At 72.1% G+C, this 57,127-nt stretch carries 49 protein-coding genes, 1 tRNA gene and 1 pseudogene (2 of these 51 running past the window's edge); 26 read left to right on the top strand and 25 right to left on the bottom strand.

Annotation, left to right across the window (positions count from 1 at the left end):
- Positions 1–112: the 3' end of a ParB/RepB/Spo0J family partition protein gene (locus RBL05_RS10375; RefSeq protein ID WP_318603632.1), read on the top strand. 638 nt of this gene lie to the left of the window's left edge; 112 of the gene's 750 nt are visible here — the last part of the coding sequence; its start codon lies beyond the left edge, outside the window; it ends in the stop codon at positions 110–112.
- Between the two features lie 3,771 nt (positions 113–3,883).
- Here the strand turns inward: RBL05_RS10375 and trxB are convergent.
- The 5 genes from trxB to RBL05_RS10400 all read right to left on the bottom strand — a co-directional run bounded on the left by trxB (position 3,884) and on the right by RBL05_RS10400 (position 12,669).
- Entirely contained in the window at positions 3,884–4,957 is a 1,074-nt protein-coding gene (gene trxB / locus RBL05_RS10380; RefSeq protein ID WP_308739555.1) for a thioredoxin-disulfide reductase, read from the bottom strand.
- Positions 4,958–5,042: 85 nt separating this feature from the next.
- Complete coding sequence (locus RBL05_RS10385) at positions 5,043–5,540, bottom strand: hypothetical protein (RefSeq protein ID WP_318603633.1); 498 nt, start codon at positions 5,538–5,540, stop codon at positions 5,043–5,045.
- 64 nt (positions 5,541–5,604) lie between these two features.
- Positions 5,605–8,475 (bottom strand): hypothetical protein, encoded by a 2,871-nt coding sequence (locus RBL05_RS10390; protein ID WP_308739553.1) that lies wholly within the window; start codon positions 8,473–8,475, stop codon positions 5,605–5,607.
- 55 nt (positions 8,476–8,530) lie between these two features.
- Positions 8,531–10,279: a murein biosynthesis integral membrane protein MurJ gene (gene murJ / locus RBL05_RS10395; protein WP_308739552.1), complete on the bottom strand. Its 1,749-nt coding sequence runs from the start codon at positions 10,277–10,279 to the stop codon at positions 8,531–8,533.
- Positions 10,276–12,669, bottom strand: a complete 2,394-nt coding sequence (locus RBL05_RS10400) for a DUF6049 family protein (protein WP_308739551.1) — start codon at positions 12,667–12,669, stop codon at positions 10,276–10,278. The genes murJ and RBL05_RS10400 overlap by 4 nt, the downstream gene beginning before the upstream one ends.
- Positions 12,670–12,765: 96 nt before the next feature.
- Between RBL05_RS10400 and RBL05_RS10405 the strand changes: the two genes are divergently transcribed.
- The 4 genes from RBL05_RS10405 (at position 12,766) to RBL05_RS10420 (ending at position 19,665) form a co-directional block, all read left to right on the top strand.
- On the top strand, positions 12,766–14,244 hold the full coding sequence (locus RBL05_RS10405; protein ID WP_412523762.1) for a CCA tRNA nucleotidyltransferase: 1,479 nt from the start codon (positions 12,766–12,768) through the stop codon (positions 14,242–14,244).
- A 171-nt stretch (positions 14,245–14,415) separates the two neighbouring features.
- Positions 14,416–17,052, top strand: coding sequence for a transglycosylase domain-containing protein (locus tag RBL05_RS10410; RefSeq protein ID WP_308739550.1), 2,637 nt, complete (start codon positions 14,416–14,418; stop codon positions 17,050–17,052).
- Positions 17,053–17,054: 2 nt separating this feature from the next.
- Positions 17,055–17,267: a hypothetical protein gene (locus RBL05_RS10415; protein ID WP_062946931.1), complete on the top strand. Its 213-nt coding sequence runs from the start codon at positions 17,055–17,057 to the stop codon at positions 17,265–17,267.
- Between the two features lie 181 nt (positions 17,268–17,448).
- Positions 17,449–19,665 carry a catalase gene (locus RBL05_RS10420; RefSeq protein ID WP_308739549.1) on the top strand — a complete coding sequence of 739 codons (2,217 nt, stop codon included), beginning with the start codon at positions 17,449–17,451 and terminating at the stop codon, positions 19,663–19,665.
- Positions 19,666–19,668: 3 nt separating this feature from the next.
- Here the strand turns inward: RBL05_RS10420 and RBL05_RS10425 are convergent, their stop codons facing one another.
- Positions 19,669–20,997, bottom strand: coding sequence for an APC family permease (locus RBL05_RS10425; protein ID WP_308739548.1), 1,329 nt, complete (start codon positions 20,995–20,997; stop codon positions 19,669–19,671).
- A gap of 246 nt (positions 20,998–21,243) precedes the next feature.
- Between RBL05_RS10425 and rpsF the strand changes: the two genes are divergently transcribed.
- From rpsF to RBL05_RS10455, 6 genes are all read left to right on the top strand, one after another.
- Positions 21,244–21,534 (top strand): 30S ribosomal protein S6, encoded by a 291-nt coding sequence (gene rpsF, locus RBL05_RS10430; protein ID WP_259882529.1) that lies wholly within the window; start codon positions 21,244–21,246, stop codon positions 21,532–21,534.
- A gap of 56 nt (positions 21,535–21,590) precedes the next feature.
- Positions 21,591–22,151 (top strand): single-stranded DNA-binding protein, encoded by a 561-nt coding sequence (locus tag RBL05_RS10435; RefSeq protein WP_308739547.1) that lies wholly within the window; start codon positions 21,591–21,593, stop codon positions 22,149–22,151.
- A 99-nt stretch (positions 22,152–22,250) separates the two neighbouring features.
- A complete protein-coding gene (rpsR, locus tag RBL05_RS10440) occupies positions 22,251–22,487 on the top strand; it encodes a 30S ribosomal protein S18 (RefSeq protein ID WP_010533203.1) in 237 nt (78 codons plus the stop codon).
- A gap of 17 nt (positions 22,488–22,504) precedes the next feature.
- Entirely contained in the window at positions 22,505–22,975 is a 471-nt protein-coding gene (rplI, locus tag RBL05_RS10445; RefSeq protein ID WP_308739546.1) for a 50S ribosomal protein L9, read from the top strand.
- A 218-nt stretch (positions 22,976–23,193) separates the two neighbouring features.
- Positions 23,194–24,624 carry an amino acid permease gene (locus RBL05_RS10450; protein ID WP_308739545.1) on the top strand — a complete coding sequence of 477 codons (1,431 nt, stop codon included), beginning with the start codon at positions 23,194–23,196 and terminating at the stop codon, positions 24,622–24,624.
- A gap of 131 nt (positions 24,625–24,755) precedes the next feature.
- A tRNA-Leu gene (locus tag RBL05_RS10455) sits at positions 24,756–24,839 on the top strand.
- Between the two features lie 98 nt (positions 24,840–24,937).
- On the opposite strand, the gene RBL05_RS10460 is transcribed toward RBL05_RS10455, so the two are convergent.
- The 3 genes from RBL05_RS10460 to RBL05_RS10470 all read right to left on the bottom strand — a co-directional run bounded on the left by RBL05_RS10460 (position 24,938) and on the right by RBL05_RS10470 (position 28,795).
- A complete protein-coding gene (locus RBL05_RS10460) occupies positions 24,938–26,707 on the bottom strand; it encodes a TIGR03767 family metallophosphoesterase (RefSeq protein ID WP_308739544.1) in 1,770 nt (589 codons plus the stop codon).
- Between the two features lie 95 nt (positions 26,708–26,802).
- Positions 26,803–28,179: an NAD-dependent succinate-semialdehyde dehydrogenase gene (locus tag RBL05_RS10465; protein WP_308739543.1), complete on the bottom strand. Its 1,377-nt coding sequence runs from the start codon at positions 28,177–28,179 to the stop codon at positions 26,803–26,805.
- 64 nt (positions 28,180–28,243) lie between these two features.
- Complete coding sequence (locus RBL05_RS10470) at positions 28,244–28,795, bottom strand: NYN domain-containing protein (RefSeq protein ID WP_070501056.1); 552 nt, start codon at positions 28,793–28,795, stop codon at positions 28,244–28,246.
- 605 nt (positions 28,796–29,400) lie between these two features.
- Here RBL05_RS10470 and RBL05_RS10475 point away from each other — a divergent pair.
- Positions 29,401–31,131 carry an HNH endonuclease signature motif containing protein gene (locus RBL05_RS10475; protein ID WP_308739542.1) on the top strand — a complete coding sequence of 577 codons (1,731 nt, stop codon included), beginning with the start codon at positions 29,401–29,403 and terminating at the stop codon, positions 31,129–31,131.
- Between the two features lies 1 nt (position 31,132).
- Here RBL05_RS10475 and RBL05_RS10480 read toward each other — a convergent pair whose 3' ends face one another.
- Positions 31,133–31,939 carry a hypothetical protein gene (locus RBL05_RS10480; protein WP_308739541.1) on the bottom strand — a complete coding sequence of 269 codons (807 nt, stop codon included), beginning with the start codon at positions 31,937–31,939 and terminating at the stop codon, positions 31,133–31,135.
- Between RBL05_RS10480 and RBL05_RS10485 the strand changes: the two genes are divergently transcribed.
- The 9 genes from RBL05_RS10485 to ppsA all read left to right on the top strand — a co-directional run bounded on the left by RBL05_RS10485 (position 31,925) and on the right by ppsA (position 42,002).
- Entirely contained in the window at positions 31,925–33,346 is a 1,422-nt protein-coding gene (locus RBL05_RS10485) for a protein adenylyltransferase SelO (protein ID WP_308739540.1), read from the top strand. The genes RBL05_RS10480 and RBL05_RS10485 overlap by 15 nt on opposite strands.
- Positions 33,347–33,437: 91 nt before the next feature.
- Positions 33,438–33,992 (top strand): type 1 glutamine amidotransferase domain-containing protein, encoded by a 555-nt coding sequence (locus tag RBL05_RS10490; protein ID WP_308739539.1) that lies wholly within the window; start codon positions 33,438–33,440, stop codon positions 33,990–33,992.
- A 10-nt stretch (positions 33,993–34,002) separates the two neighbouring features.
- Positions 34,003–34,293 carry a hypothetical protein gene (locus RBL05_RS10495; protein ID WP_308739538.1) on the top strand — a complete coding sequence of 97 codons (291 nt, stop codon included), beginning with the start codon at positions 34,003–34,005 and terminating at the stop codon, positions 34,291–34,293.
- A 273-nt stretch (positions 34,294–34,566) separates the two neighbouring features.
- Positions 34,567–35,229, top strand: a complete 663-nt coding sequence (locus RBL05_RS10500) for an esterase (protein ID WP_318603634.1) — start codon at positions 34,567–34,569, stop codon at positions 35,227–35,229.
- A 184-nt stretch (positions 35,230–35,413) separates the two neighbouring features.
- On the top strand, positions 35,414–36,790 hold the full coding sequence (locus RBL05_RS10505) for a hemolysin family protein (RefSeq protein WP_318603635.1): 1,377 nt from the start codon (positions 35,414–35,416) through the stop codon (positions 36,788–36,790).
- Complete coding sequence (locus tag RBL05_RS10510; protein WP_259882050.1) at positions 36,787–37,827, top strand: hemolysin family protein; 1,041 nt, start codon at positions 36,787–36,789, stop codon at positions 37,825–37,827. Before RBL05_RS10505 ends, RBL05_RS10510 begins: the two co-directional genes overlap by 4 nt.
- A 22-nt stretch (positions 37,828–37,849) precedes the next feature.
- Entirely contained in the window at positions 37,850–38,470 is a 621-nt protein-coding gene (locus tag RBL05_RS10515; protein WP_308739536.1) for a class I SAM-dependent methyltransferase, read from the top strand.
- Positions 38,471–38,656: 186 nt separating this feature from the next.
- Positions 38,657–39,574 carry a pyruvate, water dikinase regulatory protein gene (locus RBL05_RS10520; protein WP_308739535.1) on the top strand — a complete coding sequence of 306 codons (918 nt, stop codon included), beginning with the start codon at positions 38,657–38,659 and terminating at the stop codon, positions 39,572–39,574.
- Between the two features lie 25 nt (positions 39,575–39,599).
- Positions 39,600–42,002, top strand: a complete 2,403-nt coding sequence (ppsA, locus tag RBL05_RS10525) for a phosphoenolpyruvate synthase (RefSeq protein ID WP_318603636.1) — start codon at positions 39,600–39,602, stop codon at positions 42,000–42,002.
- 125 nt (positions 42,003–42,127) lie between these two features.
- Here ppsA and RBL05_RS10530 read toward each other — a convergent pair whose 3' ends face one another.
- The 3 genes from RBL05_RS10530 to RBL05_RS10540 form a co-directional block, all read right to left on the bottom strand.
- A complete protein-coding gene (locus RBL05_RS10530) occupies positions 42,128–42,511 on the bottom strand; it encodes a hypothetical protein (RefSeq protein WP_062946962.1) in 384 nt (127 codons plus the stop codon).
- 296 nt (positions 42,512–42,807) lie between these two features.
- On the bottom strand, positions 42,808–43,611 hold the full coding sequence (gene larC / locus RBL05_RS10535; protein WP_318604316.1) for a nickel insertion protein: 804 nt from the start codon (positions 43,609–43,611) through the stop codon (positions 42,808–42,810).
- A complete protein-coding gene (locus RBL05_RS10540) occupies positions 43,536–44,360 on the bottom strand; it encodes a LarC family nickel insertion protein (RefSeq protein WP_318603637.1) in 825 nt (274 codons plus the stop codon). The genes larC and RBL05_RS10540 overlap by 76 nt, the downstream gene beginning before the upstream one ends.
- A 71-nt stretch (positions 44,361–44,431) precedes the next feature.
- Between RBL05_RS10540 and RBL05_RS10545 the strand changes: the two genes are divergently transcribed.
- The 4 genes from RBL05_RS10545 to RBL05_RS10560 all read left to right on the top strand — a co-directional run bounded on the left by RBL05_RS10545 (position 44,432) and on the right by RBL05_RS10560 (position 49,017).
- Positions 44,432–46,201: a bifunctional chorismate-binding protein/class IV aminotransferase gene (locus RBL05_RS10545; protein WP_308739532.1), complete on the top strand. Its 1,770-nt coding sequence runs from the start codon at positions 44,432–44,434 to the stop codon at positions 46,199–46,201.
- Positions 46,202–46,310: 109 nt separating this feature from the next.
- On the top strand, positions 46,311–47,099 hold the full coding sequence (locus tag RBL05_RS10550; RefSeq protein ID WP_308739531.1) for a hypothetical protein: 789 nt from the start codon (positions 46,311–46,313) through the stop codon (positions 47,097–47,099).
- A complete protein-coding gene (locus RBL05_RS10555; RefSeq protein WP_318603638.1) occupies positions 47,099–48,553 on the top strand; it encodes a hypothetical protein in 1,455 nt (484 codons plus the stop codon). The genes RBL05_RS10550 and RBL05_RS10555 overlap by 1 nt, the downstream gene beginning before the upstream one ends.
- A 65-nt stretch (positions 48,554–48,618) precedes the next feature.
- Positions 48,619–49,017: a hypothetical protein gene (locus RBL05_RS10560; RefSeq protein WP_308739529.1), complete on the top strand. Its 399-nt coding sequence runs from the start codon at positions 48,619–48,621 to the stop codon at positions 49,015–49,017.
- A 42-nt stretch (positions 49,018–49,059) separates the two neighbouring features.
- Here the strand turns inward: RBL05_RS10560 and RBL05_RS10565 are convergent, their stop codons facing one another.
- The 4 genes from RBL05_RS10565 to RBL05_RS10580 all read right to left on the bottom strand — a co-directional run bounded on the left by RBL05_RS10565 (position 49,060) and on the right by RBL05_RS10580 (position 51,581).
- Complete coding sequence (locus tag RBL05_RS10565) at positions 49,060–49,722, bottom strand: carbonic anhydrase (RefSeq protein WP_308739528.1); 663 nt, start codon at positions 49,720–49,722, stop codon at positions 49,060–49,062.
- A gap of 136 nt (positions 49,723–49,858) precedes the next feature.
- Positions 49,859–50,800 carry a ribokinase gene (locus RBL05_RS10570; protein ID WP_308739527.1) on the bottom strand — a complete coding sequence of 314 codons (942 nt, stop codon included), beginning with the start codon at positions 50,798–50,800 and terminating at the stop codon, positions 49,859–49,861.
- A gap of 16 nt (positions 50,801–50,816) precedes the next feature.
- Positions 50,817–51,158: a TraR/DksA family transcriptional regulator gene (locus RBL05_RS10575; RefSeq protein ID WP_308739526.1), complete on the bottom strand. Its 342-nt coding sequence runs from the start codon at positions 51,156–51,158 to the stop codon at positions 50,817–50,819.
- Positions 51,159–51,581: a VOC family protein gene (locus tag RBL05_RS10580; RefSeq protein ID WP_308739525.1), complete on the bottom strand. Its 423-nt coding sequence runs from the start codon at positions 51,579–51,581 to the stop codon at positions 51,159–51,161.
- A 141-nt stretch (positions 51,582–51,722) separates the two neighbouring features.
- Here RBL05_RS10580 and RBL05_RS10585 point away from each other — a divergent pair, with 141 nt between their 5' ends.
- Positions 51,723–52,943 carry an MFS transporter gene (locus tag RBL05_RS10585; RefSeq protein WP_308739524.1) on the top strand — a complete coding sequence of 407 codons (1,221 nt, stop codon included), beginning with the start codon at positions 51,723–51,725 and terminating at the stop codon, positions 52,941–52,943.
- A 40-nt stretch (positions 52,944–52,983) separates the two neighbouring features.
- Here the strand turns inward: RBL05_RS10585 and RBL05_RS10590 are convergent, their stop codons facing one another.
- From RBL05_RS10590 to RBL05_RS10625, 8 genes and pseudogenes are all read right to left on the bottom strand, one after another.
- Positions 52,984–53,652: a cation transporter gene (locus RBL05_RS10590; RefSeq protein WP_308739523.1), complete on the bottom strand. Its 669-nt coding sequence runs from the start codon at positions 53,650–53,652 to the stop codon at positions 52,984–52,986.
- The gene (locus RBL05_RS10595; RefSeq protein ID WP_308739522.1) at positions 53,643–53,978 is read right to left on the bottom strand and encodes an ArsR/SmtB family transcription factor; all 336 of its coding nucleotides are present in this window, start codon (positions 53,976–53,978) and stop codon (positions 53,643–53,645) included. Before RBL05_RS10595 ends, RBL05_RS10590 begins: the two co-directional genes overlap by 10 nt.
- A gap of 42 nt (positions 53,979–54,020) precedes the next feature.
- Positions 54,021–54,317, bottom strand: coding sequence for a hypothetical protein (locus RBL05_RS10600; protein WP_308739521.1), 297 nt, complete (start codon positions 54,315–54,317; stop codon positions 54,021–54,023).
- Between the two features lie 286 nt (positions 54,318–54,603).
- Positions 54,604–54,726, bottom strand: coding sequence for a hypothetical protein (locus RBL05_RS10605; RefSeq protein WP_308741196.1), 123 nt, complete (start codon positions 54,724–54,726; stop codon positions 54,604–54,606).
- A gap of 107 nt (positions 54,727–54,833) precedes the next feature.
- Positions 54,834–54,929: pseudogene (locus RBL05_RS10610) on the bottom strand (aldo/keto reductase); the annotation flags it as partial.
- Positions 54,930–55,095: 166 nt separating this feature from the next.
- Positions 55,096–55,860 carry an isocitrate lyase/PEP mutase family protein gene (locus RBL05_RS10615; protein WP_308739520.1) on the bottom strand — a complete coding sequence of 255 codons (765 nt, stop codon included), beginning with the start codon at positions 55,858–55,860 and terminating at the stop codon, positions 55,096–55,098.
- Positions 55,861–55,937: 77 nt separating this feature from the next.
- Positions 55,938–56,876, bottom strand: coding sequence for a cation diffusion facilitator family transporter (locus RBL05_RS10620; RefSeq protein ID WP_308739519.1), 939 nt, complete (start codon positions 56,874–56,876; stop codon positions 55,938–55,940).
- Positions 56,873–57,127, bottom strand: the 3' portion of a protein-coding gene (locus RBL05_RS10625; RefSeq protein WP_308739518.1) for an ArsR/SmtB family transcription factor. Its footprint extends 192 nt past the window's final position; only the last 255 of its 447 coding nucleotides appear in the window; its start codon lies beyond the right edge, outside the window; the stop codon is at positions 56,873–56,875. Before RBL05_RS10625 ends, RBL05_RS10620 begins: the two co-directional genes overlap by 4 nt.

Below are 57,127 nucleotides of genomic sequence, written 5' to 3' on the forward strand. Positions count from 1 at the left end.
GCGCATCGATGTGGGCAAGCGCAAGGGCAAGATCACCCTCGAGTTCACGAACCTCGAGGACCTCGAACGCCTCATGGAGAACATGGGCCTGGAGCTCCCGGCCTCGGAGTGAGTCGGGGAGTGCGGGGTCCGGCCCGCACCCGCTCGCTGGAGCGCTGACGTGCTGCGGCGTGAAACGTGCGCCATGCCGTCGTCCCGATGACGAGGGCGTTCCTCTCCTGACCGACAATAGCGTGCTCGTCCCGTCCCCCTCGCCGGTCGAACTCCCCGTTCGCCCGTAAGAGCACCAGCACGCCGAGGGGGCCCTTCAATGAAAGGGCCCCCGCTCTAGCGTGAGCGGCGTCACAGTTCAAACGGATCTGACATGGCCGCTGCATGTGCCATCTCCGGTCGGTGCACGCGGTGTGGACGCACGCGTCCTCCATTTCCCCCGCAGCCTCACATCACCCCGCACCGGGGCGTGTTGCCCGTGCCATCGGTGCAGGCCAGAGTGCTGAGCGGAGCTTGTCCACCGTTGTGCACAACTCTGTGGACTGCGCTGCTCCATCGGGGAGCGGATGTCCACAGTTGTGTGCACCCTTGTGGAAGCGGAGTCAGTAGGCGCCGCTGTTCCTCGTGGTTTCGCGGGAAACATCTAGCTCCTCGCGGCAGATTCTCAACGGCCTCAGCGGTCGGCGCAGAGATGCTCCGCGTCCCGCGAATGCCTGCGCGAGCATATGATGCCATTTATGCAGCGCCGGCTTCGGCTGACTCCCTCCCCTGTGGAGTTCCACGGGAAACCGAGTCGAATGGTCCTGGGACGAGCATTCCAGAGCTCGCAGTGGATGATCTTCGAAGGAGGAGAGTCCGCCGCTTCCGGGGGACGGGCTGCCTCGCCTCTGCCGTGCCTGTGGCTCCCACGTGGAACCGGACTGTCGCGGGGACGAATGCCGAATCTGTTGCAGTGCCCCCGTCATGCCGCCTTACCCACCGCTCTGTTTCACGCGAAACGCTGGCCGAAGTCCGCCGACCAAGGCCTTCTGACCGCTCGTCTGTCACTTCGCGCGACATGGGACGTGTCATAGGCAGAGTTCCGGTGTCGCGTCTGTGGTCGAAGCCGCGGTAGGAAGTAGTTTTACGTGAACCGTCACTGGGTCGCTTCCCTCTCCGAGGTGTCAACGTCGCCCACTCTACGCACTACGATCGACGTCAGCGCAGCGGGGCAGAGCCCGCTCTGGAGGACCGCACAACCCTCGGGCCGCTGACGTTTCCCGCGAAACACACGTGTCCGGGCACGATTGACTCCATCGCGGCGGGCGCCCTAGTCCGCGGCGAGGGTGCATCGTGAACTAGTGATCCACGTGAAACAAGCTGGTGAGCCCTTCTCTTGTGGGTGCAGCAGGATCGAGACCGACCCGGGTAGGACGCGTTCACTCTCCCGATCGCAGTGAGTGCGTGGCGCGACCCGCATCAGAAGTGAACGGGAAGTGGACCTGCACCTCGTTTCGCGTGAAACATCGGCTTGGCAGGCGAAGCCGCTCGCGACGACTGTATGGCGTGTCCGGCCGAATGCGATCGAGCAACCGCATGTGCGTTGCCGGAACTCGGCCTTTGAGGTTTCGCGTGGAACTGCTGGTTGTGACGGTGATGCTGTACGGCCGCGCGTCCGGCTGCACCGGGCCTCGATGAAGCGTCCGGCCTTGGGCTCGTCGCTTCGTGTGCGCATCCCATGTGGCCGTATGCACGCTTAGCCGGATGACCTCTCAACCGTCGGTCCTATGGCAGCTTTTGCTGTGAAACATGGTGTGGGAACTCCCCGGATAGGTCTGCGAAGGCCGCTTCCCTCTGTGGATCTACGTGGACCGCGCGACGCCAAGGAGCACCTGACGATTGCGGGCCGCGGCTCGCGTTCAGTGGGATGTGGATGAGTTCCCCGTGGAACGCTGATGGGTACCGACTCCGGCATCGTGTGCCGCAGCCTAGAGGCGTGCGATCCGCTGTCCCCTGGACAGAGCCTGCTTCACGTGAAACCCGCACGACGGCAGTGCGTCGGGGCGGTCACTACACCCGCAGCACGACTGGCAGTTTCCCGTGAAACGGCGCGCGCGGGGGCTCTGCAGGTCGTCAGTTGCAAACCCTGCTTCGCCTTCCCATCCCGTGCTGTCGACTGTGCGGCTCCGTCTCGCCAGAAGTGGCTGGTCCCCTGAGGTGGTGGGCTCGGCGTCACGTCGAACTTGTACTGCGCTCTGTGCAGTCTTGGACCTGTTCGTTGCACATGGAACGGCTGTGTGGACTATCCAGCCGCGCGGAGAACATCGGAGGGGCGGCGGCAACTCCAGTACCTCATGACCAACGACTGACGCGCTACCCCCCTGACGTGGATGCGTCCTCAGCCAGCAGCTCTGAGCGCACACGTATTCCGCCCAAGCGAGTGTGTCTCCTGCGAGACACCGTTCGTCGTGAAACCGCCGGGAAGCGCACGTCCCGCCCAGCGGATCGCTGAGCGAACGCCTTCGCGGTCCGCGGACGCCTGACTGAACTGATCAGGAGAGTTTCACGGTAAACACTGCGCGGTGATGGTCGACGGGCCAGGGGGCCTGGCCGGTCGAGTCACACGTGACGTGCTCACTCTCCTCCCACCGCCAACCCCTGTGCTTTTCCGGGCGGCACTGCTCCTGTGGATCGGGCATGGAGCGCTGCTTCCCGTGCACCGGGCGAGTCAGTGGCCTTCCGCGCGGAAGCAGTGCGGCACCGAGCTTGGAGTGGTGTTCGTCGTCTTGATGTCTGCATGATGGCGGCGGATGCCCACGGGAGCGGAGTGGTGCGGCGCGCGTCCCCCTCCGCCTGCCTTGTGATTCACGTGCACCATCGGCATTCATGCACAGTGTGCAGAACCCTGTGGACAACTGCAGCAGACCAACCTCCCAGAATATGACCTAAGATACATCGGGCCCTGCAGCACATCCTGGAGCGGACGTCAGCTGAACTGCAGATCTGCTGGACCCGCAGGTCAGGGGCATTTCCGTGACGAAGGTCGTGGTCAGAGAAGTTCCACCGTCATCCACACCCAGTTGTGGATAACCTTGTGGAAAGACGAGGACAGTTCTGTGGATAGCCATGTGGATATCGATGTGGACATACCGTCCGTGCACGTCAGCGAGTGCGGTTGCACCTAGGTTGACACGACGTGGACAACGCCTTGGATGACACGCATCGTCGGGCTCAGCGCGAGTCCGTCGCGTCGGCCGCGGCGTCCACCTCGCTGGGTGCAGCCAGATGCGGACACGGCAGCATGTCGTCGGGACGTCGCCGCCGACAGCTCGTCCTGCCCGCGGGCGCGAAGGCACGGTCTCGAGACACCGGTGCTGCCGCGGGCGATCCCGCGGCCGCAGAGGCTCCCCCTCAGCTCGCCTCGGGCCCGAGCTCTGCGTGCACGACGTGCTTGGGCAGCGCTCCGCTGCGCCGGTGCGTGAGCCGCCACGGGCCGTCCACGACGAGCTCCTCTCCCCGGGGGTGAGGCCGTGCAGCTCGCTCTGCTCGCCGTCTTCGTCGTCGGTGACGAAGCGGAGCCAGGTGGGAAGGTGCTCGATAGCCCAGCGGTCCAGGAAGGCGTCCTCCGGGTCCTCGACGAGGAGGCACTGCATGGAGGTCCCCCAGCGCCGGGACAGCTCCCTGAGCAGCGTGGGGGCGGGACGGGACGGCGCCGCCCAGTGCGCGCTCACCAGCACGAGCACCGGCACCCGCTCCGCGTCCCGCGATGCGTCAGGCGGGCCCTCGCCGTGGGCGCGCTGCTGCGCGGGCAGGACGACGTCCGCCCTCCCCGCGGTCCCCCGGGAGGGGACGCGAGGAGGGCGGACGGGCGACTCGGCCTCGGGCACTGCCGGCTCGGGCACCGCCGGGACGGTCACTGCGAGACGGCCTCCACCACGGGCTGCTCGGCGTCGGCCGCGGCGTCGATGCCGGCGGCGCGGTCGGCGAGCCAGCGCTCGGCGTCCAGCGCGGCCTGGCAGCCGGTGCCGGCGGCGGTGATGGCCTGGCGGTAGGTGTGGTCCACGACGTCGCCGGCGGCGAAGACGCCGGGCACGGAGGTGAACGTGCTGCGGCCCTGGCAGACGATGTATCCCTCGTCGTCGAGCTCGAGCTTGCCGCGCACCAGGTCGGTGCGGGGCAGGTGCCCGATCGCCTCGAACACCGCGGAGGTCACGAGGTCGCGCTCCTCCCCGGTGACGGTGTCGCGCAGGGTCACGGACTCGACCTTGTCCCGGCCGTTGATCCGCACGATCTCGCTGTTCCACGCGAAGGAGAGCTTCGGATCGGCCTCGGCGCGGCGCGCCATGATCTTCGAGGCGCGCAGCTCGTCGCGGCGGTGGACGAGGGTGACCGACTTGCCGAAGCGCGTGAGGAAGGTGGCCTCCTCGACGGCGCTGTCGCCGCCGCCGACCACGACGATGTCCTGGTTCTTGAAGAAGAAGCCGTCGCAGGTCGCGCACCAGCTGACGCCCTTGCCGGAGAGGTCCGCCTCGCCGTCGATGCCGAGCTTGCGATAGGCGGAGCCGGTCGTGATGATCAGCGACTTCGCGCGGTACACGGTGCCGTCCTCGAGAGTCACCTTCTTCACGTCGCCGTCGAGCTGCAGATCCACGGCATCCTCGTAGACGACCTCGGCGCCGAAGCGCTCGGCCTGCTCCTGGAAGGAGGCCATCAGCTCGGGACCCTGCACGCCCTCGGGGAAGCCGGGGAAGTTCTCGACGTCGGTGGTGGTCATGAGCGCACCGCCCGCGTCGAGGGCGCCCGCGATGACGATCGGCTTCATCTCGGCGCGCGCCGTGTAGATCGCGGCGGTGTAGCCGGCCGGGCCGGAGCCGACGATGACGACCTCGTGCACGGTGCCGTCGTCGTTCGCGACGGGCTGCACGAGCGGCTGCGCGGCCGGTGCGGGGCCGCCGAGGATGTTGAGGGCCTGGATCGGCTGGGTCATGAGGGTGTCCTTCCGTGGAATGGGGCGGAGGCGGTCGGCGGGAGGACCGTCGTCCAGTATGGGGGCTGGGGAGCGGCCGACGGGGTCAGAGCGAGCCGATCATCACGTGCCCGGCCCAGAGGCGGTCCTGTCCGGGGTCCTCGTCGTTCGCGCCGGTCCCGCAGGTGGGAAGCACGACCGTCGCGGAGATGATGCCGCCGTTCGCGCGCAGGGTGTCGCGGTCCACGGGGCCGTGGACGAGCAGCCAGCCGGTGGTGTCCTCCCCGCCCCATGAGACCTCCTCCATGATCAGGATCGATTCGGTGATGCCCTGCTCCTGCAGGCACTGCGCGGCATCGAAGCTGGTCATCGGCTGGATCGTGCCGGTGTCGACGAGCCGTTGGACCTCGGTGCCGAGGGTCGCCTCAGTGACAACGGGGAGACCGGTCGAATTCTTCCCGGTGCCCGAGGCGGAGTCGACGGAGGCCCCGGCCATGTGGGAGGCGCTGGTCGTGGACTGCTCCAGAGCGGTGGCGAGCTGCACGCCGAGCAGTGCCGCGATGACCAGGGCGAGGATCATCATCGGCAGCGGGATGCCGAGCACCGAGCGGATGCGCGGCCTGCCGGGGCCCCCACGTCGTGCAGGGCCCCGGCGCACAGTGCGGGGGTCATCCGACCTGGATCTCCGCGATGCGGGCGCGGTAGCGGCCCTGCTCGTTGCTGTCCGGCGGCAGCTCCGGGATCCACAGCGCGACCTTGTCGGCCTCGACGGGCTCCGGGGTCTCCAGCAGCACCTCGCCGTCGCCGGCGAGCTCGCCGCTGGCGAGCACGTCGCCGAGGGAGCCGTCGTCGTGCACGGCCCGCAGCTCGATCAGCCCGCCGGTGTTGCGCGCGGTGGTGACCTTGACGCTCCTGAGCGTGGACTGCTCGGCGAAGGTCAGGCGCACGCCCGCACCCTCCTTGAGACCGCCGTAGTCGGCGCTCTGGTAGTGCTTGGTCGACCAGAAGGTCCCCGGGTCGCCGTCGGTCATGCGGTCCTGCTGATCGGCGTTGTCGGGCTCGAGGTCGGTGCCCTGGGTGAACACCTCGACGCCGGTGAGCTCGGGGGCGGGCAGCTCCGGCTCCTCCGTGTCCGTCGGGGTCGGCTCGGCGGGCGCCTCGCCGGTGTCCTCCTCGACTGGGGCGCTGGTCTGGGGCGTGGCGGTCGCCAGCGGGTCGGCGATGATCTCGCGGAGGTCGCGGGTGATCGCGGTGACCGCGAAGACCAGCGCGAGCATCACCACGATGACGCCGCCGACGACGATCCACTGCGACTGCAGGGAGCGCTTCTCCCGGTCCCGGGGGCCGAGGGCGAAGGTGTCCGGATCGTCGGCGTCGACGGCGACGCCGACCACGTCGCGCAGCAGGGAGCCGCGCGAGTGCGGGACCGTCGTCTCCTCGGGGGTCTCGTCCAGGTAGGAGGTGCGGCGGCCCTGGACCACGATCGGGCCGGTCTCATGGGCTGCGGGGCCTGCGGCGGCGCCGACGGCGGGCATCGCCGCGGTGGGCTCGTCCTCGCCCGCGGTCCCGCTCTGCTCCGCGGCGCTGGCCTGCTGGGGAGCGACCGACGGGGTGGGGGCGGCATGGTCCGCCGTCGGCGCGATCGCGCCGACCCCCGGCTGCTCGGCGCGCCCGTCGCTGCCCGCGGGCGAACCGGCGGGGCTCAGCGGCCAGTGCGTCCCCGAGGTGCGCGAGGGGATCTGCTGCGTCGCCTCGGGCTCGGCCGACGCGGACTGCCCGGCCGACGGGGACTGCGCTGCGGCGGCGCCTGCGGCTCCCGCTGCGCCGGCCGCTCCGACGAGGCCCGCCGCGGCCGGCGCACCGGTTCCCGACACGGCGGAGTCCTGCTCCGCGTCGGTCGCCTGGGCGGCCTCCGCCTGGGGCCGACGGGGCTGGGTGATGTCGAGGTGGCCCGGGAATGGGCTGGTGCCCCGCTTCTCGTCGAGATGCAGGTCCTTCACGAGGGTCGCGGCCGCCGCGGAGTGGTCCTCCCGCGGCGCCGCAGGGCTCTCCCCGGAGGTCTCCGCAGGCGTCTCCTCGCCGGCAGGGGCGTCCTGGCTCGAGGAGGAGCCGTCCTCAGTGGACAGCTCCTCGTCCGTGGTGGCTGCGCTCGCAGCGGGGACGGAAGCGTTCTCGCTCGCCGCGGCCTGCGCCTTGTCGGGTCGAGCGGCCGCCGACTGCACGTCGACGACCTGCTCCGCGCCTGCGCGCTCCGCGGAGTCGTCGACGGGTGGAAGGGCCGGCGTCCTCTCGCCGACGTCGCCCGGCTCCACGTCAGCAGGTCCGGCGTCGTCAGGGCCGTTCTCGGTCGAGGCAGCATCAGCCGAGGTGGCATCGGTCGAAGCGGGGCCGACGGCGCGATCAGCGGCGCCGGCATCGCCGGCGCCGTCCGCATCCGGGAGGGAGCCGGCGTCGCCACCGGTCGTCACCCCGGCACCCGCGCCCGAAGGCCCCTGCGCCGCCGACGTGCCTGCGGCCGCGGCTGCACCCGCCGCCGCTCCGGCAGCCCCTGCGGCGACGGCCGGGCCCGCGGCGCCCCGCTCCTCGTCCTCGCGCGCGGCCTGGGACGCGGCCTCCGCCTCGGCCTCCTGGTGATCGCCGCCGCCCGAGGCCGCGCTGGCGCCCGAGGCAGCGCGGTCGGCCGGTGCTTCTCCGGCGCCGGACGCGTCGCCGCCTGCGGTGCCGCGCGGATACGCCTCGAAGGTCACCGGGATGGACTGCCACGGCTCGAGCGCCTCGATCAGCCCGCGGGTGGTCTCGGGGATGTCGTCGGCGGACTCGTTGAGCACCAGGTCGCACAGCAGGTCGAGGTCCGCGGGGATGTCGGTGTCCACCAGCGTCGAGGGCCGCGGCACGGTGCCGGTGCCGTCGTGCTGGGGGGTGCGGCCCGTGAGCGCCCGGTAGAGCAGCGCGACCAGCGCCGCGGTGTCCTGGAAGGAGGCGACCTCCCGGGAGCGGTCCAGACCGGGGTGCGAGGCGGCCTCGACGCCGATGCCGAGGATGTGCACGCCGCCGGAGCGGGTGTCGACGAAGACGCGGTTGGAGTCGAGGAACTGATGGCGCACGCCGCGGCGCCTCGCGGCCTCGAGACCGGTCGCCGCCTCGCCGATGATCGCGCGCGCCGTCTCGGGGTGCATCGGACCATCGGTCAGCAGCGCCGCGAGCGGCGGGGCGGGAGGCATGGGGTACTCCACGACCGTCGTCGGCCCGTCCTCGGGCGCGCCGGTCGCGGTGGTGTCGGACTCCTCCCGGGGGTCGTCGAGCACGACGATCTCCCGGACGGGCAGCAGACGGGGCTCCTCGACGAGATAGGCGCGGCGCACCGCATCGGCCGCCTCGAGCGCGGCCTCGCCGCGGACGATGAACAGCACCACGGACTCGCCGGTCGCGACGGAGCGAGCGCGGCGCCAGACGGCGCCGTCGGCCACACCGGACAGCGGGATCCTGCCCTCGAGGGTCCACCTCGCGTGCAGTGCATCCTGCTCGGGGTTCGTGCTCACGGACCCTCCCTCTCCTCGTCCGGCGGGTCGGTGCCCGTCATCTGCGTCGACCATGCTACGAGGTCGCCCCCGCTCCGCGACGGCGCAGCCTCAGGACCAGGCGTCGCGTCGTGCCGACCAGCTGGCGCACCTCCGGCACGCGCAGCACGTGCCCCGCCGCCGTGAACACCACGATCATCACCGCGCCGATCACCATGCCGAGCACCACCGCGAGCGCGCGGTGCTGCCAGATCAGGCCGTCGAGCAGGGCCACGAGGCCCGTGCCGGCCGCCCAGCTCACCGCGCCGGCGGCGATCAGCTTCCCGAGCAGCAGCGCCTCGGCGCGCAGGCTCGGCGGCGCCACCTCGTGCCGTGCCGCGTGCCGGCGCAGCTGCCACAGACCGAACAGCCAGGCCAGCAGGTTGCCGAGGCTGGTCGCGCCCGCCGCGCTGATCGCCGCGTACTGCGGATCCACGAGCGTGAGGATCACCGGCACGGAGATCAGCGTGACCGCGGCGATCGGGATCTGCGCGAGGAACGGGGTGCGCGCATCCTCGTAGGCGTAGAACAGCCGCTTGATCAGGTACAGGGACGCGAAGGGCATGAGCCCCAGCATGTAGGCGACCAGCACGCTGCCGTTGGCGCGGGCGCCGATCTCGCCGGTGCCGCCGCCGATCACCCACATGATCGGCCCGGACAGCGCGACGAACACTGCCGTGCACAGCACCATCGGCACCGACAGCATCCGGTTGGTGTCCGTGTAGCGGGCCAGCGCCCCGGCATGGTCCTCCGCGGCGGCGCTGCGGGAGATGGACGGGAACGCGGCGGTGACCAGGGTGACCGCGATGATGCCCTGCGGGATCATGAACGCGAGATAGGCCCACTCCAGGGTCAGCAGCGCCGGATAGCGGGCCGCGAGCTCGGGTTGGCCCTGCAGCTGCTCGGTCATCCGCACCGCGCCGCCGGTCGCCCAGCGGGACGCCCAGATGCCCAGCTGCCCGAGCCCCAGCATCGCCAGCGACCACAGCCCGATCCGGGAGAGCTTGCCGAGCCCCAGGCCGCGCAGCCCCCACTTCGGGCGCAGACGCAGGTCGAGCTTCTTGACGTACCAGAACAGGAACACGACCTGCGCCGCGGAGCCGCCGACGTTGATCAGCGCCATCGCCGCGATCATCGGGATCGTCCACTGCGCGGGATCGCCGACGGTGCCCCACAGACCCAGGAACAGCGCCGCCCCGACGATGCCGACGAGGTTGTTGAGCACCGGCGCCCACTGGTACGGGCCGAATGAGTCGTGGGCGTTCAGCAGCTGCCCGCACATCACGTACAGGGCCGAGAAGAAGATCTGCGGCATCATCCAGTAGCCCAGCTGGACCGCGAGCGCATAGGTCGCCGGCGGCAGCACGCCGCTGGTGAGGGTGAGCAGCAGCGGCACCGCCACCATGCACACGACGGTCACGCCGAGGGACAGCACCGCGACCAGGGTCATCAGGCGCGAGATGTAGTCGCTGCCGCGGTCGGGCCGTTTCACGGCGCGCACGATCGCGGGCACCAGGATCGCGTTCAGGGTGCCGCCGCCCACGAGCAGCCAGATGGTGTTGGGCAGGGTGTTCGCGGCGGAGAAGGCGTTGGCCGCCGAGGACATGGAGCCGCCGAGGATCGCGCCGAACAGGAAGTTCCGCACGAAGCCGAGCAGGCGGGAGACCATCGAGCCCGAGGCCATGAGCACGCTCGCCTGCAGCAGCCGCGAGCGGCTGGAGGGGCTGCCGTGGCGGCGATGGCGGGGAATGTGATGAACCCTGTGGACCCGGCGGGTGGTGCTCATCGGGGGTCCTCCTCGGGGGTGTCGTCGGGGGCTGTGGCGTCGTCGGAGTCGGGATCGTCGGCCGGGTCCGGGGCGCGGTGCCTCGCCCGCTCGACCCAGGCCCGCTCCGGCACCGAGGTGTCCAGCGTGGTGCGGCCCGTGCGGGCGAGCTCCTCCGGGTCCTCGGGGCCCCGGATCGCGGGGGCGCGGGTGCTGGAGCCGGTGCGGCGCGCGCGGGCGACGCCGACGACGACCAGCAGGCCCATCGCGATCACCAGCAGGAGCGTGGTCCAGTTCTCCCACGACGGGTTCACCGTCAGCGGCACGTCGACGGGGTCGGTCAGCTGCCGGTCGTCCTCGGTGGTGAGGGCGGTGGTGAGGGTGACGGAGCCGTTGGCGATCGCCGTCACGTCCACGCTCGCGGTGGTCTGGCCGTGCGCCGGGACCGTGACCACGGCCGGCTCCCCGACCTGGACCAGAGGCCGGTCGGAGGTGACCGTGACCTTCACCGTGATCGGCGTGTCCAGGCCGTTGGTGATCGTGATCGGCACGGCCGCGGAGTCGGAGACGACGTTGTAGCCGGAGGCGGGGACCACCTGGATCCGGTCCTGCAGGGCGTCGGCCCGCTCGGAGGCGTCCTGCGCCCGCGCGGCCGGGGTCTCGGGGTCGTCGCGCCAGGCGACGGAGGTCGCACCGAGGATCTCGCGTCGCGCGGCGTCCAGCGGGGCGTCGTCCTCCATCGCCGCGCCGAGCGCGTCGAGCCGGCGCCAGGTGCCCTCGAGGTCCTCGAGGACCGCCGGGTCCGGTGCCTGCGCCTCGACCGTCTCCTCGAGCACCCGCCAGGTGCCGTCGTCGGTCGGGCCGCTGGGATGCACGTCCTCGTCCTGCAGCCGGCCGAGGGCGTACGGCTCCTCGCCGTCGGCGCTCGGGTCGGTGGTCCAGGCCTGCTGGTCCGCGGTGTCCAGCAGCGTCGAGGTGCGGCCCGACTCGATCCACGGCGCCTCGGCGAGGGCGTCGAGCACCGACCCGGCGGCCGCGGGGTCGAGGTCCTTCCCGGCCGACGGGGAGATCAGCAGGTGGCGGGGCGCGTCGGTGTACTCGGAGGCGATCGTGGCGGTCTCGGCGAGCAGCCGCTGACGGGTCTGCTCCGCGTCCGAGTTCCCGGTCAGCTGCGAGAACTCCCCGGAGAGCACGGGATCCGGGGCGAGCACGGAGAGCTGCGCGCCCTCGGTGCGGGAGGACTCGTACACGCCCACCGAGCTCGGGGTCACCGCGGAGCTCGGGTCGGGGCGCAGCGAGCTGGAGGGCACCACGGCCGCGGTCGCGCCGACCTCGATCATGTCCTCGAGGGCCTCGGCATCCGCCTCTGCGCCGGGGACGCCGAGGACCTGGGCGCGGGGGGAGATGCCGCGGGCCTCCCACACCCCGTCGGCCGCGTCCCGGGCGGCGCCCTCGAGCAGCAGCGCCCCGGACTCCCGCAGGCTCACCAGATCGGCGCCCGCGTAGGGGGCGGCGAGCACGGTGCGCTCGCCGACGGCGGCGTCGAGCTCGTCGGCGATCGCGGTGGATGCCGGGTCGGGGCGGAGCGCGGAGGAGGCCGCGGACCCCTCGCCGTCCTGCCCCTCCTCGCCATCGGCCGCGGGCTCGGGCAGGGTCGGCGGATCCATCAGCGCGGGATCCAGCCACCAGTCGACGTCCTCGCGGGCGGCGAGGGCCCGCAGAGCGTCGAGCCGCCCCTGCTCGGCGGAGGCCGCGTGCTCCTCCGGGGCGAGCACCGCGGAGGCGGCGTCGGCCTCGGACAGCGGCAGCAGCGTGGACTGGGTGATTCTCGCGTCGGCGCCGTCGGGGCGCCACACCGCGAAGGTGCGCAGGCCCGCGAGGGGCTCGTCGTCCGCGACGGCGGTGAGGGAGACGCGGCGGGTCCCCCAGTAGTAGGTCTCCTCCGAGTAGCCGAGCTGCTCGGCGGTGGCCTCGACGACCAGGGTGGTGCTCTCTCCGGGCGCGAGGCTCGCGGGCGGGGTCCCGGAGGAGGTGGCGATCGCCGGGCCCTCGGTGTCGGGGGCGGTGTCCGCCTGCCAGCTCGCGAGGACCTCCCGGTCGGTGACCCGGGAGCTGCGGGTGCGCAGCTCGAGGTCGAGGTCCGTCAGCGGTTCGGAGGAGGCGTTGATCACCTCGACCTCGGCCCGCAGCGTGCCGCCGGGGGCGAGGGAGGTGGGGGTCAATGAGACGAGGTCCATGGTCACCGGTGCGTCCTCGGCCGGGACGGGCGGGGCCGACGGGCTCGCCGCGGGCGCGGCCTGCGCCGCCGGGAGAAGGGTTGCCGGGCCGCTGACCAGCACTGACGAGGCGATGACCAGCACCGTCAGCAGTGCCGCGAGCACCGGGCGCGCGGCGGGAAGGGACGACGGCATGGGGACACTGTAAGCGGCCGCTACCGTAGAGGCCCCGAGGAGGCGCGCCCGCCTCCACGACATCTCCATCCCCTCCTCCCCCGGACAGGACCGCCCGTGACCGACCCCGCCGACGAGACCGCCGAGCGCCTCGCGACCGCCCGCACCCGTGCCGCCTCGATGTTCCGGGCGCTGCCCGAGGAGGTCCACGAGCTGGGCAGGCTGTTCGAGGCCGCCGGCCACGAGCTCGCCCTGGTGGGCGGGCCGGTGCGGGACGCGGTGCTGGGCCGCTCGAGCGCCGACCTCGACTTCACCACCTCCGCCCGCCCCGAGCAGACCGAGGCGATCCTCCGCTCCTGGACGCGGGACGGCGCGATCTGGGACATGGGGCGCGACTTCGGCACCCTCGGCGGGGTGCGCGACGGGGTGAAGGTCGAGATCACGACCTATCGCACCGAGTCCTACGACCCGGCCTCCCGCAAGCCGCAGGTCGAGTACGGCGATACCCTCGAAGGCGATCTCTCGCGCCGCGACTTCACCGTCAACGCGATGGCGGTGCGCCTGCCCTCCCTCGAGCTGGTCGACCCCTTCGACGGGCTCGCCGACCTCGCCCGCACCCTGCTGCGCACCCCGGTCGCGCCCGGGCAGTCCTTCGACGACGACCCGCTGCGGATGATGCGCGCGGTCCGCTTCGTCGCCCAGCTCGGCTTCCGCATCGAGGACGCCACAGCCGACGCGATCGAGCGGCTCGCCGAGCGGATCACCATCGTCTCCGCCGAGCGGGTGCGGGAGGAGCTCGTGAAGCTCATGCTCGGCGCCCACCCCCGCGGCGGCCTCGAGCTGATGACCGAGCTTGGCCTTGCCGCGCACGTGCTGCCCGAGCTGCCGGCCCTGCAGCTCGAGATCGACGAGCACCACCACCACAAGGACGTCTACGAGCACACCCTCACCGTGCTCGACCAGGCCATCGACCTCGAGAGCCCTGCCGGCTCGGGAGGCCCCTGCGAGAGCCCGGACCTGGTGCTGCGCCTCGCCGCGCTCATGCACGACGTGGGCAAGCCGGCCACGCGCCGCTTCGAGGACGGCGGCGCGGTGACCTTCCGCTTCCACGAGACCGTCGGCGCGAAGATGACCGCGAAGCGGATGAAGGCCCTGACCTTCGACAAGGACACCACCAAGAAGGTGGCGCGCCTGGTGGAGCTGCACCTGCGCTTCCACGGCTACGTCGACTCCCCATGGACCGACTCCGCCGTGCGCCGCTATGTCACCGACGCCGGCGACCTGCTGCAGCACCTCCACCGTCTCACCCGCGCCGACGTCACCACCCGCAACAAGCGCAAGGCCCGCACCCTCGCCCGCGCCTACGACGAGCTCGAGGCCCGCATCGACCATCTCGCCGAGCAGGAGGAGATCGGGCGGATCCGTCCCGACCTCGACGGCAACCGGATCATGGAGATCCTCGACCTGCCGCCCGGCCGCGAGGTGGGCGAGGCGTACAAGCATCTGCTCGAGCTGCGGATGGAGCACGGTCCGCTCGGCGAGGAGCGCGCCGAGCAGGAGCTGCGTGCCTGGTGGGAGGCCCGGACCGAGGGGTAGGGCGCTCGGCGCGTCGCCCGGGGGCGGTGTGAGCGAGGCCGCACGGCTCGTGCACACCCTGTGTGTTTCGCCGCCGGATCGTTCCGTCGGGACCGGGAGCGTGCTCATACTGGGGAGCTGGACGCTGCGGCGCCCTCATCCGTCCATGCCCCCGAAGGACCAGGAGCAGCCATGAGCGAGTCCCGACGCCCGTCGAGCGGCGGCGGCAACCGCCGCGCCGCGGGTGTGCGCCGCACGCCTTCGGGGAAGCGCACGCCCTCGGGAAAGTCCGCCGCGGGCGGCGCCGCCAAGGGCAGCAGCCGCAGCGGCTCCTCGAAGAGCACCGGCAGCGCCAAGGGCACCAGCCGCACCTCGTCGAAGGGGACCTCCGGCGCAAGGACAGGCGCCGCCGCCAGCACGTCGGCCGCCTCCGCGAGCTCCGCGAAGCGCCCCACCTCCCGCACCTCCGTGAGCGCCCGCCACGCCGGCGCCGCCCCGAAGGGCGCGGGGAAGGGTCGCGGGAAGAAGGTCGCGGCGACGAACTTCCTGAACTACCCCCGCGCCGGGAAGAAGAACCCCTGGCGCTGGATTCCCTCGCTGCGCATGATCGTCGGCGCCATGGCGCTGTTCGTGCTGGCCGGGCTCGGCTTCGCGGTGTGGCTGTACAACGACACCGAGGTGCCCGAGCCCTCCGACTTCGCCCTCGCCCAGACCTCCCGCGTCTACTTCGCCGACGGCGAGACCGAGATGGGCAAGTTCAGCGAGATCAACCGCACCGAGCTCCCGGCCGACGAGATCCCCGACAACGTCAAGCAGGCCGTCGTCGCGAGCGAGGACTCGAGCTTCTACGAGAACCGCGGCGTCTCCCCGCGCGGCATCGTCCGCGCCTTCGTCAACAACCTCCAGGGCGGGGCCCGCCAGGGAGGCTCCACCATCACCATGCAGTACGTGGAGCGGTACTACACCGGCACCGAGACCTCCTACGTCGGCAAGGCGAAGGAGGCGGTCATGGCGCTGAAGGCGGATCAGGAGCTCTCCAAGGACGAGATCCTCTCCCGCTACCTCAACACCATCTACTTCGGCCGCGGCGCCTACGGCGTGCAGGAGGCCTCCCAGGCCTACTTCGACAAGGACGCCTCCGAGCTCACCGACGCCGAGGCCGCGCTGCTGGTCGCGGTGATCCCGAGCCCCTCCACCTACGACCCCGCGAACGACCTCGAGGGCGCCACTCAGCTGTGGGACCGGGTGATCACCCGCCAGGTCGCCGAGGAGCAGATGACCCCCGCCGAGGCGGACGCCCTCGAGTTCCCGAAGACGGTCGAGCCGAACTCCGAGAACTCCCTCGGCGGCACCAACGGCTATCTCCTGTCGCAGGTGCGCAACGAGCTGATCGCCGAGGGCTTCACCGAGGACGAGATCAACACCGGCGGCTTCACCATCGTCTCCACGATCGACCCCGCGATCCAGGAGAACACCGTCCAGGCCGTCGAGAAACTGCCCGAGGATCGGCCCGAGAACAACCGCGTGGGCACCGTGACGATGGACCCCTCCACCGGCGCGATCCGCGGCATGTACGGCGGCGCGGACTACGTCACCCAGGCGCAGAACGACGCCACCCAGTCCCGCATGCAGGCCGGGTCGATCTTCAAGACCTTCACCCTGATCGCCGCGCTCGAGGACGGCTACCCGCTGGACTCCCGCTGGGACGGCAACTCGCCGAAGACCTTCCGCGGCGGCTGGACGGTGAAGAACTTCAATGACACCGACTACGGACGGGTCACCCTCGAGACGGCGACCACCAACTCGATCAACACCGCCTATGCGGAGGCGAACCTCGAGATCGGCCCCGAGCGGACCCAGCAGACCGCGATCTCCCTGGGCCTGCCGGAGGACACCCCGGGCCTGACCGACGACGCCGCGAACGTGCTCGGCTCCGCCTCCCCGACGGTCGCGGAGATGGCCGAGGTGTACGGCTCGATCGCGTCCGGCGGTGTGCACCGCGACAGCTACGTCGTGCAGTCCGTGACCCGGCCCGACGGCTCCTCGCGCTACGAGCACGAGACCACGGACACCCAGGGCATGGACGAGGAGGTCGCGATCAACGCGACCGTCGCCCTGCAGGGCCCGCCCACCCAGGGCTCCGCGCGCGACCTGCAGAACGTCATGGGCGGCCGCCCGGTCGCCGGCAAGACCGGCACCTCCGAGCGGTTCCGCTCGGCCTGGTTCGTGGGCTTCACCCCGCAGCTGGTCACCGCCGTGGGCATGTTCCAGCCCTCGGCCGACGGCACCTCAGAGGAGACCCTGACCCCCTTCGGCGGGGAGCAGAACATCACCGGCGGCACCTTCCCCACCCAGATCTGGGGCGACATCATGTCGACCTCCCTGGAGGGCGAGGAGTACCTCGAGTTCCCCGAGGAGGTGCAGCTGGACAACGAGACGCAGGAGCGCAGCTACGTCCCGCCGCCCACGCAGGAGCCCGAGCCGACCCAGGCCCCGGAGCCGACGCAGGAGGAGCCCAGCGAGGAGCCCACCACGGAGGAGCCCACCACCGAGGAACCGACGACGGAGGAGCCCACGACCGAGGAGCCGACCACGGAGGAGCCGACGACGGAGGAGCCCGAGCCCACCGAGGAGCCCTCGTCGGAGGAGCCGCCCGCGGACGAGGAGCCTCCTGCGGACCAGCCCACCGAGGAGCCGTCGGCCGACGAGCAGGGTGGCGACGAGGAGGCCGACGCCGGTCTCCCCGAGGTCGAGGACCTGCTGCCCGGCGAGGGCCAGGGGGCCGGAGGCGGCCGCGAGGGCCGCAGCGGCAGCCGAGAAGGGGACTGACTGTGGCCGCCCGCTGCGAGCAGTGCCGCAACCGGATCCGCGGGAGGGTGCACCGCTCGATCACGGGCCGTCGACTGTGCGAGAGCTGCCACACCCGCCTGATGGGGCAGACCGCCGGCTTCATGGCCGGCGGCGGCGTCCCGAACGCGATCTCCACCGGAGGCTGGTTCGCCCGTGCCAAGCGCGCCATGCGCGGAAACCGGTCGAAGGGCTGATCGCGAGGTCGGCCAGGCAGGCGCCTGCTGATCTCCTCGGACCGATCGGCCCGGCCGCACGGACCGATCGTTCTGCGCAGTGCCCTGCACGAACGCTCGGGCGACTGTCGGTCCGCCGCGTGCACGCCTACCGTGACCTGCGTCAGCGATGACCCGCGCGAGCCCCCCGAGGAGACACGTCATGACCCCTCCGAAGAAGACCCCGACCCCAGCTCCCGGCCGACCCGGCAGCCGCCCGCCCCAGCTCGAGGAGCCGACCACACCGGACGGGCCCCTCCCGCCGAAGCCCGATCAGCAGGGTGCGCAGCCGCGCACGCCCACCGGCGCCGAGCCGGGACCGGCGCACAGCACGAACGCCCAGCAGGGCGCCTTCCTGACCACCTCGCAGGGAGCGCGGCTGCGCGACACCGACCACTCGCTGAAGGCGGGAAGACGCGGCCCCGTGCTGCTGCAGGACCACCACCTGCGCGAGAAGATCACCCACTTCGACCACGAGCGGATCCCCGAACGAGTGGTCCACGCCCGCGGCGCCGCCGCCCACGGCGTTTTCGAGGGGTACGGCACCGCGGAGCCCGTGTGCCGCGCCGGATTCCTCGCCAAGGGGAAGCGCACCGAGGTGTTCACCCGCTTCTCCACCGTCGTCGGCTCGCGCGGCTCGATGGACACTGCCCGGGACACGCGCGGCTTCGCCACGAAGTTCTACACCGACGAGGGCACCTTCGACCTGGTCGCCAACAACATCCCGGTGTTCTTCATCCAGGACGGCATCAAGTTCCCCGACGTCGTCCACGCCGCCAAGCCCCATCCTGATCGGGAGATCCCCCAGGCCCAGAGCGCGCACGACACCTTCTGGGACTTCGTCTCCCTGCACACCGAGGCCCAGCACCACACCCTGTGGTTCATGGGCGACCGCGGCATCCCGCGCTCCTACCGGATGATGGAGGGCTTCGGGATCCACACCTTCCGGCTCGCGAACGCCGCCGGGGAGACCTCGCTGGTGAAGTTCCATTGGAAGCCTCAGCTCGGCGTGCACTCGCTGACCTGGGAGGAGGCGCAGCTCCTGGGCGGCAACGACCCGGACTTCCACCGCCGCGACCTCGCCGATGCGATCGAGTCCGCCGCCCACCCCAGCTGGGAGCTCGGGATCCAGGTGTTCCCCGACAACGAGGAGCAGAGCTTCGAGGGCATCGATCTGCTGGACCCCACGAAGTTCGTGCCCGAGGAGCTGGCGCCGGTGCAGCCCATCGGCCGGCTCACCCTGGACCGCAACCCCAGCAACTACTTCGCCGAGACCGAGCAGGTCGCCTTCAACCCCGGCCATCTGGTGCCGGGCATCGACGTCACCGATGATCCGCTGCTGCAGGTGCGGCTGTTCTCCTACGTCGACACCCAGCTCACCCGGCTCGGCGGGCCGAACTTCGCGCAGCTGCCGATCAACCGTGCGCACGCCCCGGTCAACGACATGCTCCGGGACGGCTACGGCCAGCAGGGCGACCACGCCGGTGTCGCGCCCTATCAGCCGAACTCCCTGGACGGGGGCTGCCCGTTCATGGCGGGCGAGATGGACGGCGCCTTCGAGGACCTGCCGGTCCGGGTGCCCGAGGGGGTGAAGGAGCGGGAGCTCTCGGCCACCTTCGAGGACCACTTCAGCCAGGCCCGCCTGTTCTGGCGCAGCATGACGCCGGTCGAGAAGGACCACATCGTCGACGCGTACTCCTTCGAGCTCGGCAAGTGCTACGAGAACACGATCAAGGAGCGCCAGCTGCAGAGCCTGGCGAACATCGACGGCGAGCTCTGCGCACGGGTCGCCTCGGCCCTCGGCCTGCCCGCCCCGGAGCCGACGGTCCCGGCCGACGGGTCCGAGGAGGGGCCGGCCACCAGCACACCGCTGTCCCAGCTCGGCGGCAGCTGGCCCGTCGACGGCAGGAAGATCGGCATCGTCGTCGACCCCGAGGCGGACAACGCGGGCCTGCTGGAGCTGCACGAGGCGATCGTCGCCGCCTCGATGACCCCGCTGGTCATTGCGCCCCGCGGCGGCGAGGTCGCCGGAGTGCCGGTGGCTCGCACGCTCGGCACCGCCGCCTCCGTCGAGGTGGACGCCCTGCTGCTCGCCGGCAACCCGCTCCTGGCCCCGGACTCCCGCCCGTCGGTGGACTCGAAGGCCGGCGCGCCCGGGAACGGCGAGGTCGAGCCGCGGGTGGGCAAGCTGATCGACGAGTGCTGGCGCCACGCGAAGGCGATCGGCGCCTGGGGCCCCGGCCGCGAGGCGCTCGAGGCGCGCACCGCCCCCGGCGGCGCAGGGCTCGTCGCCGGCGAGGACGGCGAGAGCGTGCTCGGCGAGATCATCGCCCTGCTCGGGAGCCACCGCGTCTGGGAGCGGTTCCCCGCGGGGGCCTGAGCCTCAGGCGGCGCCGGCGCCGGTGAGCTCACCGGCCCGGCGCCGCCGCCATGCGGCGAGGCCCGCGAGCAGCGCCGCCACGACGAGGAACGGGAGCCCCAGCCGCCACACCGCCCACTCGACCTGCGTCATCAGCAGCAGGCACGAGACCAGGCCCCCGACCGGGAGCACGGCCGGGACGCGGAAGTGACGGTGCTCCGGCCGGTCGCGGCGCAGCACCAGCACGGCCGCGTTCACGGAGAGGAAGACCACCAGCAGGAGCAGCACCATGGTGCCCGCGAGCACGTCGATGGTCCCGGTGAGGGCGAGCAGGAGCGACAGCGCCGTGGTCACGAGGATCGCGACCCACGGGGTGCGGCGCCCGGGGAGGACCCGTGCGAGCACCCGCGGCAGGAGTCCGTCGGACGCCATGCCGTAGGCGAGGCGGGAGCTCATGATGCCCGTCAGCAGCGCACCGTTCGCCACCGCGATCAGCGCGATCGCGCTGAACACGACCGGCGGCACGATGCCCGCCGCCTCGACCACGAGGGCCAGCGGTGCGGAGGAGCCCGCGAGCTCCTCGGTGGGCACGACGGCGGAGGCGACCACCCCGATCAGCGCATAGACCACACCGGTGACGATCAGCGCACCGAACAGGGCGCGGGGGTAGGAGCGCGAGGGGTCCTTCGTCTCCTCGGCGATGTTCACGCTGGTCTCGAAGCCGACGTAGGAGTAGAACGCGAGGACGGTGCCGGCCAGCACCGCCGCGACCGGTCCGTTCTCGGGGGTCCCGAGCTCCGTGAGCCGGCCCAGGTCGCCCTCGCCCCGGCCGATCACGATTCCGCCCAGCACGATCACCAGCAGCAGGCCGCCCACCTCGATCAGGGTGGCCACGCGGTTCGCGCCCAGCGACTCGGAGATGCCGCGGGTGTTCAGCGCCGCGAGCAGGGCGAGGAACACGACCACCACGAGCACGACGGGCAGACTGACGAAGGCGCCGAGATAGTCCCCGGCGAAGCCCAGCGCGAGCGCGCCGACGGACACGATTCCGGCCGAGAGCATGCAGAACCCGACGAGGAACCCCGCGAAGGGGCCGAACGCGCGGGTGGCGTAGTGGGAGGAGCCTCCCGCCCGGGGGTACTTCGTCGCGAGCTCGGCGTAGGAGCCGGCGGTCAGCAGGGCCAGCAGCAGCGCCACCACGAGCGGCACCCACAGGGCGCCGCCGGCGATGCCCGCGATCTCCCCGGCCAGCACGTACACCCCCGCCCCGAGCACGTCCCCGAGGATGAACAGGAAGAGCCCGGTGGTGGTGACGGTGCGGCGCAGCGTGGGGCGCTCATCGGTGCTGGTCATCCACCCACGGTAGGGCGGGCGCGGTGGTGCGGACGGACCGATCGGTCGTGCCGCGCCGTGCGGCTCCGCTCGCGCACGCCCTGTGATGCGCCGCGCACCGGCGGGCACTCCCTGGCCGATGCTCCAGGGCACGGGTAGGATGTTGCGGTCCGTGACGTGCATCGCCGATGCCCGCACGGGCGGCATGAACCCTCCTGCCACGGAGAGACCGTGGCCGCAGAGACCACAGGAGGTGGGTACCAGAACATGCGCAAGTACGAAATGGTCGTGATCCTCGACCCGTCCGTCGATGAGCGGACCGTCACCGGAACCTTCGAGAAGCTCGTCCAGGTCGTCCCGACCGAGGGCGGCACCATCGACAACGTCGACGTCTGGGGCAAGCGGAAGTTCGCCTACGAGATCGACAAGAAGTCCGAGGGCATCTACATCGTCCTGCAGTTCACCGCGAAGGCGTCCACCGCGCAGGAGCTGGACCGTCAGCTCGGGCTCAACGAGTCCGTCATGCGCACCAAGCTCATGCGTCTCGACGCCGAGTGATCTGCCGTCTCTGACCCCCGCACGATCCACCACACCCCCGGAGCAGAGGAGCACCCATGGCGAATGACACCGTCATCACGGTGATCGGCAACCTCACCGCGGACCCCGAGCTGCGCTTCACGCAGTCCGGCGTCGCGGTCGCGTCGTTCACCATCGCGTCCACCCCCCGCACCTTCGACCGTCAGTCGAACGAGTGGAAGGACGGCGAGGCGCTGTTCCTCCGCTGCTCCATCTGGCGCGACGCCGCGGAGAACGTGGCTGAGTCGCTCGAGAAGGGTTCCCGCGTGATCGCACAGGGCCGCCTCAAGCAGCGCTCCTTCACCGACCGCGAGGGCAACAACCGCACCAGCATCGAGCTGGACGTCGACGAGATCGGCCCCTCCCTCCGCTACGCGACCGCGAAGGCCACCAAGGTCCAGCGCGGCGGCGGTGGCGGCGGCCGAGGCGGTTTCGGCGGCGGCGCCCCGCAGGGCGGCGGCCAGGGCGGCTTCGGCGGCCAGGGCGGATACGGCAACCAGGGCGGTCAGGGCGGCTACAACGCGCCGCAGGGCGCTCCCAACGCCGACCCGTGGGCCGGCGGAGGCAACCAGGGCGGGTACGACGACCCGCCCTTCTGATCGGCGCGTCGGATCCCGGCACCCCGCGCAGAGAACCCCTAAGAACAACCCCATCCCGGGTGCATGCCCGGGCTCCCCTCAGAAAGAAGGAGCACCACGATGGCCAAGCCTGTTCTTCGCAAGCCGAAGAAGAAGCAGAACCCGCTGAAGGCCGCCGGTCTCGAGACCGTCGACTACAAGGACGCCGCGCTGCTGCGCAAGTTCATCTCCGACCGCGGAAAGATCCGCGCCCGTCGGGTCACCGGCGTCTCCGTCCAGGAGCAGCGCAAGATCGCGAAGGCCGTGAAGAACGCCCGCGAGATCGCCCTGCTGCCGTACTCGACCTCCGGTCGCTGAGCGAGGAAGGGAAGCACATGACCAGCAAGCTCATCCTCACCAACGAGGTCACCGGCCTCGGCGCCGCCGGCGATGTCGTCGAGGTCAAGGACGGCTACGCCCGCAACTTCCTCCTGCCCCGCGGTCTCGCGACCCCGTGGACCAAGGGCGGTCAGCGTCAGCTCGACCAGATCCGTGCGGCCCGCGGCAAGCGCGCCATCGCGAACATCGAGGAGGCGCAGGCCCTGAAGGCGACGCTCGAGTCGAAGCCCGTCGTCATCGCCGAGCGCGCCGGCCAGAACGGCCGTCTGTTCGGTGCGGTCTCCTCCAAGGAGGTCGCCGAGGGCGTCAAGGCGACGTTCGACAAGGACATCGACCGTCGCACCGTCGAGTTCGCCACCCCGATCCGCTCGCTCGGCGAGCACAAGGCGACCGTGCGCCTGCACGACGAGATCTTCGCGAACCTCGTCATCCAGGTCGTCGCCGCCAAGGGTGCCGCCAAGGCCTGATCGACGTACTGCGAGGTACGAGCGGTAGGAGATCAGGGAAGCAGGCAGCGCCTGACCCGGTCTGATCAACGATCCGCGCGGTCCCCCTTCAGCGCCCCGCACCGTCACGGTGCGGGGCGCTGCTGCTCGTCGGGGTGAACGCCACCGTGCGCGACGACCTCGACACCGAGGGCTGACAGGTCCCCGGCACCGCCGCCGGACGGGGCTACCCTCGACGGGTGACCACCCAGACCTCCTCCTCCGACCAGCGCTCGGGCGGGCAGCTCGCCCGCTCGCTCGGCCACGGCCAGATGGCGATGATCGCCATGGGCTCCGCGCTCGGCACCGGCCTGTTCCTCGGCTCCGGCGAGGCGATCGGCATCGCCGGTCCCGCCGTGATCATCTCCTTCGCGCTCGGGGCCATGATCGCCGCGACGATCGCGCTGGCGATGGGCGAGATGGCCTCGCGCCACCCTGTGCGCGGCGGCTTCGGCACCCTCGCCGCCCGCTATCTCTCCCCGTTCTGGGGTTATCTCAGCCGCTGGCTGTACTGGATCGTCACCGTCTGCGTGACCGGCGCGGAGCTGGTGGCCTGCGCCGCCTATCTCGCCTACTGGGTGCCCGCGGTGCCGATCTGGGCCGGGATCCTGCTGTTCGCGGCGCTGATCATCGCGATCAACCTCTCCAGCGTCGGCTCCTTCGGCGTGATCGAGTTCCTCCTGTCCTCGATCAAGGTGATCGCGGTGTTCGTGTTCATCCTGATCGGCGCCGTCCTGGTGCTCTTCGGGATGCCCGGCCAGGGCGCGCCAGGCTTCGTCGAGCTCACGGCCGACGGCGGCTTCGCCCCGATGGGCTGGGCCGCGGTGTGGGTCGCGCTGTCGGTGGTGATGTTCTCCTTCGGGGGCATCGAGCTGCTCTCGATCACCGCCGCCGAGGCGAAGGATCCCGCTCGTTCGATCCGCACCGCCGCGCGCACCACGATCGTGCGCCTGGCCTTCTTCTACGTGCTGTGCATCGGGATCGTCGTGTGCCTGGTCCCCTGGCAGCAGGCCGCCGGCACCGGCGAGGACGTCGCCACCTCGCCCTTCGTGATGGTCTTCGACCGGATCGGCATCCCCGGCGCCGCCCACATCACGAACCTGCTGGTGCTGGTCGCGGCGCTGTCGGCCGCGAACGCGAACCTCTACGCCGGCAGCCGGATCCTGCACTCCCTCGCCTCCGACGGGCTCGCGCCGCGCTTCGCCGGGCACGTCACTGCCCGGCGCGTCCCCGCCGTCGGCATCGCCCTGAGCTCGATCGGACTGATCGGTGCCGCGCTGCTGGCCTTCAGCGGCGTGGGCGGGGTGTTCGGCTACATGATGAGCCTCGTGGTGTTCTCGGTGATCATGGTGTGGGCGCTGATCCTCGCGACCTACATCGCCTTCCGCCGACGCGGCGAGCGGGGCGGCACCTTCCGCATGCCGGGCGGCGTGGTCACCGCGGGCGTCGGCCTGGTGGGCCTCGCCGCCGTCTTCGCGACCGTGTTCGTGCGGCCCAGCATGCAGGTCGCCGCGATGGTCGGCATCCCCGCGGTGATCGTCGCGACCGTCCTCTACGTGGTGGTGGGCCGTCGCCGCATCGATCCGGCCGACATCGACGCCGCCTTCGAGGAGGCCGAGTCGATGCGCTGAGCGTCGAGCGCCGAACCGGCCCGGAGTGGCGTTCGTTACTGTGCAGGATGTCGGCTTGGGCTCAGGGTTCGGCGGGGGTAACCTGAGGGAACCTTCGGCCTCGGCGCCACGAGACCCGGTGCCGGAGATACGCGCAAGTGGCGGAATTGGTAGACGCGCACGGTTCAGGTCCGTGTGCTGGCAACAGCGTGGGGGTTCAAGTCCCCCCTTGCGCACCGCGAGAGATCCCCTCTGACCAGCAGGTCAGAGGGGATTCTCCGTCTCAGGGCGGCGGGCGGAGCGCCCGGTCCCGCAGGACCGGGCCGGCCCGCTCTCAGTGCCCCGGCGCCGCCAGCAGCAGCTCGACGTTGCGGTCCTTCCCCTCGCCCTCCTGGGCCCGCTCGGCGTGGAGGTCGTTGAAGGACAGCTCCCGGTACAGGCTCGCCAGGCCCTCGCCCTGGTACGGGGCCTTCGCCTCGATCAGGGTGCTGAGCAGAGAGAGCGTCCCGTCGCGGTTGTCGACCACCTCGAGCACCCGCGCCTGCTGCGGGAAGTCCACGTGCGAGGCGGTGGTGATCTTCCAGTAGCGGCGCTCGGCGACGTCGTCGCCGTGCAGCGCGATCGTGTTGGTGTGCGTGTGGCCGTTGACCCACGCGAGCACGTTCGGGAAGCGGCCCAGCAGGTTCTCCACGTCCCAGCCGGCATGGCGCAGCTCACCGACGCCGGGCTCGAGCAGCAGGTTGTTCATCGTGTCCGGGGTGTGGTGGCTGAAGACCACGAAGTACGTGTCCTCGGACTGCGTGCGCTGCAGGCGCCCGATCCCGTCGTAGTAGCGGCTGGAGCCCTCCTCGAGGGTCTCCTCGAGCCAGCGGTACTGGGCGTGGCCCAGGGAGCCCTGCGTGAAGCCGGCACGGTTGGTGGAGTCCAGCGCGATGCCGACCACGCCCGGCGCGATCTCGAAGGTGTAGTAGCCGGTCGACTCGACCGCGTTCTCCTCGGTGAAGCCGTGCCCGGGGGTGCCGACGCGCGGGGTCTGGCCCAGATGGGCGCGGATGTACTCCTCGGGGGTGAAGGGCTCGCGGCGCTCGTCGGGCGTGACCTCGTACCGGCGCTCGGGGTCGAAGGAGCTGGAGAGCGCCTGGCGCTGCGCCTCGCCGGTGCCGCCGGCCTCCGCGGTGCGCACCTGCGCCTCGAGCTGCCGGTTCGCGGTCTCCGAGGCGAAGCCGGTGAACTTCCACGAGCCGGTGTACATCTCCCGCAGGACGTCCCAGTCCGTGGGGAGGGTTCCGCTGATCGAGTCGTCGTGGTTGCCGAAGACGCTGAACCAGGGGATGTCCAGGCCGGGGCTCGTGTGGGTGGTCATGGCGCCCGCGAGCAGCTCGGGCAGCTGCGGGAAACCGGCTTCGGCGTAGCGGTCCTCGACCTCGCCGCCTGGATGCCAGTAGTGGGTCGAGCCGCCCGTCTGCACGCCCTCCCAGGTCCCGTCGGCCCCGGTGTTCGCGGTGATCTCCCCGCCGTTCATGAGGGCGAGGAACCAGTCGAGCTCCACGTGCTCGTGGTTGTCGGTGTTGTCGCCGGTGGTGACCACGCAGTCGAGGTCGCGCCCGGTGTGGGGGCCGCGGCGCAGCTCGTTGACCCGCTCGATGAGGGAGACGGCGCCCTGGGTGGTCAGCGACTCCTGCGGGCGGAAGGCGGAGCCGGTGATGTCGTGGAGGAACTCGAAGCGCATCGGGGACTGGGCGTCGAGCACGTGCAGGTCGGTGAACTGGACGAAGGCCGCCAGCGGCACGCGGGTGTCGGCACGGGAGGCCTGCGGGGCGCGGTCCAGCGCGTCCTCGCGCACCTCGAAGGCGTAGCCGGGGCCGGCGGTGAGACGACGGTAGGAGTCGTTCTCCCCGGCCTCGGGCACCGCGGCGGCCTCGAGGGTGGTGCCGGTGGGGTCCAGGCCCGCGTCCTCCGCGAAGGCGCGCTGGTCGGGGAGGGCCGAGGCGGCGGTGCCGCCGATAGCGAGGCCCGCCCCGACCAGGAGGGTGCGTCGGCCGAGGGGAGGGAGGGCGAGCGATGAGTCGTGTCGGCGGGCTGGGGTCCGGGGTGCGTGGAGCATGCGCTCCACCCCAGCACCGGGAAGTGACCAGCCGGTGACGACGGGCTGAGCACTTGCCGTCGATCGCCGCCGCGGAGTGCGTCCCCCGGCCGCGCTCAGCGCACGGCGGTGCGGCGCAGGCGGACGTTGACGAACTCGCCCATGCCCCAGCGGCCGAGCTCGCGGCCGTAGCCGGAGCGCTTCACCCCGCCGAAGGGCAGCCCGGGCAGCGTCGTCCCGTGCTCGTTGACGTACGCCATCCCCACGTCCAGGCGGTCGGCGACCTCCTGCGCCCGGGCCAGGTCCTCGCTCCAGACGGAGCCGCTCAGCCCGAACGACACGTCGTTCGCCAGCTCCACGGCGTGATCGACGGACTCCGCACCGTAGATGACCGCCACCGGGCCGAAGATCTCCTCGGAGTAGGCGTCCATGTCGGGGGTGACCCCCGTGAGCACGGCGGGTCGCATGAACGCGCCCTCCCGGTCCAGCGCGTCGCCTCCCGTGTGCAGAGTCGCTCCCTGCTCGACGGCGCGGGCGACCTGCTCGACGACGCCGTCGCGCGCGCCGAGCGAGGAGAGCGGACCGACGTCGACGCCCTCGTCCAGCGGGTCCCCGAGCGTCGCGCCCTCGAACTCCTCGACGATCGCCGCGACGAACTCGTCGAGCCGTGCGCTCGGGACGATCATGCGCTTGGGGGAGTTGCAGGCCTGGCCCGCGTTCGACAGCCGCGCGGTGGCCGCCGCGCGGGCGACCCGGGCGATGTCGGCGTCCTCGAGCACGATCAGCGGGTCCGAGCCGCCCAGCTCCAGCACGGACTTCTTGAGGTGCTCCGCCGCAGTCCGGGCGACGGCGGCCCCTGCTCGCTCGCTGCCGGTGAGGGACACCCCGCGCACGCGCGGATCGGCGATCATCTCGGCGATCTGGTCGTGATCGGCGAAGACATTGACGTAGGCGTCGTCGGGGACCCCGGCGTCGTGCAGGATCCCGGCCATCACCTCGGCGGAGCCGGCGCAGATCTCCGCGTGCTTGAGGATGATCGTGTTGCCGGTCATCAGGTTGGGGGCGACGAAGCGGGCCACCTGGTAGTACGGGAAGTTCCAGGGCATCACGCCGACCAGCGGGCCGATCGGCTCGGTCTGCACGAGCGACTCCTGCGCTCCCTGCGGGTCCAGCAGCTCGTCCTGGAGCAGCTCGGGGCCGTGCGTCGCGTACCACCGGTAGATCGATCCGGCCAGCTCGGCCTCGCCGATCCCCTGTGCCAGGGGCTTGCCCATCTCGGTGGCGATCAGTCGTCCCAGCTCCTCTGAGCGGGAGTCGTAGGCGTCGGCGACGCGCTCGAGGATCTCGGCGCGTCGCTCCGGGGGCGTCCCCCGCCAGTCCGGGAAGGCGGCGTGCGTCCGTCGGAGCACGTCCTCCACGCCCGCGGAGTCCAGAGCAGGGAACTGCTTGTCGGTGCGTCCCGTGGTCGGGTTGGTCGTGGTGTATCCAGCCATGTCCCCACCCTGGGCGCCCACCCCGTGGTGTGTACAGTCCGAGGACCGATCGGTCGTCGATCTGTCAGAGGATGAACTCCAGCGGGTCGAACTCGTCGATGTCGATGATCCGCACGCGCGGCAGACGGCTCGTGAAGGCGTGCACGTCGTACTCGAGGTCGTGGAACTCGATCCCGGGGATGTCCTGCAGGTCCGTGGCCATGAACTCGCGGAACCCGACCAGCGCCGTGCGCCGGTCCGGGGTCGCCGCGAGGTCCGTCATCTGCGGGACGAAGTCCTTGTCGTGGCTGACCAGCATGACGTCCGCCGGGCGGTCCTGCAGCGCCTCGGCGGTGCGCTGGATCGCGATGTCCACGACCTTGCCCTCGCCGCGCAGCGGGATCGCCTTGTACCCCAGTGCGATCAGGGCCTGCACGAACCCGGAGGGGAGGCTGTCGCCGACGGCGAGGAAGAACAGGCCCCGCACCGGCTGGCGCCAGGCGTGCTCGGCGTGCTGGAGCAGCTTGTTCCAGCGGGGGCGCTCGTCGGACTGGGGTCGTCGGCCGAGCACCGAGACGCCGAGGGTGGCGTCGATGTTCTCACCGTCCACCAGGAGATACGTGGTGCGTGCGGTCATGAGGATGACCCTACTCGGTGCCGGGCGCGCGGTCGCCGGCGCGGCTGGTGCGTGCGGGCGCCCGCCGCGCGCGCCGATGAGCTCCGCACGACGTCGCCGTCGCCGCGAGATTCAATTCCGACGGCTCCTCCCCAGTCGCGCTTTTCCACATTCTTGAGGGTGCTCTTGACAATTCACGACGAGCGGGGATGGCGACGATTTCGGTGTTCTCGAGGATGGCCCTGTCCCGCGCACGTCCTCTCCGGTGCCGTCACCGTTCGGGACCCGTTCACGTCGGGCACGTGTTCCCGTCCCCGCAGCACCCCTGCTCGCGCCCACGCTCCAGCCTCGGAGCACCCTGCTCCCATCCCTGCCCCTGCCTCCGCTCCCACTTCCGCGGCGCCCTGCTCCCGCCGTCGAGTGACCGTCGCATGACGCGCCGGCCGCGACCTCTCCTCCCCGCACGTGAGTTATCCACAAATTCATCCCCATTGCGCCTGAGTCCTTCTGAAATGTCCGTTTCGACGGTATTGTATGAGGCGTTGGGAGTCTTGAACGAGATTCTCTGTCTCGGCAGCGGACGGCACCGAGGCCGTCCCGTCCACGGATCGGGGGAGGAGGGCGTGATGGGTGAGTTCGACGAGGGGCCGGAGGCCCCGTTCGAGTCCGAGTCCGACTGCGGCACGGGAACGGGCGCCGGCAGCGCTGCAGATGCGGCGACCGCCGACGAAGCCTCCCAGGGCAGCATCGCCACAGCCGAGACACCCGCCGTGACCGACGACGCGACGGAGCCCACCGCCCCGCGCTGGAGAGTGCGAGCCCGTCGGCCGTTGGATCAGGAGCAGCTGCTCGCCGAGGTGGAGCCCGGCACGATCGAGGCGTCGCGGGTGCTCGCCCTGCACCGCACGATGCAGACCAGGGCCCGCCTCTACGCCCACCAACTGCGACAGCTGGCGGTGTTCTTCCGCGAGGATCCCGAGACCGGCGGCATCCCCGAGAACGCGGACATGACCGGTGTGAAGGTCGCCGTGGGCCTGCGCACCTCCGCCGTCCGCGCCTGGTCGATGGTGCTGGACGCCCGCACCTCCGTGGACCTCATGCCGGCGACCTTCGTCCACCTCGCGCGCGGCGACATGCCCGAGGAGTTCCACCGCTACCTGCTGCGCCAGGTGCGGCGGCTGGACGATGCGCAGAAGGAGGCCGTGGACCGCCACCTCGCCGGGGTGGAGATCCCCGCGGTCTCGAAGGCCACCTTCGAGGCACAGGTCCGCCTCGCCGTGCGACTCGCGACCGCGGGCACCGTGCCCGAGCCGCCGCGGGCATCCCGCTCCGTCGAGCTGCTCGACGTCGACACAAAGGCCGGCACCGCCTCGCTCTACGTCACCGGCCCGATCCCCGAGATCCAGGGCCTCGCGCACCGGCTCGACGTCGCCGCGCGCACCGTCCAGAAGGCGCAGCGCGCCGCCCTGCGCGACGGCGAGGAGGGGCCGCTGCCCTTCGACATCGACGGCGACCTCGCCGAGCGTGGCCGCGCCCTCTCCCTCGCGACACTGCGCTACGCGATCCTCACCCACTCCGTGCTGGACATCGACCCGGTCCAGGAGACCCGCAGCCCCTACAAGATCCTCGTCACCGTGCCGGTCACGACGCTGCTGGGACTGGAGGAGACCCCCGCGATGCTCGACGGGCTCACCCCGATCCCGGCCGAGCTCGCCCGGGACCTCGCAGCCGGTGCGCCGACCTGGCTGAGGATCCTCACCGACCCGATCACCGGCGCCCCCTGCGACGCGGTCGCCGAGTCCTATGCGCCGACCGCACAGATGAGGCTCCAGCTGCGGATGCGCCACCCCGTCTGCGCCGTGCCCGGATGCGGGAGGCCCACCCGGCTCGCCGCAGAGGACGACCACATCCTCGAGTACGACCACGACCATCCCGACGAGGGCGGGCATACCTCGCTCGCGAACCTGCACCGGCTCTGCTGGCGCCACCACCAGCTCAAGACCGCCGGGCTCCTCGACCCCACCCGAATTCCCGACTCCAGCCGCGAGCTCGGCGGCTCACCCGGACCGGTCGCCACCGACTGGGAGATCGACGGCGGGATCCGTGCCCGCACCGTCGAACACACCGACCTCGTCACCCCGGTCACCGCCGAGGCACTCGAAGCCGCCTGGCGGATCCACCAGCGACTCCACGCCGAGGCGGAGCGCCACGCCGCCGCCGAGCGGGCCAGGCCACGACGAGAACGGGTCGACGAGCAGCGTCGCGAGGCGATGGCCATCGCCCACCCCCACCTGCGCAGCAGGCTCCGGCCGCCGGACCCCGACGCGATCGCCGCGCTCGGCGACCCGCCGTTCTAGCTCACCGGCCCTCGCCGGCGACCTTCACCGTCAGCCGTGCCGTCTCGCCGTTCACCGTGACCGTCACGGTCGCGGCGCCGCGGCGCAGCCCGGTCATCTCGCCGGTGCGCGGATCGACCCGGACGACGTCACGCCGGTCCGGCTGCTCGTCGCCCGCTCCGCCGGTCGCGATATGCACCCCGGTGCCGCCCCACTGGGCGGTGACCGGCCACGCGACCGGCACCTCCCGGCCGTCCTGCGTGAGCGTCGCCGAGACCTCCCCGACCTCGCCCGCCGCCAGCTGGTCCCGGCCCTCGATCGCGAGGGAGTCGACCCACGGGCGGGTCTCCGCCGCGAGCCAGTCGACCCGATCCGGCGTGGCGGGATTCCGGCCGACGACGCCCGAGGTCGGATCGATGCCCAGCATCGTCCAGCCCGTGAAGCCACCCGTCGCCGGCGTGCCCGCCGGGGACTTGCCCGAGTTGCCGTTCACCAGCGTGGTCACGCCCTCGACCGCGGCGACGTGGAACACGCCCGCATGGGCGTTCACCAGTGCGACGGACTTGCCCGTCGTGCGCCGGAACTCGGCGAGCTGCTCCTCGATCGCCCGCGCCTCCCGCTGGTCGGACAGCTGGCTCGACTCGCTCGGCAGCGGATCGGCGGTCGGGTGGTGGAAGAGCACGACCGCCCCGGTGAGCGCGTCGGACTCCGCCACCTCGCCCAGCTGCTCCTCGAGCATCTCGAGCTGGCCCAGGCCGTTCCCGGCGAGCGTGCCGGGGGGTCGCGGCGTAGCCTGGGGCGGAAGAGGTGAGCCGTGCCCGAGATCCATCAGAACTACGCCGCCGCGCTGCCCGAGCTCTCGACGCCGTGGCGGGCCGACGTCCCACCGCGCCCCGAGCTCGTCTGGCTCGACGAGGAGCTGGCGCGCGAGCTGGGCCTGGACCCCGACTGGCTGCGGGGCGAGGACGGGATGGCGCTGCTGACCGGGCAGATCGAGGGCACCGTCGCGCAGGCCTACGCCGGCCACCAGTTCGGCACCGCGAACCCTCAGCTCGGCGACGGCCGAGCGGTGCTGCTGGGGGAGATCGTCGACGCCCGGGGCAGGATCCGGGACCTGCATCTGAAGGGGGCGGGCAGGACGCCCTTCGCGCGGGGCGGGGACGGGAAGGCGCCGCTCGGGCCGATGCTGCGCGAAGCCGTGATCGGACGCTGGCTGCACGCCTGCGGCGTCCCCACCACGCGCGCCCTCGCCGTGCTCACCACCGGGGAGCGGATCGCGCCGCGCCAGGGCGTCACCGACGAGCCCGGGGCGCTGCTGGTGCGGGTCGCCGCGAGCCACCTGCGGGTGGGGACCGTCGAGTACGCCTCCTGGCACCTGGGGCCCGAGGTGACGGGGCGGCTCGTCGACCACGCGATCACCCGGCACCACCCGTCGGCTGACGGGCCGCTGGGACTGCTGCAGGCCGTGTCCGAGGCGCAGGCGGAGCTGGTGGCGCAGTGGATGCTGCTCGGCTTCGTGCACGGGGTGATGAACACCGACAACGTGGCGTTGTCCGGCGAGGGCATCGACTACGGGCCCTGCGCCGTGCTGGACGTGCACCGCCGCGGTGCCGTGTTCAGCTCGATCGACCGCGGCGGCCGCTACGCCTACGGCAACCAGCCCGGCATCGCGCTGTGGAACCTCTCCCGCTTCGCCGAGGCGCTGCTGCCGGTGATCGATGAGGAGCCGAATGCCGCGGTGGCCAGGGCGACGACGGTGCTCGAGGGGTTCGAGAGCAGGTATCTCGACGCGTACGCCGACGGGCTCGCGGCGAAGCTCGGCGTCCGCGGGGAGTGGGGCGAGGTGCGGGAGCTCGGGGAGGCGCTGTTCACCCTGCTCGAGGAGCAGCGGGTGGACCACACGGGGTTCTTCCGGGAGCTCGGCGGGGGCACGGCCGCGGGGCTGTTCGCGGAGCCGGCGCCGTTCGAGGACTGGTCGCGGCGCTGGGAAGCGCTGCGGAGCGACGGGGAATCGGCCGACGAGGCCCGTGCGGCGATGTGCCGCGCGAACCCGCTGTACGTCCCGCGCAACGTCCATCTCGAGGCGGCGCTGCGGGCCGCGCACCTGGGGGACACGGCACCGGTGCTGAGGATGCTCGACGCCGTGGGCTCGCCCTTCGAACGGCGGGAGGGGCTCGAGGATCTCGAGGGGCCGGGCGACGGGGGCGATGCCTTCCTGACCTTCTGCGGCACCTGAGGGGCGCCCCCGAACGGTCGGTCGAGCGGGAGGGCGACGACTGCCCGGCGGTGCTAGCGTCGACGGTGTTCCCGATGGAAGGAGAGCCCCCATGGCTGCCCTGAACGATCGACGCATCCTCGTGATGACCACCAACTTCGGCACCGAGTCCGACGAGCTGACGAAGCCGATCGCCGCGCTGCGGGAAGCGGGAGCGACCGTGACGGTCGCGGCGACGGAGCCCGGCGTCGTGAAGACGCTCGCCGGTGATCGGGACCCCGGCCCCGAGGTCCCGGTGGATACCACCTACGACCAGGTGAAGGCCTCCGACTTCGACGCCCTCGTCCTCCCCGGTGGCACCCTCAACGGCGACCAGCTGCGCGCCGACGAGACCGTCCAGCAGGTCACGCGGGCCTTCGCCGCGGACGCCAAGCCCGTCGCCGCGATCTGCCACGCCCCCTGGCTGCTCGTGGACGCCGGCCTCGCCGAGGGTCGCGACCTCACGTCGGTTCCCACGATCCGCGCCGACCTGGTCAACGCCGGCGCGAACTGGACCGATCAGGAGGTCGTCGTCGACGAGGCGGGTGGCTATCGCCTGATTACCTCGCGCACCCCCGATGATCTCGACGCCTTCAACGCCGCGATCATCGACGCGCTCACCGCCTAGGAGGAAGCCCATGACCGAGAGCTTCGATCCGACTGCCGCCGAGCCCGACGAGACGAGCATCGACGACGCCCTGGAGACGGACCGCGTCGTCTCCGAGGGGCGCGACTCCCGCAACGCTGATGGATACGGCTTCGACGAGGACGTCGCGCGCGGAGCCGACGAGTCCGCCGCCGCCGAGCAGGGCAACCGCGACGAGGACCGCATGGAGGCCGACGTCGACGACGAGCAGCTAGACCAGCTCGCCCGCGAGGACGGCGGGCTGGACGAGATCCTCCCCGAGCAGGAACCGCCCCTGCCCTGACCTGCGGCGACGCCGTCCCCGTTTAATCCGTTGCTCGCGGGTGTCGACGGGTCTACGTTGTGAGCACACAGGGAAGGAGGTGATCCGAGAAGTGATTTCTTATCGGACATGTGAGGTGGCTCGCCGCTGAGGCGACCGTTCATCCGGACGCGCAGCGAATACCACCGAGCTGCCGGGACCCCCAGGGGTCGGACCTCGTCCTTCCGACCAGCGCACCGCGCGACCTGGGGGTTCTTCCCTGCCCCGACGCCTGCGAGTCGATAGCCTCGTGCCATGACGACCTCGCCCCAGTACGGCTCCGTGGAGCTGATCTCCCCGCACCTCGACCAGAGCGCCGTGGTGCGCGGCGGCGCGCAGGACGCCCCGATCGTGCTGCTGATGCACGGGCTCGGCAGCGACGAGCGCGACCTCGCGAGCCTCGTGCCCTTCCTCCCGCCCGTCTTCGAGTACGTCTCCGTGCGCGGGATCTTCCGGTACGTGCAGGGCTATGCCTGGTTCGACATGCCCCTGGACCCGGATCGGCCCGAGGCGATCGAGTCCTCGGCCGCGGCCGTCGAGGAGTGGATCGCCGCGCAGGAGCGCCCCGTCGTCGGGGCGATCGGTTTCTCCCAGGGCGGTGCGGTCGCCCTCCAGCTCCTGCGCCGCGATCCGCATGCGCTCCGGTTCGTCGTGAACCTCTCAGGCTTCCCGTTCCCCGCCGCGATGGAGGGCGATGCCGCGCTCGCCGAGGTGCGTCCGCCCGCGCTGTGGGGCCACGGCGGGATGGACCCCCTCTACGACCCCGAGCGGGAGCAGGCGGTCCGCGAGTTCATGAGCGCGCACACCACGCTCGAGGAGGAGCGCCGCCCGCAGCTCGGGCACGCGGTCGACGAGATCGAGCTGCGGGCCGTCGCCGCCTTCCTGCAGCGTCGGACCGCCGACGTTGACGGTCGCTGAGCGCTCGCCCGCATTCCCTCCCGCCGTCCAGGGGGCGGGCTGTAGCATTCCTGCATTCCCCGCCGAGAGACGGCGGGGTTCCCCAGGAGCACCAGGAGATCATGAGCGCCGCCAGCGACGCCCCCAGTGACAGTCCCAGGCCTTCGGGCCTGCACTCATTCACTTCCCACGGGGGGATCCGTCCATGGATCTGATCGGTCCCCTCGTCTCGCTGGCGATCGGGCTCCTGCTCGTGCTGGCCTGCGGCGCCTTCGTCGCCGCGGAGTTCTCCCTGATCACGGTCAACCGCAATGACGTGGAGGCCGCCGCCGAGAGCGGCGACAAGCGCGCCGGCGGTGTCCTGCGGGGAATGAAGACCCTCTCCACGCAGCTCTCCGGAGCGCAGCTGGGGATCACGGTCACCAACCTCGGCATCGGCTTCCTCGCCGAGCCCGCGATCGCGGCCCTCGTCGGCCCGCCGCTCGTGGACGCCGGGCTCAGCGAGGTCGCGGCCCGCTCCGCGTCGGTCGCCCTCGCCCTGGTCCTCGCCACCGGCATGACCATGATCTTCGGCGAGCTGGTCCCCAAGAACATGGCGATCGCACAGCCGCTGCGCACCGCGAAGCTGGTCGTCGGCTTCCAACGCCTGTTCAGCACGATCTTCGCCCTCCCGATCCGCCTGTTCAACGGCAACGCGAACGCGGTGGTGCGGGCGCTCGGCGTCGAGCCGCAGGAGGAGCTGAGCTCCGCCCGCAGCGCCGACGAGCTGTCCGTCCTGGTCAAGCGCTCTGCCGACGAGGGCGCCCTCGCCGAGGAGACCGCCTCGCTGGTGCAGCGCACTCTCGCCTTCGGCGACCGTCGCGCGCACGACGCGATGGTGCCCCGCGGCAGGGTCGACTCCCTGGAGGTCGACCAGACGGTCGCCGACCTGCTGGAGCTCGCCCGCGAGACCGGGCACTCCCGCTTCCCCGTGCAGGACGAGGAGAACGAGATCGCGGGCGTCGCGCACATCCGCCACGGCCTCGCCGTCCCCTTCGATGAGCGGCCCACCACGAGGGTCGACGCCGTGATGGGACCGGCGACGTTCGTGCCGGACACGGTGCCGCTGGACGACCTGATGGACACCCTCCGCGCCGGCGGCCTGCAGATGGCCGTCGTCGTCGACGAGTTCGGCGACCACGCCGGCCTCATCACCCTCGAGGACCTCGTCGAGGAGATCGTCGGCGAGGTCCGCGACGAGCACGACGAGGAGATGGACGACACCCCCGAGCCCGACGGCTCCTGGGACCTCGACGCGCGCATGCGTCCCGACGAGGCGACCGAGCGGCTCGGCGTCACCGTGCCCGAGCACGAGGACTACGACACCCTCGGCGGCCTGGTCACGATGGAGCTCGGCCGCCTGGCCGAGGTCGGCGACGAGATCGTCGTGGACACCGACCCGGCGCCCGGCGAGGAGCCGGCGCGCCTGCGGATCGTCGTCGTCGAGATCGACGGGATGCGGATCGAGACCGTGCACGTGATCGTTGAGGCGGTGCCCGACGAGACGGATGTGCGGGCCGAGGACGAGGAGGTGGCCCGATGAGCGACTACGTCGGCCTGCTGGCCACCCTGGTCCTGCTGCTCCTGAACGCCTTCTTCGTCGGCGCGGAGTTCGCGCTGATCTCCGCGAGGCGCTCCGTCATCGAGCCGAAGGCGCTCGAGGGGAACTGGGCCGCGAAGGTCACGATCTCCGCGATGGAGCAGGTCTCCCTCATGATGGCGGGCGCCCAGATGGGCATCACCGTCTGCTCCCTCGCGCTCGGCGCGATCAGCGAGCCCGCGATCGCGCACCTGCTCGAGGGCCCCTTCGAGGCGATCGGCGTGCCGGGCGCGCTCACCCACCCGATCAGCTTCGTGATCGCGCTGTCCCTGGTCACCTATCTCCACGTCGTCTTCGGCGAGATGGTGCCCAAGAACATCGCGCTCGCCGGCCCCGAGCGGATGGCGCTGATCCTGGCGCCGGTGCTGATGGGCATCGTCACCGTGCTGCGGCCGCTGCTGTGGCTGCTGAACTCCATCGGCAACCTCGTGCTGCGGATGATGGGCATCGAGCCGAAGGACGAGGTCACCAGCGCCTTCACCCGCAACGAGGTCGCGGCGATGGTGAGCGAGTCCCGCGAGGGCGGACTGCTCGAGGACAACGACGAGGCGCTGCTGCTGGGCGCCCTGCGCTTCGAGGCCCGCTCGGTCGCGAACCTGGTCATCCCGCTCGAGAAGGTCTCGACCCTGCCCGAGGGCGCCACCGCCGCCCAGGCGGAGGCCGCGGCCGTCGAGGGCTACTCCCGCTTCCCCGTGAAGGCGGCCGACGGGCGCCTGACCGGCTACGTCCACATCAAGGACCTGCTCGACGCCGTCCAGGCCACGCGCGACGAGCCGATCCCCGCGGAGCGGATCCGGGCGCTGCCCCGGATCGGCGGCGACCAGCCGCTGCGCGACGCGCTCGCCGAGATGCAGGGCTCCGGCGCGCACCTCGGTGCGGCGACCGGTCCCGGCGGCGAGGTGATCGGCGTGGTCACCCTCGAGGACATGCTCGAGGAGCTCGTGGGCCAGATCCGAGACGACTCGCGCGCGTACGCCTGAGGACGGGCCCGACAATGGGGTCATGACGACCCCCGGCATCGGCCCTGACGAGAACCTGTGGACGGCCGCGGTGCGGCGCGATCCTGAGCATGCGGCCGGCTACGCCGCACGCTGGAAGCGCCTCGCCGCGGCCGGTCAGGACCTGGACGGCGAGGCGCGGCTGATCGACGCCATGGTGCCGCGCGGCTCGCGGATCCTCGATGCCGGGTGCGGCACGGGGCGGGTCGGCGGGCGCCTGGCGCGGGCCGGGCATGAGGTCGTCGGTGTGGATCTGGATGCGGATCTGATCGAAGTGGCACGGTCCGAGCAGCCCCGGGGCCGGTGGGAGGTGGGGAACCTCGCGGAGCTGGACCTGGTCGATGGGCATGGGGAGCGCGAGCAGTTCGATCTCGAGGTGTGTGCGGGGAACGTGCTGACCTTCCTCGCGGGGGCGGAGCGCCGGCCGGCGCTCACGGCGCTGGCCGCGCAACTTGCGCCGGAGGGTCGCCTGGTGGTCGGGTTCGGGCTCGACCGCGGCTACGCGATCGAGGACTTCACGGCCGACGCCGCCGCGGCCGGGCTCGTGCTCGCCCAGCGCTTCTCCACCTGGGACCTCCGCCCCGCCGCGGACGGCTTCCTGGTGGGGGTGCTCGAGAAGGCCTGACCACCTCGACTGCTCGTGCACGATCACGCTCGGGTGAACGCGCACCTCGGCGATCTCGCGCAGCGAGGAGGTGAGCCGCGCCACCTTCGTGGTCGGGCGCACGCGGCGACGGCGCTCGCGGCTACGGTGGCCCCAGCACACCGACGTGTCCCCGGCCCCGGCCGGGCCCATCGCAAGGGGCGCCGAATGAACGCATCGCTTCCGATTCCCCCGCCGCTGCCGGCCGCTGGCCGGCAGACGTCCGCGAGCCCCCGCCAGCGCCCCGCCGCGGAGCGTCCTGCGGCCGATGCGGTCCCCGTCTTCTTCATCTCCGACTCCACCGGCATCAGCGCCGAGACCATGGGCAACGCGCTGCTGCTGCAGTTCCCGTCGGTCCCCTTCGAACGTCGGCTGATCCCCTTCCTCCGGACCGTCGAGGAGGCTCGGGAGGTGCGCGAGGACCTCGATGCGGCGGCGGACAGCGAGATCGCGCCGCTGGTGTTCCTCACCGTCGTCGACGAGTCGGTGCGCCAGGAGCTGCTGCGCACCCGCGCACCCGTGATCGACTTCGTCAGCGGCCATCTCGCCCAGCTCGAGGCGCAGCTCGGCGTCACCGGCGATCACGCCCCCGCCCGGCTCCACGGTGTCGGCGACTCCCGCCGCTACAACCGCCGCATGCAGGCGGTCGAGTTCGCCATCGAGCACGACGACGGGCAGTCCGTGCGCGCGATCGAGAAGGCGGATGTCGTCCTCATCGCGCCGTCCCGCTGCGGCAAGACCCCCACCTCGATGTACCTCGCGCTGATGCACGGGATCTTCGTGGCGAACTACCCGCTGGTGGACGAGGACCTCGCCGGCGAGGTGCTGCCCGGCTCGATCTCCGCCGTCGCGGACCGCTGCTTCGGCCTGCTGACCTCGCCGGAGCGGCTGACCGCCGTGCGCTCCGAGCGCCGCGCCTCCTCCCGCTACGCCTCCCTCGAGCAGACCCGCTGGGAGCTGTCGAGGGCCCGCCGCGTGTACGACACGCACGGCATCGACTTCGTCGACTCCTCCAGCAAATCGGTCGAGGAGATGTCCACCCTGATCCTCCAGTCCCTGGCTCGCCGCGGCACCACCGCCCGGTGAGCGTCCCCACCCCGAAGGAGCAGCAATGACGCAGAGCATCCGATGGTTCTCCGAGCTCGGCATGGCCGATCTCGAGCAGGTCGGAGGCAAGAACGCCTCCCTGGGCGAGATGGTCTCGAACCTCTCCGCCCTCGGCGTCGCGGTGCCCGACGGCTTCGCGACCACCGCCGACGCCTATCGGGAGTTCCTCGGCGCGACGGGCCTGGCGGAGCGGATCGATCAGCGGCTGCAGGGCCTGGACACCGACGACACGATGGCGCTCGCCGAGGCGGGCCGCGAGATCCGGGCGCTGGTCATCGAGCAGCCCTTCCCCTCCGCCCTCGAGGAGGGGATCCGCGAGGCGTACTCGACGCTCGCCGCCGGCAGCGGCGAGGAGGCGTCCTTCGCGGTGCGCTCCTCCGCGACCGCCGAGGACCTGCCGGACGCGTCCTTCGCCGGGCAGCAGGAGACCTTCCTGAACGTGCGCGGCATCGACGACGTGCTGCTCGCGATCCGGGAGGTGTTCGCCTCGCTCTACAACGACCGGGCGATCGCCTACCGCGTCCACCACGACTTCGAGCACGCCGCGGTCGCGCTCAGCGCCGGCGTGCAGAAGATGGTCCGCTCCGACATCGGCTCCTCCGGCGTCATGTTCACCGTCGACACCGAGTCCGGCTTCGACCAGGCCGTGTTCATCACCTCCGCCTTCGGGCTCGGCGAGGGCGTGGTCCAGGGCGCGGTCAACCCCGACGAGTTCTACGTCCACAAGCCCGGGCTGCGCGAGGGCCGGCCCGCGATCCTCAAGCGGCAGGTGGGCGAGAAGGCCACCAAGATGATCTACACGACCGACACGGCCGTCGGCCGCACCACCGCCTTCGTCGAGGTGGATCCCGCCGAGCGGGTGCGGCTGTCCCTGACCGACGAGCAGGTCACCGAGCTCGCGACCCAGGCGCTGGTCATCGAGGAGCACTACGGGCGAGCGATGGACATCGAGTGGGGCCTCGACGGGGCCGACGGGAAGCTGTACATCCTCCAGGCCCGCCCCGAGACCGTGCAGTCCCGCGCCGGGAACACCGTGGAGAAGTACCTCCTGGCCTCCCGCGGCCCCGTCCGGGTCGAGGGTCGCGCGATCGGCGCCCGGATCGGCGCCGGCCCCGTCCGGGTGCTCGACACGATCGACCGCATGCACGAGTTCCAGCCCGGCGAGGTGCTCGTCGCCGACATGACCGACCCCGACTGGGAGCCGATCATGAAGCGCGCCAGCGCCATCGTCACCGACCGCGGCGGGCGCACCTGCCACGCCGCGATCATCGCCCGCGAGCTGGGGATCCCGGCCGTGGTCGGCACCGGCACCGCCTCCCGCGACCTGGCCGACGGGGACGAGGTGACCGTCTCCGCCGCCGAGGGCGACACCGGCTACGTGTACGAGGGGATCCTCGACTACTCGGTCTCCTCCTCCGAGGTCGACTCGATGCCGGCGCTGCCCACGAAGATCATGATGAACGTCGGCAACCCCGAGCAGGCGTTCTCCTTCTCCCGCCTGCCGAACGCGGGCGTGGGTCTGGCGCGGCTGGAGTTCATCGTGAACCGCCAGATCGGCATCCACCCGCGTGCCCTGCTCGAGCTGGACCGGCTGGAGAAGGACGAGCCGGAGATCGCCGCGCAGGTCAAGGAACGGATCGGCGCCTACGCAGGGCCGCGCGAGTTCTTCGTCCAGCGCGTCGCCGAGGGCGTGGCGACCATCGCCGCGGCCTTCCATCCGGAGCCGGTGATCGTGCGGATGAGCGACTTCAAGTCCAACGAGTACGCGAACCTCCTGGCCGGCACGCTGTTCGAGCCGGAGGAGGAGAACCCGATGATCGGCTACCGCGGCGCCTCGCGGTACCTCTCGGAGGACTTCGCCGACTGCTTCGCGATGGAGTGCGAGGCGCTGCGGTACGTGCGCGAGGACATGGGGCTGACCAACGTGAAGCTCATGATCCCCTTCGTGCGCACCCCCGCCGAGGGCAAGGGCGTGATCGACCTGCTCGCGAGCCACGGGCTGGTGCGCGGGGAGAACGGGCTCGAGGTGATCATGATGTGCGAGATCCCCTCGAACGCCGCGGTGCCGGAGCTGTTCCTCGAGCACTTCGACGGCTTCTCGATCGGCTCGAACGACATGACGCAGCTGACGCTGGGCCTCGACCGCGACTCGGCGCTGGTCGCCGACGCCTTCGACGAGCGGGACCCGGCGGTGAAGTTCATGCTGGGCCGTGCGATCGAGGCGTGCCGGGCGGCGGGGAAGTACGTCGGCATCTGCGGGCAGGGCCCGTCGGACCATCCGGATCTCGCCGAATGGCTGCTCGAGCAGGGCATCGCCTCGATGTCCCTGAACCCGGACACGGTGGTGGACACCTGGCTGCGGCTGGCGAAGCTGAGCGGCGGGCAGGGCGGCGGCGAGGTGGGCTGACGCTCTGACGCGTCGCGAGCTCCCCGGCGATCCGTCGCGCGGGGAGCTCGCGGCATGGTGGGCGAGGAGCGTTGCCGGGCGCGGTCGGGCCCTGCTCCGTCAGGCTGCTCCGTCAGGCCGCTCCGTCAGGCGCGGTCCTCGTCCTTCATCACCGGCATCTCGCCGGTGCGGGTGGCGTGGCTGCCGCCGCTAGGCTGCGAGGTGACGGTGGTGAGCAGGAAGGCGCAGTCCTCGAGCGCCTCGACGGCGTGGCGGAAGTGGGTGAGCGCATCGAGGTCGCCGGCGCGCAGCTCCGCCTCCTCCTGACCGGTCACGCGCACGCTGCCGCGCACCACCTGGATCGACGCGGCGGGCGGGGAGTTGTGCTCGGGCAGGCGCACGCCGCGGCGCAGCGCGATGACGCTCTGGCGCAACGGGCCGTCGCTCACCAGGACCTCCGCGTGGCGTCCGTTCTCGGCGGTGCGGGCCATGGTCATGGCCTTGGTGATCGCGTCGGGCAGGGCAGGCATGAGGTCCTCCTCCTCGGGAGCGGCGTCGGTCCCTTCCCAGTATCTCGCGGGGGGCGGGGTGCCGCTGTGGAACGGGGGAAGTCGAGCCGGGCGATCGGCCGGGCGCGGCCCGAGGGCCGCTGGTCATGACCGTCGGCAGAACGGTGTGCCGGGAGCGAGCAGCGGTGCTGTCGAAGAAATCGGCGTACGTGATGTACGTGATGTACGTGCTTTTCTGCAGCAGCCCCGCCGGTCGCTGCGGTCGCCGGTGCCGTTGTCGTCGCGTGGGGGCCGGGAGAGCGTCGGCACGGGCCGTGTCAGCTGGTCGCGAGACCTGCGGCGGCTTCCTTGGCGAGGTCGAGCATGGTGCGCTCGCTGATGCCGAGCACGCGGGCCGCGGCGGCGACGTCGCGGAACTCGGGTTCGCGGCGCACGACGGTGCCGTGCTGGTCGCGGGCGATCTTCACGGCGATGCGCTGGCCGCGCACCTCGACCTCGGTGAACTCGCGAGTGCGGATGACCCGGTCGACCCGGTGCATCCGCACGCCGAGGGTGCCGGTGCGGTCCATGAGCAGGGCCGCGGCGGGGCCTTCGGAGCCCTCGCGTATCAGTGCGTGGATCGTGACGGCAGGGCGGCCGTGCTTCATCGAGATCGGGACGAGCCAGGCGTCCAGAGCGCCCGCGTCCAGGAGCTCCTCAAGGACGCGGGGCCAGAGACGAGGGTCGAGGTCGTCGACGTTCGCCTCGAGCTGGAGGGCGGAGGTGGGGGTGGCGTGGGCGTCGGGCGGGAGATCGTCGGCAGCCAGCTCGTTCGCGGCGAGGGTGCTGGGGGCGGGGGCGGGGTCCGCTGCCGCGGGATCGGCCGGGGAGGGCGCGGTCACCTGCGGCGCCGTGGACCGGGGTGCGGTCGTCGGGAGCGCGGTGGAAGGCCGCCCGGCGGCGTGCGGCTCGGGGGTGAACGGGCGGCCGACGAGGACTCGGACGACGTTCGGGCGGCCGGGGGTGTCCTTGGTGCCGGCGCCGACGCCGAGCGCTTCGGTGGCGATCATCGGCTGGGGGCCGGCAGTCGCGGCGAGGCCGCGCAGGAGGGCGACGCCGGTGGGGGTCGCGAGCTCGCCGATGCCGGGGGCGACACCGGAGGGGACGCGCCGGCCGCCGTGCTCGTGCGGACCGCCCTGGGCGTGGGCGGGCAGGGCTGCGTCGGAGTCGGGGACGGGGACCGGGTCGTGGGAATGGGGATGGTCGTGCGCGTGGTCGTGGCTGTGGGAGTGCGCGTGCCCGCGCGGGGGAGGATCTCGCCGGCGATCGTCGGCCAGCCGAGGGCGAGGCGGGCGACCGCGGGGACCGGGACGGGGATGTCGCCGTGCGCGGCGCGGATCCGACCCGAGCCGACGGCGAGCACACTGCCCGTCGCCTCCTCGATGCCGAGCTGCCGCCACGCCTCGCAGGCCCCGATCACGTCGGCCAGGGAGTCCAGCGCCCCCACCTCGTGGAAGTGGACCTCGTCGGCCGGGACCCCGTGGGTCGCGCCCTCCGCCTCGGCGAGACGGCCGAAGACCGCCAGCGCCAGGTCGATCGTGCGCTCGGGGACGTCGCGGCCCCGCGCCTCCTCGAGCAGGTCCCGGATCGAGGCCCAGGTGCGATGCGGCGGGTCGTCGACCAGCACCTCCACGTCGACCTTCACCGCGCGCTGCCCGCCGCGGTCCACGTCGGAGCGGAGGAAGCGCACCGAGTCCGGGACCAGCGCGTCGAGCACCTGCTGGACGCCCGCGAGGTCCGCGCCGGCGTCGACGAGCGCGGCCAGCAGCATGTCGCCGGCGATCCCGGCGGTCGCGTCGACAAAGGCGGTGCGGGGGGTGGCGGGATCCATGACCGGATCGTATCGGCACCGCCTCCTCGGACCACCACGACGACGAGCCCCGGATCGGGCAGAATGCGGGGATGACCTCCGCTTCCGCTCCCGCGCCGCGCGCCCGGCTCGACGACCTCGTCGCGGGCACGACGCTGCAGTTCGGCCGCTTCGCGCGGGAGATCCGGGCGGAGCGGCCGGGGGATGTGCGGCTCGCGCTCGCCGAGATCGAGCAGGCCGTCGCCGACGGCGCGTGGGCAGTGGTGATGATCGCCTACGAGGCCGTCGCCGGGCTCGACCCCGACGCACAGGTCCATGCCGGGCAGGACGGACTGCCGCTGGTGTGGGCGGGGATCGCGGAGGCCCCGGACCCCGACCCCGCCCCGCTCACCCCCGCGGGCGGGTACGCGCTCGAGCCGTGGCGGCCGGACTGGACCCGCGAGGAGCACGCCGAGGCGATCGCGGCCGTGCGGGCGGCGATCGCCGAGGGCGACACCTACCAGACGAACCTCACCACCAGGCTCCGCTCGCGCCTCGTCGGCGACCCCTACGGCCTCTACGGCGACCTCGCCCACCGTCAGCGCGGCGCCCACCACGCCTATCTCGAGATCGGCCGCCACACGGTCGTCTCGGCGAGCCCCGAGACCTTCCTGACCTGGGACGGGAACGAGATCACCACCGCGCCGATGAAGGGCACCGCCCCGCGCACCGGCGATCCCGCGACGGACCAGGCGGCGCGGGAGACGCTCGCGACGGGGGAGAAGGACCGCGCCGAGAACGTCATGATCGTGGACCTGCTGCGCAACGACATGGCCCGGATCAGCGAGCCCGGCAGCGTCGAGGTCACCGAGCTGCTCGGCGTCGAGGAGTACCCGACGCTGTTCCAGCTCGTCTCCCGCCTGCGCTCCCGGCCCCTGCCCGGCACCGGGCTCGCGGGCGTGCTCGGCGCGATGTTCCCCTGTGGCTCGATCACCGGCGCCCCGAAGCTCTCCACGATGGAGCTGATCACCCGCCTCGAGCACACCCCGCGCGGCGTGTACTGCGGCGCGATCGGCGTCATCGCCCCGGGCCGCGAGGGGGAGCCCCCGCGGGCGAGCCTCTCCGTCGCGATCCGCACCGTCGTCATCGACCACGAGGCCGGCGGTGCTGCCGTCTACGGAGCGGGCGGCGGCGTGACCTGGGGATCCACGGCGGACGGGGAGTACGACGAGCTGCTGGTCAAGGCCGCCGTGCTGCCGACGGGGCAGCGCGAGCCCTTCGCGCTGCTGGAGACCTTCGCCGTGAGGGACGGTCGTGCGCAGCACCTCGAGCCCCATCTCGAGCGACTGCGCGGCTCGGCCGAGCGCTTCGGGATCGGGATCGACGAGGAGGCGCTGCAGGCCGCGCTCGGGCAGGTCGCCGCGCTCGAGGGCGAGCAGCTGGTGCGGCTGCGGCTGCGGCGCGACGGGAGCCTCTCCGTCGAGCCCCGCCCGCTCACTCCCGCGCCGGAGCCGGTGCGGCTCGCGCTCGACACGGTGCCGACGGTCTTCCCCGCCGGGCTCAGCGCCCACAAGACCACAGTGCGCGATCATCTCGACGCGGCGCGTGAACGGCACCCGGAGGCCGATGATGTCATCCTCCGCGGGGCTCACGGCCGGCTGGTCGAGACCACCATCGCGAGCCTCGCCCTGCGCTTGGACGGCACCTGGTGCACCCCGCCGCTCGTCGACGGCTGCCTCGAGGGGGTGGGGCGGCGCCTCGCGCTCGAGGGCGGGGAGCTCGTGGAGCGGGAGCTGACGGTGGAGGATCTGCGACGGGCGGAGGAGATCGCGGTCATCAGCTCCGCACGCGGGTGGCGTCGGGCGGTGCTGCGGGAGGGCTGACGACGACTGCCCGCCGCCTGTCCATGGGGAGTCCTCCCCATTCCCACCCCCGTCGGCCGCGCCTAACGTGCGCGGAGGAGTGGTGTGACGACGGGCGAGGGGGACGGTCATGGGGAATCGGGACGAGTCGGAGCAGGCGAGGACGCCAGGGGCGGGGCCGCGGGTGACCGCGCTGCCCGGGCCCTCGCGGCTGGTGCGGATCACCGAGGGGGCCTTCGACCGGGTGCGTGCGCTCGCGCTCGGGGAGGAGCCCGCGCCTGAGCTCACCGAGGAGCAGGTCGTCGAGCTCGAGCTCGCCGGGCTCCTCGTCGACTCCCCGGACGACGAGGATGCGCTCGTCCTCGACCAGCACTGGGAGCAGCTGCTGCGCAGCGGGCTGCGCTCGCCGGTCGGCGCCGAGCTCGTCTGCGTCGACGGGGACCGCGGCTGGACCACCACGCTGCGGATCGCCGGACGGTTCGTGCTGGTCATCGACCAGGAGCACGAGGTCAGCGCCGACGAGACGACGATGCGGCTCGGCCGACGCTCGAACGCCGTGCTGCTGGGCCTGGCGACCATCGAGCACCTCGGCGCGCTCGTGCGGGCCCTGGTCCCGCAGCGCCCCGCCTTCACCGACGCGGAGCCCGCCCCCGCCCCGGAGCACCTCGCCGACGCCCCGTCGACCGCGCAGGTGCAGATGGTCGTCGTCTCCTCCCCGACCCCGGAGGAGACCACCGTCGGCGGCGGCTCCTGGTACGCGCTCGGACAGCACGGCGAGCAGCTCGCCCTGCTGGTCCCCGGCGAGGACGGCGCCGAAGTGCGCGAGGCCGCACCCGGCTCCCTCGCCGACGCGCTGTGCGCGAAGGTCATCGGCGCGATCGACCATGTCACCGCTCACGCCGCGGGGAGGGCCGCCTGATGAGCTTCCAGGGCATGGACACCGAGCAGGTCACCGGACAGTCCGAAGCGCTCGCCCGGGCGGCGCAGCGCCTCGAGGGACTGCTCGGCGACCTCGACGGCAGCGTCCGGTCGGTCGCCTGGGTCGGCCCCGACGCCGACGCCTTCCGCGAGCAGTGGGGGAGCACCCGCCGCGAGGGCGAGTCGCTCGTGATGCCCGGGCTCGAGGACCGCTCCCGCGAGCTGCAGCAGCACGTCGAGGAGCAGGACCGGGCCTCCGAGGACGGCGACGGCGGCTGGTTCGGCGACATGATGGACTGGCTGGGGGACAACGCCGGCGACGTCGTCGACGCGATCGGCGACGGGTTCGACTGGCTCGGGAACCGCATCTCCGACGGCGCGGACTGGCTCGGCGACCGGGTCGGCGAGGGCCTGGACTGGTTGGGCGATCGCGTCCAGGACGGGAAGGACCTGGTCAGCACCGCGATCGACGCCGTGCGGGACTTCGAGTGGCCGCGCTTCACCGAGGTGCTGGTCGACGGGGCCACGGGGCTGGTCCGCGGGGCGAACGGACTGGTCGAACTCGTGACCGGGGTGGACCACCACTGGGGCGACGACGGCACCGGCTACGCGGACGCGCCCGTCCCGGTCACCGGCGAGGAGTCCGGCCTGGTGCCCCCGAGCGACCTCTCCCAGATCATCGCGAACACCCAGCAGACCTACGGCGACAAGGAGACCGGCGAGGTCTCGATGAGCGTGGTCGGCAACCCGCCCACCGGCGTGATCGTCAACATCCCCGGCACGGAGCAGTGGGGGCTGCGTGCCGGGGACAACCCGATGGACCTCACCGGCAATGCGCTGCAGGCGGGCTCCGGCGGCTGGTCCGCCGGCTCCCAGGCGACGGCCGACGCGATTGCGCAGCTCTATGCGGACAACGACATCCCGCCCGGCACCCCGCTGATGCTGGGCGGCCATTCGCAGGGCGGCATGATCGCCTCGAGTCTCGCCGCGAACGAGGACTTCGCCTCGCAGTACAACGTCACGAACGTCATGACCTACGGTTCGCCGGTGGACAACTACTCGGTCCCCTCGTCCGTGAACCAGCTGAACATCCAGCACGGGTCGGACCTCGTGCCCCGCATCGACGCCGAGGGCTCGTACATGGGGCCGATCGTGCCGGGGCCCAAGGGCATCCCGATCCCGCTGCCGGTCCCGAGCCCCTCCGAGCTGCTCGCGAACCAGAACATCGGCTCCGGCAGCACCACCACGGTGACGCTCGACAGCCCCGGCTCGAACATCTTCGACGTCGGCACCAACCACAGCGGCGCCGAGTACCAGAACTCCGTCCAGACCCAGCTGCAGGACCCGAACTCGGCGCTCTCCCAGTACAACCGGGACCCGAGCCTCGCACCCTTCCTCACCGGAGATCCCGGCAACGTCCAGCACTACAGCTCTGGCGTGCACCGTGAGAACTGAGGCGGCGCGCGGTGACGGTGGGGGATGATGGGCCGATGAGAGGCGTCGGCCGCAGAGGAGTGCTCGTGGGGATCGTGGGAAGCCTGCTCGCCGCCTGCGGACTCGGCGGGCGCAGCGACGTCGGCGCCGTGCAGGACGCGCTGCGCACCGCCGTCGAGGCGCTGCCCGAGCACCTGGATGGCCTCGTGCAGTTCCAGGACTCCACCAGCGCCGGCACCACCATCGGCGGGGTGCTCGTGCTGGAGGGGGAGGACCGGGCCGGCGTCGAGAAGTCCCTGCTCACGGTGCTGGAGACCGTCTCCCGCACCTACCGCGAGCAGCCCGGGGTGCGACGGGCCTTCGTGCGGATCGAGGCGCATCCCGAGGGCGATGCCGCCCTGCGGGTGCTCGCCGCGGACGTCGTCGAGCCGGCCTCCGGCGCGAACGTCACCACCGACGACCTCGAGGCGCAGCTCGGCGGCTGAACGCTCTGCTCAGCTGGCGGTGCCGGTCAGAAGCGGTGCCGGTCAGCGGGCGATGTCGAGCTGCCCGACCCAGGAGATCGGGGAGACCCGGCCCTCCTCGAGCTGGTACTGGCAGCCGACGATCCCCAGCCGCCCCTCGGCGACCGCGTCGGAGATGACGGTGGACTGGCGCATGAGGGCGTTGACCGTCTCGTCGAGGTGGCGACGGCCCACGGCGTCCACATCGATCAGCGTCGGCTCGACGTAGGGGCTGACCTGCTGGGTCGCGAACCACTCCTGCTGCACGGCCGGGCGGATCTCCTCGAGCTCCTTGCGGATCGCGGGGGTGACCTCGCTGGGGTTCGCGGTGGTCTGGTCGATCGCGGCCTTCACCGCGCCGCAGGAGCCGTGGGCGAGCACCACGATGACGGCGACGCCGAGCTCCGCGACCGCGAACTCCATGGTCGCGACCGTGTTCTCGTTCGCGATCTGGCCGATGTTGCGCACCACGAAGAGGTCGCCCAGGCCGCAGTCGAAGAGGATCTCCGCTGCGACGCGCGAGTCGGAGCAGCCCAGGAACGCCGCGTTCGGCGCCTGCGCCCCGGTCAGCTCGGAGCGACGGGCCGCGTTCTGCTGCGGGTGGCGCAGCTCCCCGGCCATGAACCTCTCGTTCCCCTCGGCGAGGGCATCCCAGGCCTGCTGGACGGTGACGCGGGGAGTAGTCATGGGGGCGATCCTTCGTGGTGGGGTCCGCCGGGCGGGTCCGCTCGGCGCAGGGGCGCGACCTCGCGGGCTCACGCCCCGCCGCAGGATACTCCCGCGTCCGCTCCGGCTCCGTGGCGTCCGCCGTGAGGGCGTCGCCTCAGGCCTCGTGCAGCGGCGGAAGCGCGTCGGCCGCGGTGGGATAGCTCGGCTGGGCGCCCTCGCCGGTCGCCGCGAAGGCGCCGACGCGGGAGGCGAGGCGGGCGGCGGTGGCGAGATCGTCGCCGCGCGCGAGTCCGAGGGCGAGCGCGCCGATGAAGGCGTCGCCGGAGCCGGTGGTGTCCACGGCCTCGACCGGGGCGGGCGGGATGCGGCGCACGCCGGCCTGGTCGGCGACCAGCGAACCGTCCGCGCCGAGGGTGAGGACGGCCGAGGGGATCCCCGCCGCGCGCAGGGCGGCGACGACGGCCTCGGGATCCTCGGGTGCCTCCTGGCCGGGGGCGAGCTGGGCGAGGACGAGCCCGGCCTCGTGCTGGTTCACGACCAGCGGGTCCGAGGCGCGCAGCACCGCCGGATCCAGCTCCATCACCGGGGCGGGGTTGTGGAGGAACCGGCCCGTGACCAGCGCGGGCAGCGCCTCGATGCCGTCCCGCGGGATCTCCCCCTGGCACACGACGATGCGCGCTGCGGAGATGACCTCGGCCGCGGCCCGGACGCGGGCGGCGTCCATGGCGTCGTTCGCTCCCGCGATGACGACGATCGAGTTCTCGCCGTCCTCCGCGACCGTCACGATCGCCAGTCCCGTCGGCCCCTCGATCTCCGCGACATGGCCGAGGTCGACGCCGGCCTCGCGCAGCGCGGACACCGCCGCCTCCGCCTGGACGTCGGAGCCGACGGCACCCACCATCGCGACCCGTGCGCCGAGGCGCGCGGCGGCGACGGCCTGGTTCGCTCCCTTGCCGCCGGGCAGCATCTGCCCGCCCGTGCCGTGCAGCGTCTCCCCGGGCCGGGGATGGCGCTGCACCTGCGCGAGGAGGTCGACGTTCACGGAGCCGACGACGACGATCGTGCCGTCGGGCGAGGAGGCGGTCGCAGCGGTCATGACGGGAAGCCTACGGTCAGGCGGCGTGGTCTACGCAGGTCCTCGCCGTCGGCCGGACCTCGAGGCGGGCGCGCGGGATCGGCCGCCCGCACACCTCGCAGATGCCGTAGCTGCCGTCCTCGAGCCGCTGCTCGGCGGCGTCGAGATCGACGAGGTGCTGCTCGGCACCGGCCAGCAGGGCCTCGGTGCGGGAGCGGTCCACGGCGGTGGTCTGCCCCTCGGGGTCGTGCTCATCGTCGGTCGAGGTCAGCGCCATCCCGTCGAGGATCGCGGCGTAGTCGCGCCGGAGCGCCTCGATCCGCTCGCGGGTGCGGGTGCGTTCGGCCTCGAGCAGGCCGCGGAGGTCGTCGGAGACCACTCAGCCCTCGCTGCCGGAGATGTTGACCTGCCACACGACGCCGAAGCGGTCGGTGAAGGCGCCGTAGACATCGCCCCACATCTGATTCTCGAGCGGCATCGTGATCTCGCCGCCCACGGACAGCTTCTCGTAGGCGCTGCGCAGCACCGCCTCGTCATCGCCCATCAGGGAGAGGGTGACGTTGGTGCCGCGGGTGTACTCGCCCATCCCCTCGACGACGTCGGAGACGTACAGGCGGATCAGGTCGGTGACCTCGAGAGAACCGTGCATGATCTTGTCGGCTGCGGGGTCGCCCTCGGGGACCGCCTGGAACTCCCCGAAGGTGGCGAACTGGGGCGTGGCCCCGAGGGCCTCGCCGTAGAACTCGAACGCCTCGCGGGCGTTGCCGTCGAAGTTGAGGTAGGGGTGCAGTGCGGCGGGCATGGCGGACGTCCTCCTCGTCGTCGGCGTCGGCGCGGTGCCGGGCGCTCGGGGAGAGCGTAGGCACAGGGGCCGACAGTCCGCCACGGGTGATGCGACGGACAGCCCCTGACCTGCGGTCGCCCCCTGCGTACGCTCGTCCGCGTGACCTCCTCGCCCCCGCTCTCCCTGCGCCGACGCCGCTTCGCGCTGTATGCCCTGTTCCTGCTGCCGGGGCTGAGCATGTCCGCCTGGGTCACCCGCACCCCCGCGGTGCGGGACCTGCTGGATGCCTCCACTGCGCAGATGGGGTTGGTGCTCTTCGGCCTCTCGATCGGGTCGATGCTCGGGATCCTCTCCTCCGGACCGCTCGTGATGCGGTTCGGCACCCGGCCCGTGGTGCTCGCGGGCTCGACGCTGGTGGTCGTCGCGCTGCCCACGATCGCGCTCGGCGCCTCGATGGGACAGCCGCTCCTCACCGCCTTCGGGCTCGCGCTGTTCGGCGGCGGGATGGGCGGCGGCGAGGTCGCCATGAACGTCGAGGGCGCCGACGTCGAGAGGCTCGGCGGGCGCTCCTTCCTCCCCTCCCTGCACGGCTGCTTCAGCCTCGGCACCGTGATCGGGGCGGTGCTCGGCATCCTCGCCAACGGTGCGGGCTTCCCGGTGGTGCCGCATCTGGTGGCGACCGCCGCCGTCGGCGCGGGGCTGCTGCTCTGGGCCATGCGCGCGATCCCCGTCGGGACCGGGAAGGTCACCGCCGACGAGCGCGCCGCGCAGGCGGCGACGCCGCGGCCCGCGATCTGGAAGGACCTGCGGCTGGTGTGCATCGGTGGGGTCGTGCTCGCGATGGCGCTCGCCGAGGGCACCGCCAACGACTGGCTGCCGCTGATCATGGTCGACGGGCACGGCGTCGGCGCGACCATGGGCTCGCTCGTGTTCGCGCTGTTCGCGGCCTCGATGACGATCGGCCGCTTCTCCGGCGGGCCGATCGTGGAGCGCGTCGGCCGCTCCCGCGTGCTCCTGGTCAGCGCCCTGTTCGCCGCGACCGGCCTCGCGCTCATCGCCTACGTGGACAGCCAGGCCGTGGCCGTCGTCGCCGTCGTGCTCTGGGGGCTCGGCGCCTCCCTCGGCTTCCCCCTCGCGCTCTCCGCCGCCGGGGACTCCGGCCCGGACTCCGCCGCGCGCGTCGCCCTCGCCTCGGTGATCGGCTATCTCGCCTTCCTCGTCGGCCCGCCGACGCTCGGATTCCTCGGCGAGGAGAACGGGCTGCGCGGCGCGCTCGTCGTCCCCCTCGCGGTCGCGCTCCTCGCGGCGGTGCTCAGCCCCGCCACCGCGACGCGCAGGACGACGGCGGAGGAGCAGCTGGAGTCCATGTCCGGGCGGTGAGGGCCGCTCGGCGCCTACGCCTTCGGGCGATCCCGCGACGTCAGCAGCAGTCGCTCCCGCTCTCCCTGTCGCCCACGAGGGCGGAGACGGGCTGTGCGCAGGCCTCGCCGCGCCACGCCTCGAGCCCCTCCCTCACCGCGAAGGCGGCGATGACAAGAGCGGCGACCGAATCGGCCCAGGCCCAGCCCAACAGGCTGTTCGCCAGCAGGCCCAGCAGCACGGCTCCGGAGAGATAGGAGCAGATCAGTGTCTGCTTCGAGTCGGCCACGGCGCTGGCCGAGCCGAGCTCGAGCCCCGTGCGTCGCTCGAACCAGGAGAACGCTGGCATGATCGCCACGCTCACCGCGGCCAGGGCGATGCCGACCAGGGAGCGGTCGGCCGCCTCCCCGCCCAGCAGCGAGCGCAGCGCATCGACGGTGACGACGGCGGCGAGGCCGAAGAACGAGAGGGCGATGACCTTCAGCGCCACCCGTTCACGACGGTGCGGATCGGGGCCCGCGAACTGCCAGGCGACGGCCGCGGCGGAGAGCACCTCGACGAGCGAGTCGAGGCCGAAGCCGATCAGCGCCGCGGAGGACGCGGCACGGCCCGCGGCCAGGGCGATGACCGCCTCGATCACGTTGTAGGTGATCGTCGCGGCGACGATCAGGCGGATGCGGCGCTGGAGGATCCGTCGGCGGTCCGGGGCGAGGGCGGGCGTCAGAGGCATCGGCACTCCTCGCCGGTGCAGCACTCCGGATCGACCACGAGGGTCAGGCGCATGAGGTCGCCGAGAGCCTCGCCCAGCAGGGGTTCGCTCAGTCGGTAGCGGGCGGTGCGGCCCTCCCGCTCGGCCGTCACGAGCCCGCATCCGCGCAGGCAGGAGAGGTGGTTCGAGAGCTTCTGCCGGGAGACGCCGAGGGCGTCGGCGAGCTCGGAGGGGAGGGCCGGCGCCTCGCGAAGCGCCAGCAGCACGCGCGCCCGGGTGTCGTCGGACAGGGCGTGGCCGAGGCGTGCGAGGGACGCGGTGTGGCTGAGGGTCACGGTCTCCAGCATGCCACGACAGTACAGCAATGCCTGTACTGTCGCGAGCTCACCTCAGCCCCCGAACAGCCCGCTGAGTTCGACCTCCGAGACGATCCATCCGGCGCTGGTGGTCAGGAGGAGCATGCCTGCGAGGATCCAGCCCAGCATGGCCAGCAGGTTCAGGAGGATCCCCCAGCCGGCGCGGCCGCGGGCGAAGGGCTCGTCCCCGCGGGACATGAACCCGAGGACCAGCCCGAGGACCGGAGCGATCAGCGTCCATCCCGCCAGCAGCGAGCAGATCCCGAGCAGCAGGCTCGCGGTGCCCTTGCCGGTGCCGTGGTGGACGGCGGGTGCGTACGTGGCGGTCACGGGAATGCCCTCCTCGTGGTCGATGCGCGCCCAGATGCCTGAGCGTGGTCGCCAGCGTAGGAACGGGGCGGGGGCCGACGGATCGGACCGCGGGATGGCGAAGGGTCCCCCTGCGGTCTGATCTCCACGAGGGCCGTGGTCGCCGCGGGGTCGTCGTACTGCCGTGACGGGACCGACCAGGAGGCCGCTGCTCATGGATCGCACCCAGGTTCCGGACGTGCCGCTCTACGTCCTCGCCGACCCGGAGGGCAACGCCCGTTCTGCCTGCCGGTGGGGTGAGCCGTCGTCACCAAGCGCAGTCCTCCGGGGCCGGACCGCCCGGGCCGGGGAGGATCTCGTCGAGAGCCGCGAGGTCGTCCTCGGACAGCGCGATGTCGACCGTCTCGATCGCGGAGTCCAGCTGCTCCATGGTGCGCGGGCCGATGATCGGACCGAGCGCGCCCGGTCGGTGCAGCGCGCGGAGCGGTCCACGTGGTGCACCTGGTGGAGGTCGATGTGGTCGGTCTGCAGGCGGCGCAGGGACGCGTCGACCGCGCGGCGGATGTTCAGCGCGGAGAGGTCGCGGTCGTTCGCCCCGGGACCCTTCTCGCCGAACACCTTGGTGGCCAGCACGATCTCTTCGCGCTTCCCGGAGCGCTGGAGCCGGCGGCCGACGATCTCCTCGGTGCGGACCTTGTGGTCCTTTGTGGCGTCGCGATCGCGAGCAGGATCCGCGGCAGGAAACCCTGTTCCCGGAGGGTGGTGGAGGACCAGGGCCGCCCGGTCCGTGGGGGGCCGCTCAGCGCCAGGCCGCGGTGACCTCGTCGAGGTGGGCGGCCAGGGCGGCCTGCAGCAGCGGGCCGAAGCTGACGCGGCGCACGCCGAGCTCCGACAGTCGGGCGAGGGCCAGGCCGTCCGGGATCGCGCCCTTCGCCGGATGGGCGGTGACGTTCAGCGGCGTGCTCACGGCGGCGAGCAGCGCCTCGAGCGTCGCGGTGTCCGGCACGCCCACCGGGTAGAGCGAGTCCGCCCCCGCCTTCTCGAGCAGGTTCAGCCGCGTGATCGCCTCGGCGAGCCGATCCGGGATCTGCTCGTCGGTCGCGAACACGTCGGTGCGGGCGTTGATCACCAGGCGCACCCCGGCCTCGTCGGCCGCCCGGCGGATCCCCGCGATGTAGTCGGCATGCTCCTGCGCTCCGCGCAGCCGGTCCTCCGAGTGGACGGTGTCCTCGATGTTGACGCCGACGGCGCCCGCCTCCAGCACTCGCTCGACGAGTTCGGCGGGGGCGGTGTCGTAGCCGGACTCCATGTCCGCCGAGACGGGGACGTCCACAGCCCCGGCGATGCGGGCGATGCCGGCGAGGGCCTCGGCGAGGCTCATCTGCTCGCCGTCGCCGGAGCCCAGCGAGTCGGCGAGAGGGTGGCTGCCGATGGTCAGCGCCTCGAAGCCGGCCTCGACGGCGGCACGGGCGGACCAGGCGTCCCACACAGTGGGGAGCACGACAGGGGCGGGCTTGTGGTGGAGGGCGAGGAGGGTGTCGGCGCGTGCGCTCAGCGATGTCATGCGGCCAGGACACTCCACGCGGTGCGGTCGGTCAAGGGGTGTCGGCGCGTCGAGCTGCCGGCTCGACCGTGCGCGGCTCAGGCATGCAGGGGGCGGGCGGCCTCGCGGGCCTGCACGACGGGGCTCTCCATCTGGATGGTGGCGTGCTCGAAGGCGACGGGGAAGTGGGTCCGCACGCACTCGTGGACCTCCTCGAGGATCTCCATCGCATGCGCCGAGCCGAAGCACTCCTCGGCCACCACCACGTGGGCGGAGAGGATCGGCAGGCTGCTGCCGACGTTGGAGGCGTGCAGGTCGTGGACGTCCTGGACGTGCTCGAGGGCGAGCAGGTGCTCGCGCACCTCGTCGAGGTCGACGCCCTCGGGGGTGTACTCCATGAGGATCCGCAGGGTGTCGCGCAGGATCCGCACCGCGCGCGGCACGATCAGCGCCGCGATGAACAGGCCCGCGAGCGCGTCGGCCTGCTGGAAGCCGGTGAAGCGGATGACGAGCGCCGCGACGATCACGCCGAGGGAGCCGAGCGCATCGTTCGCGACCTCGAGGAAGGCCGCCTTCATGTTCAGGCTCGCGTCCTTGCCGCCGGCGAGCACGAGGATCGCCACCAGGTTCACCGCGAGGCCGACCGCGCCGAAGACGAGCAGCTCCGTCGAGGCGATCTCGGGCGGGGAGGCGAGGCGGCGCAGCCCCTCGACCGCGGTGTAGGTGCCGACGACGATCAGGAGCGTCGCCTGAGCCAGCGCCGCGAGCACCTCGATCCGGGCGAAGCCCCAGGTGCGGGTGGGGCTCGCGGGGCGCAGCAGCATCGTCGCCGCGATCAGCGCGACGAGCAGGCCGGAGGCGTCCACGAGCGCGTGCGCGGTGTCGGTGAGCAGGGCGAGGGAGCCGGTGACCACGCTGCCGACCGCCTGGGCAAGGACGATCAGCGCCGTCAGCCCGAAGGCGATCGCGAGGCGGGTGCGGCCGGTCGTCGGGGAGGCGTGGCTGTGGCCGTGGCCGTGGGTGTGCGAGGCGGTCATCGCGGACCGTCCCCGTCGAGCGGGTCGCCCACGTCGCGCATGGTGCCCGCGTCGGGCGTGCGTTCCGTGCCGGCGGGGCCGCCGCCGACGCGCGGATCGTGCAGGTGCTCGTGGACCGTCGGTGACGCGCCCGCGCCGGAGAGCATCGCGCTCGCGAGGCCGAGCAGGGAGTGCAGGCGCCCCGGGTCGGTGAGCGAGAACCACGAGGCGCGGCCCTCGCTGCGCAAGCTGATCAGGCCGCAGTCTCGCAG

The organism is Brachybacterium sp. GU-2, assembly GCF_030866705.2.
Lineage (GTDB): Bacteria > Actinomycetota > Actinomycetes > Actinomycetales > Dermabacteraceae > Brachybacterium > Brachybacterium conglomeratum.

Bases quoted from the DNA above. Each gene is read 5' to 3' on its own strand.
- trxB (WP_308739555.1), bottom strand. From the start codon at position 4,957: ATGACCCAGCCGATCCAGGCCCTCAACATCCTCGGCGGCCCCGCACCG.
- murJ (WP_308739552.1), bottom strand. From the start codon at position 10,279: ATGAGCACCACCCGCCGGGTCCACAGGGTTCATCACATTCCCCGCCAT.
- RBL05_RS10400 (WP_308739551.1), bottom strand. From the start codon at position 12,669: ATGCCGTCGTCCCTTCCCGCCGCGCGCCCGGTGCTCGCGGCACTGCTG.
- RBL05_RS10410 (WP_308739550.1), top strand. From the start codon at position 14,416: ATGAGCGAGTCCCGACGCCCGTCGAGCGGCGGCGGCAACCGCCGCGCC.
- RBL05_RS10420 (WP_308739549.1), top strand. From the start codon at position 17,449: ATGACCCCTCCGAAGAAGACCCCGACCCCAGCTCCCGGCCGACCCGGC.
- RBL05_RS10425 (WP_308739548.1), bottom strand. From the start codon at position 20,997: ATGACCAGCACCGATGAGCGCCCCACGCTGCGCCGCACCGTCACCACC.
- rpsF (WP_259882529.1), top strand. From the start codon at position 21,244: ATGCGCAAGTACGAAATGGTCGTGATCCTCGACCCGTCCGTCGATGAG.
- RBL05_RS10435 (WP_308739547.1), top strand. From the start codon at position 21,591: ATGGCGAATGACACCGTCATCACGGTGATCGGCAACCTCACCGCGGAC.
- rpsR (WP_010533203.1), top strand. From the start codon at position 22,251: ATGGCCAAGCCTGTTCTTCGCAAGCCGAAGAAGAAGCAGAACCCGCTG.
- rplI (WP_308739546.1), top strand. From the start codon at position 22,505: ATGACCAGCAAGCTCATCCTCACCAACGAGGTCACCGGCCTCGGCGCC.
- RBL05_RS10460 (WP_308739544.1), bottom strand. From the start codon at position 26,707: ATGCTCCACGCACCCCGGACCCCAGCCCGCCGACACGACTCATCGCTC.
- RBL05_RS10465 (WP_308739543.1), bottom strand. From the start codon at position 28,179: ATGGCTGGATACACCACGACCAACCCGACCACGGGACGCACCGACAAG.
- RBL05_RS10470 (WP_070501056.1), bottom strand. From the start codon at position 28,795: ATGACCGCACGCACCACGTATCTCCTGGTGGACGGTGAGAACATCGAC.
- RBL05_RS10475 (WP_308739542.1), top strand. From the start codon at position 29,401: ATGGGTGAGTTCGACGAGGGGCCGGAGGCCCCGTTCGAGTCCGAGTCC.
- RBL05_RS10480 (WP_308739541.1), bottom strand. From the start codon at position 31,939: ATGGATCTCGGGCACGGCTCACCTCTTCCGCCCCAGGCTACGCCGCGA.
- RBL05_RS10490 (WP_308739539.1), top strand. From the start codon at position 33,438: ATGGCTGCCCTGAACGATCGACGCATCCTCGTGATGACCACCAACTTC.
- RBL05_RS10495 (WP_308739538.1), top strand. From the start codon at position 34,003: ATGACCGAGAGCTTCGATCCGACTGCCGCCGAGCCCGACGAGACGAGC.
- RBL05_RS10500 (WP_318603634.1), top strand. From the start codon at position 34,567: ATGACGACCTCGCCCCAGTACGGCTCCGTGGAGCTGATCTCCCCGCAC.
- RBL05_RS10505 (WP_318603635.1), top strand. From the start codon at position 35,414: ATGGATCTGATCGGTCCCCTCGTCTCGCTGGCGATCGGGCTCCTGCTC.
- RBL05_RS10510 (WP_259882050.1), top strand. From the start codon at position 36,787: ATGAGCGACTACGTCGGCCTGCTGGCCACCCTGGTCCTGCTGCTCCTG.
- RBL05_RS10515 (WP_308739536.1), top strand. From the start codon at position 37,850: ATGACGACCCCCGGCATCGGCCCTGACGAGAACCTGTGGACGGCCGCG.
- RBL05_RS10520 (WP_308739535.1), top strand. From the start codon at position 38,657: ATGAACGCATCGCTTCCGATTCCCCCGCCGCTGCCGGCCGCTGGCCGG.
- ppsA (WP_318603636.1), top strand. From the start codon at position 39,600: ATGACGCAGAGCATCCGATGGTTCTCCGAGCTCGGCATGGCCGATCTC.
- RBL05_RS10530 (WP_062946962.1), bottom strand. From the start codon at position 42,511: ATGCCTGCCCTGCCCGACGCGATCACCAAGGCCATGACCATGGCCCGC.
- RBL05_RS10540 (WP_318603637.1), bottom strand. From the start codon at position 44,360: ATGGATCCCGCCACCCCCCGCACCGCCTTTGTCGACGCGACCGCCGGG.
- RBL05_RS10545 (WP_308739532.1), top strand. From the start codon at position 44,432: ATGACCTCCGCTTCCGCTCCCGCGCCGCGCGCCCGGCTCGACGACCTC.
- RBL05_RS10550 (WP_308739531.1), top strand. From the start codon at position 46,311: ATGGGGAATCGGGACGAGTCGGAGCAGGCGAGGACGCCAGGGGCGGGG.
- RBL05_RS10555 (WP_318603638.1), top strand. From the start codon at position 47,099: ATGAGCTTCCAGGGCATGGACACCGAGCAGGTCACCGGACAGTCCGAA.
- RBL05_RS10565 (WP_308739528.1), bottom strand. From the start codon at position 49,722: ATGACTACTCCCCGCGTCACCGTCCAGCAGGCCTGGGATGCCCTCGCC.
- RBL05_RS10570 (WP_308739527.1), bottom strand. From the start codon at position 50,800: ATGACCGCTGCGACCGCCTCCTCGCCCGACGGCACGATCGTCGTCGTC.
- RBL05_RS10580 (WP_308739525.1), bottom strand. From the start codon at position 51,581: ATGCCCGCCGCACTGCACCCCTACCTCAACTTCGACGGCAACGCCCGC.
- RBL05_RS10590 (WP_308739523.1), bottom strand. From the start codon at position 53,652: ATGCCTCTGACGCCCGCCCTCGCCCCGGACCGCCGACGGATCCTCCAG.
- RBL05_RS10595 (WP_308739522.1), bottom strand. From the start codon at position 53,978: ATGCTGGAGACCGTGACCCTCAGCCACACCGCGTCCCTCGCACGCCTC.
- RBL05_RS10605 (WP_308741196.1), bottom strand. From the start codon at position 54,726: ATGGAGCAGCTGGACTCCGCGATCGAGACGGTCGACATCGCGCTGTCC.
- RBL05_RS10615 (WP_308739520.1), bottom strand. From the start codon at position 55,860: ATGACATCGCTGAGCGCACGCGCCGACACCCTCCTCGCCCTCCACCAC.
- RBL05_RS10620 (WP_308739519.1), bottom strand. From the start codon at position 56,876: ATGACCGCCTCGCACACCCACGGCCACGGCCACAGCCACGCCTCCCCG.